Annotated in this window: 50 protein-coding genes and 2 riboswitches (2 of these 52 only partly in view); of the genes, 26 read left to right on the top strand and 24 right to left on the bottom strand. The window is 67.6% G+C overall.

Translation table 11 applies throughout. The features are described from left to right. From ACYQ4W_RS00765 to ACYQ4W_RS00755, 3 genes are all read right to left on the bottom strand, one after another. Positions 1–713 carry the 5' portion of a protein kinase domain-containing protein gene (locus ACYQ4W_RS00765; RefSeq protein ID WP_459851720.1) on the bottom strand. It extends 706 nt beyond the left edge of the window, so only the first 713 of its 1,419 coding nucleotides appear in the window; it begins with the start codon at positions 711–713; the stop codon falls past the left edge of the window. A 12-nt stretch (positions 714–725) separates the two neighbouring features. Further along, the gene (locus ACYQ4W_RS00760; protein ID WP_459851717.1) at positions 726–1,379 is read right to left on the bottom strand and encodes a nitroreductase family protein; all 654 of its coding nucleotides are present in this window, start codon (positions 1,377–1,379) and stop codon (positions 726–728) included. Positions 1,380–1,660: 281 nt separating this feature from the next. After that, entirely contained in the window at positions 1,661–2,371 is a 711-nt protein-coding gene (locus ACYQ4W_RS00755) for a hypothetical protein (protein ID WP_459851715.1), read from the bottom strand. 156 nt (positions 2,372–2,527) lie between these two features. On the opposite strand from ACYQ4W_RS00755, the gene ACYQ4W_RS00750 reads away from it, so the two are divergent. Together ACYQ4W_RS00750 and rnhA are read left to right on the top strand one after the other, a co-directional pair. Continuing rightward, positions 2,528–3,250: a hypothetical protein gene (locus tag ACYQ4W_RS00750; RefSeq protein WP_459851713.1), complete on the top strand. Its 723-nt coding sequence runs from the start codon at positions 2,528–2,530 to the stop codon at positions 3,248–3,250. Continuing rightward, positions 3,247–3,720 carry a ribonuclease HI gene (gene rnhA / locus ACYQ4W_RS00745; RefSeq protein ID WP_459851711.1) on the top strand — a complete coding sequence of 158 codons (474 nt, stop codon included), beginning with the start codon at positions 3,247–3,249 and terminating at the stop codon, positions 3,718–3,720. Before ACYQ4W_RS00750 ends, rnhA begins: the two co-directional genes overlap by 4 nt. Here rnhA and ACYQ4W_RS00740 read toward each other — a convergent pair. Next, positions 3,717–4,922, bottom strand: coding sequence for a geranylgeranyl reductase family protein (locus tag ACYQ4W_RS00740; RefSeq protein WP_459851708.1), 1,206 nt, complete (start codon positions 4,920–4,922; stop codon positions 3,717–3,719). The two genes, rnhA and ACYQ4W_RS00740, sit on opposite strands and share 4 nt — an antisense overlap. 82 nt (positions 4,923–5,004) lie before the next feature. Here ACYQ4W_RS00740 and ACYQ4W_RS00735 point away from each other — a divergent pair, with 82 nt between their 5' ends. The 5 genes from ACYQ4W_RS00735 (at position 5,005) to ACYQ4W_RS00715 (ending at position 11,335) form a co-directional block, all read left to right on the top strand. Continuing rightward, positions 5,005–5,691 carry an HAD family hydrolase gene (locus ACYQ4W_RS00735; RefSeq protein WP_459851705.1) on the top strand — a complete coding sequence of 229 codons (687 nt, stop codon included), beginning with the start codon at positions 5,005–5,007 and terminating at the stop codon, positions 5,689–5,691. A 39-nt stretch (positions 5,692–5,730) separates the two neighbouring features. Then, entirely contained in the window at positions 5,731–6,891 is a 1,161-nt protein-coding gene (locus tag ACYQ4W_RS00730; protein WP_459851703.1) for a cyclic di-GMP phosphodiesterase, read from the top strand. Between the two features lie 107 nt (positions 6,892–6,998). Then, positions 6,999–8,948: a flagellar hook-length control protein FliK gene (locus ACYQ4W_RS00725; RefSeq protein WP_459851701.1), complete on the top strand. Its 1,950-nt coding sequence runs from the start codon at positions 6,999–7,001 to the stop codon at positions 8,946–8,948. A gap of 15 nt (positions 8,949–8,963) precedes the next feature. Continuing rightward, positions 8,964–9,671 carry a flagellar hook assembly protein FlgD gene (locus ACYQ4W_RS00720; RefSeq protein ID WP_459851699.1) on the top strand — a complete coding sequence of 236 codons (708 nt, stop codon included), beginning with the start codon at positions 8,964–8,966 and terminating at the stop codon, positions 9,669–9,671. Between the two features lie 65 nt (positions 9,672–9,736). Next, complete coding sequence (locus tag ACYQ4W_RS00715) at positions 9,737–11,335, top strand: flagellar hook protein FlgE (RefSeq protein ID WP_459851697.1); 1,599 nt, start codon at positions 9,737–9,739, stop codon at positions 11,333–11,335. Positions 11,336–11,675: 340 nt separating this feature from the next. On the opposite strand, the gene ACYQ4W_RS00710 is transcribed toward ACYQ4W_RS00715, so the two are convergent. From ACYQ4W_RS00710 to ACYQ4W_RS00640, 15 genes are all read right to left on the bottom strand, one after another. Then, complete coding sequence (locus tag ACYQ4W_RS00710; RefSeq protein ID WP_459851695.1) at positions 11,676–13,100, bottom strand: glycosyltransferase family 9 protein; 1,425 nt, start codon at positions 13,098–13,100, stop codon at positions 11,676–11,678. 9 nt (positions 13,101–13,109) lie between these two features. After that, positions 13,110–14,345, bottom strand: coding sequence for a CgeB family protein (locus ACYQ4W_RS00705; protein ID WP_459851692.1), 1,236 nt, complete (start codon positions 14,343–14,345; stop codon positions 13,110–13,112). 48 nt (positions 14,346–14,393) lie between these two features. Continuing rightward, positions 14,394–16,394 carry a diguanylate cyclase domain-containing protein gene (locus ACYQ4W_RS00700; RefSeq protein WP_459851690.1) on the bottom strand — a complete coding sequence of 667 codons (2,001 nt, stop codon included), beginning with the start codon at positions 16,392–16,394 and terminating at the stop codon, positions 14,394–14,396. 11 nt (positions 16,395–16,405) lie between these two features. Then, entirely contained in the window at positions 16,406–17,584 is a 1,179-nt protein-coding gene (locus ACYQ4W_RS00695; protein ID WP_459851688.1) for an ABC transporter substrate-binding protein, read from the bottom strand. A 142-nt stretch (positions 17,585–17,726) separates the two neighbouring features. Beyond that, positions 17,727–19,277: a murein biosynthesis integral membrane protein MurJ gene (gene murJ / locus ACYQ4W_RS00690; protein WP_459851685.1), complete on the bottom strand. Its 1,551-nt coding sequence runs from the start codon at positions 19,275–19,277 to the stop codon at positions 17,727–17,729. 413 nt (positions 19,278–19,690) lie between these two features. Then, entirely contained in the window at positions 19,691–20,908 is a 1,218-nt protein-coding gene (gluQRS, locus tag ACYQ4W_RS00685) for a tRNA glutamyl-Q(34) synthetase GluQRS (RefSeq protein ID WP_459851683.1), read from the bottom strand. A 72-nt stretch (positions 20,909–20,980) separates the two neighbouring features. Then, positions 20,981–22,252 carry a radical SAM/SPASM family putative metalloenzyme maturase gene (locus ACYQ4W_RS00680; protein WP_459851681.1) on the bottom strand — a complete coding sequence of 424 codons (1,272 nt, stop codon included), beginning with the start codon at positions 22,250–22,252 and terminating at the stop codon, positions 20,981–20,983. A 16-nt stretch (positions 22,253–22,268) separates the two neighbouring features. Continuing rightward, on the bottom strand, positions 22,269–23,360 hold the full coding sequence (gene arsB / locus ACYQ4W_RS00675) for an ACR3 family arsenite efflux transporter (protein ID WP_459851678.1): 1,092 nt from the start codon (positions 23,358–23,360) through the stop codon (positions 22,269–22,271). Between the two features lie 11 nt (positions 23,361–23,371). Next, entirely contained in the window at positions 23,372–24,085 is a 714-nt protein-coding gene (locus ACYQ4W_RS00670) for a cytochrome c biogenesis CcdA family protein (RefSeq protein WP_459851675.1), read from the bottom strand. A gap of 13 nt (positions 24,086–24,098) precedes the next feature. After that, positions 24,099–24,488 (bottom strand): thioredoxin family protein, encoded by a 390-nt coding sequence (locus ACYQ4W_RS00665; RefSeq protein ID WP_459851672.1) that lies wholly within the window; start codon positions 24,486–24,488, stop codon positions 24,099–24,101. Further along, a complete protein-coding gene (locus ACYQ4W_RS00660; RefSeq protein WP_459851669.1) occupies positions 24,476–24,706 on the bottom strand; it encodes a thioredoxin family protein in 231 nt (76 codons plus the stop codon). Before ACYQ4W_RS00660 ends, ACYQ4W_RS00665 begins: the two co-directional genes overlap by 13 nt. A gap of 47 nt (positions 24,707–24,753) precedes the next feature. Then, complete coding sequence (locus ACYQ4W_RS00655) at positions 24,754–25,368, bottom strand: tetratricopeptide repeat protein (RefSeq protein WP_459851667.1); 615 nt, start codon at positions 25,366–25,368, stop codon at positions 24,754–24,756. Between the two features lie 43 nt (positions 25,369–25,411). Further along, positions 25,412–26,614: a permease gene (locus ACYQ4W_RS00650; RefSeq protein ID WP_459851665.1), complete on the bottom strand. Its 1,203-nt coding sequence runs from the start codon at positions 26,612–26,614 to the stop codon at positions 25,412–25,414. Continuing rightward, positions 26,611–27,060: an arsenate reductase ArsC gene (locus ACYQ4W_RS00645; protein ID WP_459851663.1), complete on the bottom strand. Its 450-nt coding sequence runs from the start codon at positions 27,058–27,060 to the stop codon at positions 26,611–26,613. Before ACYQ4W_RS00645 ends, ACYQ4W_RS00650 begins: the two co-directional genes overlap by 4 nt. After that, complete coding sequence (locus ACYQ4W_RS00640; protein WP_459851661.1) at positions 27,057–27,455, bottom strand: ArsR/SmtB family transcription factor; 399 nt, start codon at positions 27,453–27,455, stop codon at positions 27,057–27,059. The genes ACYQ4W_RS00645 and ACYQ4W_RS00640 overlap by 4 nt, the downstream gene beginning before the upstream one ends. A gap of 192 nt (positions 27,456–27,647) precedes the next feature. Here ACYQ4W_RS00640 and ACYQ4W_RS00635 point away from each other — a divergent pair, with 192 nt between their 5' ends. From ACYQ4W_RS00635 to ACYQ4W_RS00570, 14 genes are all read left to right on the top strand, one after another. After that, positions 27,648–31,829 (top strand): PAS domain S-box protein, encoded by a 4,182-nt coding sequence (locus ACYQ4W_RS00635; protein WP_459851659.1) that lies wholly within the window; start codon positions 27,648–27,650, stop codon positions 31,827–31,829. Further along, complete coding sequence (locus ACYQ4W_RS00630) at positions 31,826–33,061, top strand: HDOD domain-containing protein (RefSeq protein WP_459851657.1); 1,236 nt, start codon at positions 31,826–31,828, stop codon at positions 33,059–33,061. The genes ACYQ4W_RS00635 and ACYQ4W_RS00630 overlap by 4 nt, the downstream gene beginning before the upstream one ends. Next, positions 33,058–34,212 carry an HD domain-containing phosphohydrolase gene (locus tag ACYQ4W_RS00625; RefSeq protein ID WP_459851655.1) on the top strand — a complete coding sequence of 385 codons (1,155 nt, stop codon included), beginning with the start codon at positions 33,058–33,060 and terminating at the stop codon, positions 34,210–34,212. The genes ACYQ4W_RS00630 and ACYQ4W_RS00625 overlap by 4 nt, the downstream gene beginning before the upstream one ends. An 11-nt stretch (positions 34,213–34,223) precedes the next feature. Continuing rightward, on the top strand, positions 34,224–35,276 hold the full coding sequence (locus ACYQ4W_RS00620) for an HD domain-containing phosphohydrolase (RefSeq protein WP_459851653.1): 1,053 nt from the start codon (positions 34,224–34,226) through the stop codon (positions 35,274–35,276). Positions 35,277–35,348: 72 nt separating this feature from the next. After that, positions 35,349–35,960, top strand: coding sequence for an NAD(P)H:quinone oxidoreductase (gene wrbA, locus ACYQ4W_RS00615; protein WP_459851651.1), 612 nt, complete (start codon positions 35,349–35,351; stop codon positions 35,958–35,960). A gap of 125 nt (positions 35,961–36,085) precedes the next feature. Then, positions 36,086–36,391 (top strand): c-type cytochrome, encoded by a 306-nt coding sequence (locus ACYQ4W_RS00610; RefSeq protein WP_459851649.1) that lies wholly within the window; start codon positions 36,086–36,088, stop codon positions 36,389–36,391. A gap of 71 nt (positions 36,392–36,462) precedes the next feature. Next, the gene (locus ACYQ4W_RS00605) at positions 36,463–36,777 is read left to right on the top strand and encodes a c-type cytochrome (RefSeq protein ID WP_459851647.1); all 315 of its coding nucleotides are present in this window, start codon (positions 36,463–36,465) and stop codon (positions 36,775–36,777) included. 3 nt (positions 36,778–36,780) lie between these two features. Further along, positions 36,781–37,776 (top strand): SCO family protein, encoded by a 996-nt coding sequence (locus ACYQ4W_RS00600; RefSeq protein WP_459851644.1) that lies wholly within the window; start codon positions 36,781–36,783, stop codon positions 37,774–37,776. Positions 37,777–37,811: 35 nt separating this feature from the next. Then, positions 37,812–39,434, top strand: a complete 1,623-nt coding sequence (gene ctaD / locus ACYQ4W_RS00595; RefSeq protein WP_459851641.1) for a cytochrome c oxidase subunit I — start codon at positions 37,812–37,814, stop codon at positions 39,432–39,434. Further along, positions 39,427–40,044 (top strand): cytochrome c oxidase subunit 3 family protein, encoded by a 618-nt coding sequence (locus ACYQ4W_RS00590; protein ID WP_459851638.1) that lies wholly within the window; start codon positions 39,427–39,429, stop codon positions 40,042–40,044. The genes ctaD and ACYQ4W_RS00590 overlap by 8 nt, the downstream gene beginning before the upstream one ends. Positions 40,045–40,066: 22 nt before the next feature. After that, positions 40,067–40,426, top strand: coding sequence for a cytochrome C oxidase subunit IV family protein (locus ACYQ4W_RS00585; protein WP_459851635.1), 360 nt, complete (start codon positions 40,067–40,069; stop codon positions 40,424–40,426). Positions 40,427–40,436: 10 nt separating this feature from the next. Next, on the top strand, positions 40,437–41,717 hold the full coding sequence (coxB, locus tag ACYQ4W_RS00580; RefSeq protein ID WP_459851633.1) for a cytochrome c oxidase subunit II: 1,281 nt from the start codon (positions 40,437–40,439) through the stop codon (positions 41,715–41,717). Continuing rightward, positions 41,714–42,655, top strand: a complete 942-nt coding sequence (locus ACYQ4W_RS00575; RefSeq protein ID WP_459851630.1) for a UbiA family prenyltransferase — start codon at positions 41,714–41,716, stop codon at positions 42,653–42,655. Before coxB ends, ACYQ4W_RS00575 begins: the two co-directional genes overlap by 4 nt. Before the next feature lie 27 nt (positions 42,656–42,682). Then, entirely contained in the window at positions 42,683–43,114 is a 432-nt protein-coding gene (locus ACYQ4W_RS00570) for a DUF4079 family protein (RefSeq protein WP_459851627.1), read from the top strand. Between the two features lie 104 nt (positions 43,115–43,218). Here ACYQ4W_RS00570 and ACYQ4W_RS00565 read toward each other — a convergent pair whose 3' ends face one another. The 5 genes from ACYQ4W_RS00565 to ACYQ4W_RS00545 form a co-directional block, all read right to left on the bottom strand. After that, positions 43,219–44,052, bottom strand: a complete 834-nt coding sequence (locus ACYQ4W_RS00565; RefSeq protein WP_459851625.1) for a deoxyribonuclease IV — start codon at positions 44,050–44,052, stop codon at positions 43,219–43,221. A gap of 190 nt (positions 44,053–44,242) precedes the next feature. Next, positions 44,243–44,980 (bottom strand): PilZ domain-containing protein, encoded by a 738-nt coding sequence (locus ACYQ4W_RS00560; protein WP_459851622.1) that lies wholly within the window; start codon positions 44,978–44,980, stop codon positions 44,243–44,245. Next, positions 44,977–45,948, bottom strand: coding sequence for a flagellar motor protein MotB (locus ACYQ4W_RS00555; protein WP_459851620.1), 972 nt, complete (start codon positions 45,946–45,948; stop codon positions 44,977–44,979). Before ACYQ4W_RS00555 ends, ACYQ4W_RS00560 begins: the two co-directional genes overlap by 4 nt. 35 nt (positions 45,949–45,983) lie before the next feature. Continuing rightward, positions 45,984–46,850 (bottom strand): flagellar motor stator protein MotA, encoded by an 867-nt coding sequence (motA, locus tag ACYQ4W_RS00550; RefSeq protein ID WP_459851617.1) that lies wholly within the window; start codon positions 46,848–46,850, stop codon positions 45,984–45,986. A 47-nt stretch (positions 46,851–46,897) separates the two neighbouring features. Continuing rightward, complete coding sequence (locus ACYQ4W_RS00545; protein ID WP_459851615.1) at positions 46,898–47,083, bottom strand: twin-arginine translocase TatA/TatE family subunit; 186 nt, start codon at positions 47,081–47,083, stop codon at positions 46,898–46,900. A gap of 192 nt (positions 47,084–47,275) precedes the next feature. Then, a riboswitch (cyclic di-AMP (ydaO/yuaA leader) is annotated at positions 47,276–47,417 on the top strand. 184 nt (positions 47,418–47,601) lie between these two features. On the opposite strand from ACYQ4W_RS00545, the gene ACYQ4W_RS00540 reads away from it, so the two are divergent. The 5 genes from ACYQ4W_RS00540 to ACYQ4W_RS00520 form a co-directional block, all read left to right on the top strand. Then, complete coding sequence (locus ACYQ4W_RS00540) at positions 47,602–49,590, top strand: APC family permease (RefSeq protein ID WP_459851613.1); 1,989 nt, start codon at positions 47,602–47,604, stop codon at positions 49,588–49,590. A 216-nt stretch (positions 49,591–49,806) separates the two neighbouring features. Next, positions 49,807–49,950, top strand: a riboswitch (cyclic di-AMP (ydaO/yuaA leader). Between the two features lie 48 nt (positions 49,951–49,998). Further along, positions 49,999–52,020: a potassium transporter Kup gene (locus tag ACYQ4W_RS00535; RefSeq protein ID WP_459851611.1), complete on the top strand. Its 2,022-nt coding sequence runs from the start codon at positions 49,999–50,001 to the stop codon at positions 52,018–52,020. Positions 52,021–52,158: 138 nt separating this feature from the next. Then, a complete protein-coding gene (locus tag ACYQ4W_RS00530) occupies positions 52,159–53,487 on the top strand; it encodes a hypothetical protein (RefSeq protein ID WP_459851609.1) in 1,329 nt (442 codons plus the stop codon). A 46-nt stretch (positions 53,488–53,533) separates the two neighbouring features. Beyond that, positions 53,534–54,163, top strand: coding sequence for a hypothetical protein (locus tag ACYQ4W_RS00525; protein ID WP_459851606.1), 630 nt, complete (start codon positions 53,534–53,536; stop codon positions 54,161–54,163). 152 nt (positions 54,164–54,315) lie between these two features. Continuing rightward, positions 54,316–56,665, top strand: partial view of a FecR domain-containing protein gene (locus ACYQ4W_RS00520; RefSeq protein ID WP_459851603.1) — the start only. The gene runs 3,275 nt beyond the window's last position; the window shows 2,350 of its 5,625 coding nt (coding positions 1–2,350); its start codon is at positions 54,316–54,318; its stop codon lies beyond the right edge, outside the window.

Raw genomic sequence — 56,665 nt, 5'->3', positions numbered from 1 at the left:
TCCTGGGGCAGGCGGCCGGTGAGGCAGCGGAACAGCGTCACCCCGGCGGAAAACACGTCGGCGCGCTCATCCGCGCTGTCCGGGTCGGCCTCCTGCTCCGGCGCGGCGTAATAGGGCGAGCCCACCACAGCGCCGCGCGGACGCCCGGCCTCCACCTCGCCCCGCAGGCGCGAGAGCCCGAAGTCGATGAGTTTCACCTCGTCGCCGGGGCAAAGGGCCTCGACGTCCGGTGCAGCGCCGGGCCAGGCCGGCGGGTTGTCCGCGAGCATCATGTTGAAGGGCTTCACGTCGCGGTGGATGATGCCCTCGTGGTGCAGCCGGGCCAGCGCGCCGGCCAGCTGCTGCGCAAGGGCGAGGGAACGCTCCACGCCAAGCCTGCGCGTGGGCTCCTCCACACGGTAGCTCTCGCCCAATTCCGCGCCCAGGTTGTTGCAGTAATATTCCATGACGAAGAAGGGACGGCCCGTGGCGTCCTCGTCCACGTCAAGCACCTGGGCCACGCCCGGATGCCGGATGCCCGCCATAAGCGCGGCCTCGCGGAAGAAGCCCTTGCGCAGGGCCTCGGCATCGGCCACGGCGGCCAGCATTTCCGAGGGGGCGAGCAGCTTGAGCGCCACCACGCGGCCCGCGCGGGGCATGGCGGCCTTGTAGACCGCGCCCATGCCCCCGCGTCCGAGCAGGCCGAGAATGGCGTAGCGTCCGATGGCGCGCATGCTCCCCCCGGCCTAGACTTTGTGGTGGCCCACGCACTGGGCCATGATCACCCGCTGGTTGGCGGCCAGGCCCAGGGCCTTGGAGAGCGCGGGCACGTCGATGCCCGTGCGGGCCACGCTGGCCAGCCCCGCTGCGGCGCAGAACAGGTACACGTTCTGGCTGATGAAGCCGGTGTCGAGCCCGGCGGTAATGAGCTTCTCCTCGTTGGTGTCGCCCGCCACGCGGTCCATGTCGGCCACGTAGACGAGGTTCACCGGGGCGGTGCCCACGTAGGACTGCGTTCCCGTGAGGGCGCGCAGGTCCCGGTCGGACTTGCGGCGCAGGGCCGCGGCCGGAGCGTCGTAGGCGAACACGCCGTCCTTGCGCGTCACCAGCACCTCGATCTCCTGGCGGTTGCGGGCCGAGGGCGCGGTGCGGCGGCCGTCGGGCCGGTTCACGCCGCAGGCGGCCCACAAGAGCTCCAGCAGCAGCGCCTCGTCCAGCGGAGCGTCCGCATAGCCGCGCAGACTCTGGCGGGCGCGCAACGCGTCCTCAAGGCCCTTGCCCTTCAGGCTCGGGGCCCCCTTGGCCTGCGGCGCGGCGGCCAGGGCCGCGCCGGCGACGCCCATTCCTGCCAGGCCAGCGGCCAACACTCCGGCGGTGCACATGAATTTGCGGCGATCCATAGAAGCCTCCACGAAAGTTTTCGTCACGGATTGCGGTTCGCAAGAACGTTTTGAAGCACGCGGCGCGCCGCGCCCCCAAGAGCGCCTCCAACGTGGGGCATATGTACACCCTCGCGCCGCCGACCGCCAGAGTCCAGGCAGAACCTGCCGGGCCACGGGAGGCCGCGCCGGTCCATCACAGGTCTAGCACCGGTCCGCCGGAGAAGATCCCCGCAGGCCAGAAAAAAGCCGCCCCCCGCGTGATGCGGAAGGCGGCCCATGAGGCGGATATGCGGCCGGAGCTAGAAGCGGTTCTCCAAAAGCTCCACCAGCGACTGCTCCAGCGCGGTGCGGCACACGTCCGCCGGGCAGTTGGGCACGGCCTGGCAGTCCTCCGTGGCGGCGCGGCTGACGAAAATCTCACGCTTGGGGCCTGCGGCAGCGGGGCTCAGCACCACCAGCACGCGGCCTTGGCAAAAGTCCGGCGTGACGGAGCCGTAAGGCGTGCCGCCATGAAAGGCCTGCGTGGAGCGCCCGATGCCGCGCTCGTTGCGGCGCAGCTGCATGGAGTCGCGCAGGTCCTGGGTCTCGCGGCTGCCCGTGCCCAGGCCCTTGTCCGGCAGCCAGTAGTAGGCCTGCTCGGTGTAGGCGGAGCCGACCACGCTGGCGGGAACGCGCAGTTCCTCGGCCATGATGCCCATGTCGGCGGCGCGCATGTTGCCGCACAGCAGGTGCACCTCAAGATTGTAGCGCGCGGGGCCGCTGGTGCGCAGCGTGTAGCCCTTGGGGCCCAGGGTGCGCGTCACAAAGCCCTTCAGGGAGGGGTCGTCGGCCACCACAAGCTGGGGGTGCCCCTTGGCGTCCAGATCGTAGAGATTGACGCGCAGGGTGTAGTCGCCCGCGGCGCGGCCGAACTCGCTCAAACCCCGCACCGCGAGGTTGGGATCGCGCGGGGCGCAACCGCCAAGCGCCGCAAGCGCCGCCAAAACGACCAGGATGACCATCCGCTGCATTGTAGTTGCTCCTTGCATGAAATGCCTGCGGCAAGACGCCGCTTCAATCCGATAGCCCATAGGCCCGCCCCCGGCAAGCCCTAAGCACGCGCCCAAGCCCAGGCGGGTCTTGCCAGTTTTCGCGCCTGCGGGTAGTAATCCGCCAGCGGAGGCCCCATGTCCCTATTCTCCCTGCGCGCCAAAGGCCCCCTGGAGGGCTTGCTGCGCTTCGCCGGACTGCTTGTCGTGGTGGGGCTCATGGTGCTGGGCTTTTGGAAAAACAGCGAGCGCAACATGGAGCGCATCAACGAGCGCGCCAGCGCCCGCGCCGGCCTGTCCGACGAGGTGAAGGGGCTTTCCGACGCCGAGCGCGCGCACGTGGCCGCCTTCATCACCACCCTGCGCCAGACCTATGGCGTGGAGGCGCGGGTGCAGGTGGCCAAGGCGAGCCCCACGCCGCCGGAGCCCGACGGCAAGACCCTGTACTTGGGCCTGGGCCTGGAGGACAAGACCGCCGTGGTCCAGCTGCCGCCGCTCATGGCCCGCTCCCTTGGGCCGGACTTTGCCCGCAGCCTGGAACGGGAGCACTTTCCCTTCCACTTCGGCCCCGGCAAAAGCTGGCAAAAGGGGCTGCTCGCGGCCCTGGACCTCATCGAGAGCCGCCTGGCGGCCCTGGGCGCGGAGCAGAATGCCGGCCGGCAATCCGAGGGGTCCGTCGGCCAGACTGCCGGGCAGACCGTCAAACCGGCAGCCGATCAGACAACCAATCGGGCAGTCAAGCAGGCCGTCAAGCAGCCAGCCGGCCAGACCGTTGACCAGGCTTCCCCAATAACGCAGCAACAAGCGCAGCCCGCCCCCGCATCCGCAGGGCGAAAGGGCGCGGACAAGGAAACGAAGTGAGCGAAGAACTCCCCCGCGTGACCCTCTACACGGACGGCTCCTGCCTGGGCAATCCCGGTCCCGGCGGCTACGGCGCCGTGCTGCTGGCCGGACCGCACCGCCTGGAGCTCTCCCAGGGCTATTCCGGCACCACCAACAACCGCATGGAGATCATGGGGGTCATCGCCGGGCTGGAGGCCCTCAAGACCAAGAGCGCGGTGGAGATCATCACGGACTCGCAGTACGTGAAAAAGGCCTTTACCGACCGCTGGCTCGTGGGCTGGCAGAAGAACGGCTGGAAGACCGCGGCCAAGCAGCCGGTCAAGAATCAGGATTTGTGGAAGCGGCTGGTGCCGCTCATCGCCGCCCATGAGGTGAGCTGGCGCTGGGTGCGCGGCCACTGCGGCACCCCGGAAAACGAGCGTTGCGACGTGCTGGCGCGCACCGCCGCCTCTGGCCGCAACCTGCCCCCGGACACGCAGCAGCCCTAGGCCCCGGCCATGGGCGGCCCGACCTCCGCGCCCCACTCCCAGCGCTTGCGCAGCAAAAGCTTGTACGACCGGCCGCCGTGGACCATCTCGGCCAGGGCGGCGGGAGCGCTTTGCACAAAGCCCTTGATGGGCGCGGCCCCAAGGTGGCGCATGGCCCAGAACAGCCCCCAGCGCAGGCGGTTGGACCAGCGTATTTCCGGCCGCACGCTGCGGTCGAGCAACGCCGCATACTCCCGCGCGGCCAGGGCGCCCGCGTCGCCGCTTGCGGCCGCAAGTGCCCGGCAGGCCGCCGTGCCCGCGTGGGCTCCGGTGGCCAGGGCATAGAAGATGCCCTCGCCGAACAGCGGCTCCACAAAGCCCCCGGCATCGCCCGCCAGCAAAAGCCGCCCGCCGCAGGGCCGGGCCAGGGCGTTGCCATAGGGCAGCGGGTGCCCGCGCAGCGGCACGCTCTCCGGCTTCTTCACCCCCAGCAGGCCCAAATAGTCGTGGAAGATCGCGCCGAAGTCGCGCTCGGCGTGGCGCAGGCCGCAAATACCCACCTTGGGTCCGCGCGGACCGGGGAACACCCAGCCGTAGCCCGCGCTGGGCGCGCCCACGTGCAGCTCCGGCACGCGCACCTCGCGCGGGAACCGGCCCGGCCCCTCGCCCACGGGCAGTTCCACCTCGATGGCCGCGGCCAGATCGCGCCGCCAGGCCAAGCGGTCGACGTTGAGCGCCCGGCGGGTGACGGAGTTGGCGCCGTCCGCGCCGATGACGAGCCGGGCCTGCAGGGTCTCGCCGTCGCGGAAGGTCAGAGTTCCGGCCGCCGCGTCGCAGGAGGCCACCTCGCGCCCGGGCAGAAGCTCGGCCCCGCGCGCCACGGCGCTGGCGCACAAGAGCGCGTCGAAGGCCGGGCGGTCGATGAAGCGGAAGGGCTCCGCCGCCGCGCCGCGGGCCAGCTCGCGCCCCTGGTGATAGAAAAGATATTCCGGGGTCTGGTGGAACAACCCGCCCTTTGCGGCCAGGTCGGCCTCGGCAAGGCCGAAGACGCGGGCCAGGGCCTGCATGGTCTTGGCCGTCAGCAGCCCGCCGCACAGCTTGGGCCTGGGGTGCTCCGCGCGGTCCGCAAGGCCAACGCGAAAGCCCCGCCCGGCAAGCACAGCCGCCGCCGCGCAGCCCGCCGGCCCCGCTCCGGCCACCAGCACGTCATAGACCTTGACCACAGCCCCCTCCATCCGTCACATTGCCCTGTCCGTGTAGCGCGCCAAGGCCGCGCGGGCAAGACCCCTTTCCCCCGAGGTGACCATGTCCGCGTCCGCTCCCTGCTTTCAGGCCCTGCTTTTCGATTTCGACGGCACCCTCTCGCGCCTGACCATCGACTTCACCCGTCTGCGCCGCAAGATCACCGCCCTGGCCGAGGCCTTTCTCGGCGAGGAGCCGGAGCCCTCCGAGCTGCCGGTGCTGGAGTGGATCGACGAGCTGGCCGCGGAGATCAGCGGGTTCGACGACGACCTGGGCCGCCAGTTCCACACGCGCGGTCGCCTGGTCATTCAGGCCACGGAGCTGGACGCCGCCCGCGAGGCCGAGCTGTTTCCCTTCACGCGGCCCATGCTGGCGGCCCTGCGCCAGGGCGGCGTCAAAACCGGCATCCTCACGCGCAACTCCACGGCCGCGGTCAAGTCCGTGTTCCCGGACGTGGCCCGCTGCTGCGACGCCTTCATGGCCCGCGAGGACACCCCCCGCGTGAAGCCCCACCCGGACCACGCCCTGGCCCTTTTGGCGCGCCTCGGCGTCGCCCCGGGCGCGGCGCTCTTGGTGGGCGACCATCCCATCGACATAGAGACCGCCCGGCGCGCGGGCGTTTATGCCGCCGCCGTGCAAAGCGGCCACGCCACCCGCGAGGCCCTGGCCGAGGCCAACCCGGACTACCTGGCCCAGGACTGCCCTGCCCTGCTCGACCAGCTGCGGGCCGCGGGAGGCTTGCCTTTCTAAGGCGACTACGTATATCCGAAAGGAAAGGTGGTCGTTTCGATGCAGCAACGGGTAAAACGTCGGGAGCTCAGACCGGGCATGTTCGTGGTCAGCCACGGCCTGGGCACCTTCGACAAGCCCCTGGTGCGCGTGGGCAAGCCCATTGCGACGCAGGCGGACATCGCCCTGCTGGTTCCGGCCGATGTCGACGACGTGCTCATCGACCTTGGCCAGAGCAGCACAGCAGACCAGGCCGCCCCCGCCGGCGCGGCCAAGGCAACCACCCTGGGCGGCGAGCTGCCCGTGGCCCGCAAGCTCTACGCCGACGCGCTGACCCACGCCCGCGGCTTCATGGACGACGTGCGCCAGGGCACGGACATAGACTGCCGCGCCGCCATTCCCCTGGTGGAAAACTTCATCGAAAGCGTGTTCCGCAACGAAAGCGCCGCCGTGACGCTGTTCAAGCTGCACGGCTTCGACGAATACACCTACACCCATTCCATCAACGTCAGCCTGCTGGCCGTCATTCTGGGCAAGCACCTGGGGCTCGACAAGGCCACGCTCCTGCAGCTGGGCCTTGCGGGCATGTACCACGACGTGGGCAAGGCCCGCATTCCGGAAGAGATCTTGAACAAGCCCGGCGAGCTGACCCACGGCGAGTTCCAGATCATGAAGTCGCACACGCTCGAGGGCTACAAGATCATGGCCGCCCAGCCGGACCTGAACCCGGAGATACTGCGCGCCGTGGTGGAGCACCACGAACGCCACGACGGCTCCGGCTATCCGCGCGGGCTCACGGGCGAGCAGATCGGGCGCTTCTCGCGCATCATCAGCGTGGTGGACGTGTACGACGCGCTCACCAGCAGGCGCGTGTACAAGAGCGCCATGGCCCCGGCCAAGGCCCTGGGCATGATGTACCAGTGGCGCGAAAAGGACTTTCCCCACCAGGCGATAGAGAACTTCATCCGCTGCATCGGCGTGTTCCCCGTGGGCAGCTTCGTGCAGCTCTCGGGCGGAGAATACGGCATAGTGACCGGCGTGAACCCGCAAAAGCCCACCAGACCGCAGGTCAAGGTCATCATGGACGCCAAGATGCGGCCGCAGCTGCCGCGCAGCCTGGACCTTGCCGAAACAGCCGACGGACCCGGCGCCCAAGAGGTCGTCCAGGTGCTGAACCCGGCCGAATTCAAGATCGACCTCGAACCTTTTTTCCTCTCCTAGGCCCCATGCGGCAGCTTTTGCCGCGCCGACATCAGCTAACACATTGATATTCCTGCCTTGCGACTTTGGAACGGCTTTTGAATTGGAGCCGGTCAAAGGAGCATCCAATGCAGGAAGTTACCTCGACCACGAGCGACCTTGGCAACAGCTTTGACCAAATGCGCACCAGCGCGCTGGTGGACTTGTCCTCCCAGTCGCGCGCCTTTGCCGACTTCATGCGCCTCGGGTCACAGTCGAGCCAGAGTTCCAGTTCCGCCACCAGCACGGCGACGAACGCCGCGGCAAGCGCGGTCAATCCCGCCGCCACGGTTTCTGCGGCCGCGCCCATCGTCAACCCGGTCAACAACGTCATCCAGACCGCGCCGCTGAGCACGAGCACAAGCGCCGCCAGCACCGGCGCAAGCACCAGCACCACCAACAACGCCGCAGCCCCGGCGCTGCCGACCGTCGGCTCCGGCGTGCAGAATCTGTTCGCCCAAATAAATGGCGCCGCGAACACCGCGCCGGCGCAGCCCCTGGTGCAGAGCGACACCGCGAGCACCCTGGCCACCACGGTGAGCACCGCCGCCAGCACCACCCGCGTGGCCAGCAAGAGCGCCAGCAAAAGCACCAACAGCACCAAGAACACCCCGGTTTCGCGCACGGCCTTCGAGAAGTCCAAGGCGCTGCTGGCCAAGGCCGGGCTCTCCGACTCCGAGATTGAGGACCTGAGCGGCCGCGTCCAGGCGGGCACCCTGACCTGGGGCCAGCTGGCGCAGACCCTGGGCGCGCACACCGCGGGCGCCAAGAAGAACGTGGAGCTCTCCGCCAGCGAAACCGCCGACTTGCAGTCCATGTTCCAGAAGATGGGCTTTGCCGGCACCGACGCGAGCGCCATGGTCAAGTCCGTCGCCTCCGGCGATGGCCTGAAGGTGCTCTCGGCCATTCAGAACAAGCTTTCCGCCACCACCGACGACAGCACCCTCGGCTTCAACACGAGCGAGCTTGCCACATTCTTCAAGGCGCTGCGCGTGCCCGACGACACCGCGGCCAAGCTGAGCCAGAAGCTCGCCGGCGACACAGCCACCGCCGCCGACATGAAAAACGCCCTGGCCACCATCAGCCAGGCCATGCAGGAGCAGCGCACCAAGGCCAGCGCCACCGACACCGAGGTGGCCAAGGGCCTGGCCAAGATAATGGAGAAGGACGTGGCCAAGAGCGCCCGCGACACCACCTCCACCACCACGGCCGCCACCAGCAGCAGCTCCGGCCAGGTGCCCTACGACCTGAAGACCAAGGACAGGAACGACACCAGCTGGTTCAACGACCACGAAAAGACCCAGCAAAAGACCAGCGACGACGCCTGGAGCAAGTTCAACGGCAAGGTCCGCGCCGACGAATCCGGCCCGCAGCAGAACGGCACGAACGCCGGCAACGGAAGCAATGCCGGCACCGGCACCGGCACAAGCGCGGGTTCGACCGTCACCGGCCACACCCTTGCGCAGAACACCGGCAAGGAAAGCCTGGACGCGGCCATCAACCGCTCGGCCCAGGCCCTGGCCACGGCGCAAACCGCCACCGGCACCACGCAGACGGCCAAGGGTTTTGAGCAGGTCACCGCGCCCAAGGTGCTCGACCAGGTCACCCAGGCCATGCTGAAGGACCTGGGCCAGGGCCGCAAGCAGCTCACCGTTGAGCTCGACCCCGAAAACCTGGGCAAGGTGCAGGTGATGCTGCAGGTCAAGGGCAAGGAAGTCACCGCCGTCATCAGCGCCGAGGACTCCGGAACCGCGGCCATGCTGCAGTCCAACATGGAGGGTCTGCGCAAGAGCCTGGAGGACAAGGGGCTCACCGTGCAGAGCATGGAGGTGCAGACGGGCCTCGCCTCGCGGCAGGACCAGCAGACCGCCTTCAACGCGGAGCAGCACAACCAGCAGGCCCAGGAACAGCAGGAGATGTCGAGAATTTTCTCGCAAATGCGCATGATGCGCGCCGATTCGGGCGAAGTGGCCCTGGATATGCAAAATACGGACATGCAGGCAATTCTTGCCGACCAGGGTCTGCATCTCATCGCATAAGCAGGAGTACGGGACATGACCACCACAAGCTCGACGACCGGCACAAGCAGCACGACGGACAGCACCATCTCGACGACGCACAAGACGTCGCTCGACCAGGCTGACTTCATGACCATTCTGCTGGCGCAGCTGAAGTATCAGGACCCGAACAACCCCATGGACGACAAGGAAATGGCCTCGCAGCTGGTGCAGTACTCCAGCCTCGAAATGCTGACCAAGATCAACGAGAACCTGACGACGCTGGTTTCCGACAACAGCACCGACAACATCAAGTCCGGCGTCGACTACATCGGCAAGAGCATCAAGAGCACCGGCTACAACCTCACTGTCTCCAGCGGCACGGTGAGCACGCTTTACTACAGCCTTGGCGAATCCGTCACCAACGCCACGGCGAACATCTACGATTCCAACGGCGACATCGTCCGTTCGGTGGCCCTGGGCAGCAAGGGCAAGGGCGACTACTCCTTCGTCTGGGACGGCAAGGACACCGACGGCAACACCTGCACGGACGGCACTTACGGCATCATCATCAATGCAACGAACTCCGAAGGGACCAAGGTCGTCGTGCAGTCGCAGATCAGCGGCGTGGTCACCGGAGTCAAGAGTTCCAGCGGCACCGTGTACCTGGAGCTGGCCGACGGCCGCACCGTCGAGCTCGCCAACGTCACGGAGGTCGTCAACACGTCCACCACCAAGGACTCGACATCGGGCACAACATCCTAGCGCGGCAACCAGGCGAATTTCAGGTCGACTTTACGAAATAAGACAGGGGTTCAAGGAGGTCAGGCATGTCACTTCTTTCCGCAATGTACCAAGGCATTTCCGGTATGCAAGCCCATTCGACGGCCATATCCGTCATTGGCAACAATCTGGCGAACGTCAGCACCATCGGCTACAAGGGCTCCACATGCGCCTTCGCCGACCTGATCAGCCAGGACGTCACCACCTCGGCGGGCACGGCGCAGCTCGGGCTTGGCGTCCAGGTGGCCTCCATCTACGGCGACTTCGCCCAGGGCTCCATCGAGACGACCACCTCGGCCACCGACGTGGCCATCGGCGGCGCGGGCTACTTCTGCGTCAAGCCGGCCGAATCCGACGCGACCTATTACACCCGCGCGGGCAACTTCACCTTCAACAATGAAGGCTACCTGGTGGACACCAACGGCTACCGCGTGCAGGGCTGGGCCATGAAGAAGGCCGCCAGCACCTCTTCCACCACGACCACGGACTACCAGATTTACGGCACCGCAACGGACATCCAGGTGTCCAACTTCCAGTCTCCGGCCTCGGCCACCACCAAGGTCAGCCTCATCACCAACCTGAATCCCTCACAGACGACCCAGTGCAGCTCGAACGACGGCAACCCCTTCTTTTCCATGCTCGAAACATGGCAGGGCAACAAGACCACCCCGCTCGACAGCTCCAACTACGGCTACAGCGGCACGGTCAAGGTGTACGACGACACGGGCACCTCGCACACGCTCACGGTCTTTTACGACAAGGTGACCTTGAGCTCCAACGCCGGCAGCGACACCGTGTGGCAGTACACGGTCACCTGCAAGCCTTCGGAAGACGGGCGCACCATCGACGGCCAGAAGCTGGCCTCCACCAGCGCCGCAGGCCTGCTCATGACCGGCACCCTGACCTTCCGCTCCGGCGTGCTGGTGGGGCAAAGCGCCTACACCCTCAAGAGCAACGCCACCGGCGACCTGAAGAGTTTGAGCAACTGGACCCAGGCGGACTTCTCCAACAGCGGCCGGCCGGAGTTCACCGCAAACTTCACCAAGGCATCCAACGCCAGCAGCTCAACAGCGACCAACGCCCAGAACATCGAGCTTGACCTGGGCATGCGCAGCACCAGCAGGAGCTGGTCCGGCACAGCGAGCAACGCGAGCATGGTGGGCAACGCCATCAGCAACGCCAGCTACCTGTCGAGCATGGGCTCGCCGTCTGTCAGCGCCCTGGCGACCGAATCGTACAACACGGGCGGCAACTCCACCCTGTACCAGAGCCAGGACGGCTACACCGCCGGCTACCTGCAAAACGTCTCCATCGGCCAGGACGGCGTCATCACCGGCACCTTCTCCAATGGCCAGCAAATGGCGCTCTACTCGCTGGAGCTCGCCACATTCACCAACCAATGGGGTCTGCGGCGCGACGGCAGCAACCTCTTCAGCGCCACCCTCGACTCCGGCGACGCCCTCACCGGCACGGCCAACACGGCGGGCAAGGGCAAGATCACATCCAACGCCCTGGAAGCCTCCAACGTGGACATGGCCTCGGAATTCGTCGACCTCATCACCGCGCAGCGCGGCTTCGAGGCCAACTCCAAGGTCATCACCACGGCGGACACCCTGCTCAGCACCGTCATCTCCATGAAGCGTTAACAAGAGACCAAGAGCCTTCCCCCTGTTTGCCCCGTCCGGCCCGACCAGCCGGACGGGGCCTTTTTGCATGCGGAGAGAATTGCCGCCACGCCGCAACAGCCTCGAATCGCACGCGCATTCTGTTGCACATCACTGCGCCGGGCTGTGTCTGCACACGAAAAAACAGGCAAGAAAAAGCAGAAGGACCGGACCGTACGGGCCGGACCTGGCGGACCGGAGCAGGTGGAGGTCAGGGGGGCCGCGTCAGGCGCGCCTCGTCAGACGGGACAGGCCAAGCAGGCCGAGTTCAGACGGACCAAGGCACGCGGGCCTCGTCACGCGGGGCCAGAGGCAAGGCGGTCTAGCCGGCGACGATGACGGCCAAACGCTCCAAAAGCTCCAGGCTGCTCCTGGTCCAACCGGGCGCCATGTCCGCGTTCTGGCCGGTCATTTCCAGATACGACGCCAGCGGACGCCAGAAAGGCCGCACCTCGGCCAGGGCTCCCGGCGCGGCCGCGCCTCCGCGGCTTTGACGCGCCACGATGCGGCCCAGCACCGGCAGCGCGGACTTGGCGGAACGCGCCAGACGGGGGTACGCCCCGGCCAGCGCGGTCCAGGCCGCGAGCACGGGCTCCACGGGCTGCGGCGGCTGGGTGGCTATGCGCCACAAGAAGAAGCAGCGCCAGAATTCTCCGGCCAGGTCCGCGGCGTTCTGCTGCCGGGCCGGACCAAGTCTGCGCAGGGTGAAGAGCCCCAGGTCCGTGCGCGCGCTCTCAAACAGCTCAAGCCCGGGCAGATGCACCCGGCCAAGGCGCGCACGCGGTCCGCGCAGCACCAATGCGGCCAGCGCGGCCACGGGCTGCGGCGCAAGACCGGCGCGGCACGGGCAGCGCTCCCAGCGGCAGCTCCAGCAGCCGCGCGCGCACGAGGCCGTGCTGCGCAGCACCAGGTGCCCGGGCTGGTACGGTCCCGTGTCCCAAGGGTTCACATGCCCCACGGAAATGTTCAGGGTGGGCAGGCCGGTCCAGGCGGCCAGGTGCATGGGCCCGGTGTCCGGGGTGATCATGAGCGCCAGGGTCTTGCCGTATTCGATGAGCTCGGACAGGGTCATGCGGCCCACGAAGTTCACCAGGGGCAGGCGGCTCTCGGCGCGCACGGCCTCGGCCAGGGGCATGTCGTCCGGGCCGCCCAGCAACACGGGCTTGAGCCCCCGGTCCAGCAGGCCGCGGGCCAGCCCGGCGTAAAAGCCCGCGTCCGGGCGCTTGCCCGGCTCGCTTGCGCCCACGAAAAGCCCGATGCGGTCGTTGCCGGCCTCGGGCGTGCGCGGGGTGTCGAAATTGGTCAGGCGCAGGGCGTCCAGAGGCACCATGTCCAGGGCGTTCAGATCCGCCCAGTGGAAGCGGTTGTGGCGGCCCTGCCCCACCAGGCTGGCGCGGTAGAGCTGCCAATTGCCGCGCACGCGCAGCGTCCCGTCGGCCTCGCGCACGGGGCCCACCTTGATGTCCGCGTCCAGGCTTCCGGCCAGGCGCGCGGCCTCCTCGCGGATGCTCAGGTTGGCCACCAGGCGGTAATGCCGCCCGGCCAGCGCGCCCGTGGCCGCGTCCTTCCAGGAAATGTACGCCACGTGCGGGCTTATGGGCATGAGGGGGCGGAAGAAGCTGTCCTCGGCCACGATGTGGATGGGCCTGCCCGGATAGCAGCGCGAGAGCCAGAGCATGAGCGGGAACGACAGGATGAGGTCGCCCATGCGCTGCATCTGCAGCACCAGAACCGGATCGTTCGCCACGGCCCGCTCCTATCTCCGGTCGGGGAAGTGTTCGTCGAAGGCCGCGAGCAGGCTGCCCAGCCGGTGCACGTACGTATGCTCGGCCAGCACCCGGGCCCGGCCGGCCTCGGTCATGCGCCTGCGCGCGGACGCGTCGGCCAGGTAGCGCGCCAAGAGCTCCGGCGCCTCCTCCGGGCGCTCAAACACCGCCACCTCGCGCCCCGGCTCGAACAGGCGCGCAAGCTGCGCGCGGCTGTCGGTGAGCAGAAAGGCCCCGGCCGCGGGCACGTCGAACACCCGCTGGTTCACCGCGCCCTTCATCTGCACGCTGGTGCAGTTGAAGTTCACGTCGCTCTGCAGATAAAAATCCGGCAGCTCCTCGTAATAATTCACCTCCGGATGCAGACGGAAGCCCGCGCGTCCGGCCAGCAGCTCGCGCCAGCCTGGGTCGCCCGCGATGAGCGGCGAAAAGGCCTGGGTCTGCGCCACGCAGCAGAGCCGGTAGTCCAGGGTGGCCTTCCAGACCACGGCGGTTTCGTATGCGGTGCCGCGCACCGTGCCCAGGGCGGTAAGCTCCGGCAGCAGCGCGGGCGTCTGCGCGGCCATGAAGGCGCGCACGCTGCGCTCGCCCGAGGCGGCGAAGGCCCCGGCCAAGGAGGCGAAGGCCTCCAGAAGCGCGGGCGTGGGCCGGGCCGCCTGCAGCCGCCGCCCGGTCTTGACGAGCATGGAGTTGCCGACGAAGGACACCGGCGCGCGCCACTCCGGCCGGGCAGCGCCCGCGGGGCGGTCCGGGCGGAAGCGCTCCGGGTCGGTGCCCAGGGGCAGCCAGGCCACCTTGGTGAAGCCGAAGGAGCGCACGGCGTCGAGGCTGTCCGCGTCCCAGGTGAGCACCAGGGTGTTCTCCGGGTCGGGCTTGGGAAAAAGCGGCAGAATGAACTCCGGGTTGTCCACGAACCACGACACGATGGGCAGGGAAAGCTCGTCCGCCAGGCCGTAGAGCACGCCCTCGTGGTCCACGCCCAGGTGGTTCACGGTGACGATGGCGTCGGGCCGGAAGGAGGCGCAGGCCTCGCGCAGGGCGCGCACAAAGGCGTCGGCGTCCATCTCCTTCGTGCCCAGGTCCAGCAGCAGGTGCGGCACTTCCATGCGCATGCAGGCGGTGGCAAGCTCGCCGAGCAGAAAATAGGCGCTGGTGAGCAGCAAAAGGCGCGGCGGCCGCGCATGGACGGCCCGGGGCCGGCTGGCGGAGGGAGCGGAGGCGTTCATGCCTGGACCCTAGCCGGGAGGGGCGCGGCTGTAAAGACGCCGCGGCCTTCAGAGCAGTTCGTCCCGGCTCCCGGCGCGCAGGGGCACGGCCAGACGCACGGCGTTGCCGCCCGCGCGCTTGGCCTCGTACATGGCGGCGTCGGCCCTGGCCAGCAGGGTGTCCTGATCCAGGCCGTGTTCCGGATAACAGGCCAGCCCCACCGAGGCCCCGAGGAAGAGCCGGCCGCCGCCCGCCTCCGGTTCGTACAGGGTCTGCTGGATCTTCTCGGCCACGGGCAGGGCGTCCTCCAAATGCATCAGGTCGGGCAAGACAACGACGAATTCGTCGCCGCCAAGGCGGGCCACCGTGTCGCTTTCGCGCACGCAGGCGCGCAGGCGCAGGCCTGTCTCCACCAGCACGCGGTCGCCGTGGGCGTGGCCGTAGGCGTCGTTCAGCCCCTTGAAGCTGTCCAGATCGATGTACACCAGGGCCACATGGGCGCCGCCGCGCTTGGCCCGGCGCAGGGCCTGGTCCAGCCGGTCCAGAAACAGCTGGCGGTTGGGCAGTCCGGTCAGGTGGTCGTGCAGGGCCATGTGCCGCACCCGCTCCTCGCTGACCTTGATCTCCGTGAGGTCCTGGGCGTTGAGCACAAGGCGCTGGCCGCCCATGGACGAGACCTTGAGGCGGCACCAGCGCCGGGCTCCGTTGGGATGCTGGAAGGAGAACACCCGCTCCGGCGGGTTGTCCTCGGTCATGTCCGACTCCAGGTTGAAGATGAACGTCTTGCGCTCCTCCTGGCTGGTGAAGATGCGGTCGGCCAAAACGGCGAGGGAGGGCGTGCTCTCCATGGTGCAGCCGAACAGCCGCTCCATGCCGGGATTCAGGTAGGCCACGGCCCCGTTGCGCCCCACCACGGCGATGCCGTCGAAGGAGCCCTGCAGAATGGCCCCGCGCTCGCGGCCTTCCTGCTCCAGCCGGTCGTACAGGCCGGAAAGCTCCCCGGTCATGGCGTTGAAGGCCTTGGCCAGATTGCCCAGTTCGTCGGCGGTCTCCACCGGGGCGCGCACGCCAAGGTCGCCCTCGGCCACGCGCATGGCCGCGCTGGTGACCGCCAAAATGGGCCGGGCCAGCCGGCGCGAGAGCACATACACGCCGATGCCCAGGCCGACGGCGGCCACCAGGCCCACGATGACCAGGGTCAAGGCCAGCCGCCCGGCCGGGGCAAAGGCCTCGGCCTGCGACATCTCGGCGATGAGGGCCATTTGATAGGCCGGCATCCAGCGGTACACGCCAAGCACGTCCGTGCCCGCGTCGTTGCTGTAGAGCCCCCGCCCGTTCTTGCCCGCAAGGGCCCGCACCACGCCCTCGGAATGGGCTCTGCGCTGCTGCGACTCCATGTCCATGCTGCCGGAGGCCACCAGCAGGCTGGACGAATCAACAAGGAAGGTCTCGCCCGTGTCGCCCATGCCCGCCCGCGAGCGGATGATCTGGGCGATGGGCTCCAGGCTCAGGTGAAAGGCCAGCACGGCCTTGAGCTCGCCGTTCCCGTCGCGCACGGGCATGCTCACGGTGAGCACCGGGCGCAGGGAGTCGGGCGAGGGATAGACGCTCTGCACCGCCGGACCCTGGCGTCCCTGGGTGTAGAAATTATACGTGGCGCGGTAGCCGCCCACGCTCTCCTCCGTGGTGGAGGCCAGCACCTTTCCGCCGGTGGGCGCCAGCACAAGAATCTCCATGATGTCCGGCTGTGCGGCCTTGAAGTCGCGCAGCAGGTTGCGCGCGCCCGGCCCCGGCAGAGCCTGCCCGGCGGGCGGGTTGAGGAAGCCCTGCTGCTGGGACAGGAGCTCGCCCAGAAACTTGAGGTCGCGCAGGCGCTCCTCCACCCACAGGGCCAGGTCCGTCTCCTTCTGGCGCGAGGACGTGTCCAGGCGCTCGAAGACCGCGTTGCGCAGCAGCTGGCGCCCGGCAAGCCAGCTCACGGCGCCGACGCTGGCGATGACCAGCAGCGAGAGCACGAAATAGGTGCTCACCAGGCGGGCCACGAGGCTTCTCTGCACGGACCAGGTCATGGCTGCCCCCGCTACCGCTTGTGAACCGGGGCCAAACGCGCCCGCAGCTGCACCGCTCCGCCCGAAATGCCCACAACGCACACGGTGCGCTCCGGGTCGCCCCCGCCGTTGTACGAAATATGCCCGGTCAGGCCCTCAAAGCCGGTCAGGTCGGCCAGGCCCGAGCGCAGGGACACGGGGTCCGTGCTGCCCACGCGTTGCGCCGCGGCGACAAGAAGCCCCAGCGCGTCGAGGGTCAGCGCCGAATTCTTGATGAGCTCCGCGCCGCTGCGCCGCGCCAGGGCCTGGGCCGCCTCCAGAGGCTTGCCCGAAGCCGCGGCGGGGGTGAAGTCGGTGCTGTACACCGCGCCCTGGGCCTCGGGCAGGCTGTGGAACGCGGCGTCCGTGTCCCAGGAATCGCCGCCGAGGAACATGCCCCGGAAGCCGGCGGCCCGGCCCTGCGGCAGTTGGAGCGCAAGGTCGGCCGGGAAATTGGGCAGGAACAGCGCCTGCGCGCCGGAGCTGCGGATGCGCGCGAGCTGCGCCGTGAAGTTCGTGGCCCCTGTGGCGTAGGCCTCCATGACCACGGTGGCCCCGGGCCGCGCGGCAAAGGATGCGCGGAAGTAGCCGGCCAGACCGGCGGAATACGCGTCGGCCTCGTCAAACAGCACGGCGGCATGGCGCAGGCCGAGGTCCTCGTATGCATAGCGGGCCACGGCCGCGCCCTGGTCGCTGTCCACCTGGCACACGCGGAAGGCGAAGCGGCGGCCGCGCGTCACCTCGGGATTGGTGGCCGAGGGGGTGAGCATGGGCACGTGCAGGGTCTCCAGCGCGGCAGCCACGGGAATGGCGTCGCGGCTGTAGTACGGTCCGATGATGGCGGAGACGCGCTCCTGCTGGATGAGCCTGCTCATGGCGCTCATGGCCAGCTCCACGCGTCCGTCGTTGTCCTCCACGATGAGCCGCAGCAGGTGCTTGCGCCCGCCGATCTCCACGCCGCCCTGGGCGTTCAGCTCGGCCACGCGCGCCTGGGCCAAGAGGTGTCCGGTAAAGCGCACGGAGCTGTTGGTGCTGTTGATGGGGGCGATCATCCCGATGCGGAATTCCGGGGTCTCCCGGTCCGCACGCGAGCAGCCCGCGGCAAAAAGCGCGGCCGCAAGGACCAGCGCAAGGAAGATGATGGGGGTGCGGCAACGCGGCCAGACAGACATACGTGAGCCCCCCTCGCCGTTTATGAGCCCTATTTTCCCAAGGACGCGTTCGCCGGTCCTGATGGCACTGATTGAAACATAGGGCTTCCAGGCGATCTTGACAAGTGTTCTCGGCGCATTGTCGCGTCGCGGCGAACCAGATCTACTTTTGCGCGGCCTTGCCGAACCGGCGCGCAAGGCGGCGGCCAAGGGCATCGGCCAGCTGGCGCGACTCCGGCAGGCCGAAGAAACCGGCCAGGGCGAAATAGGCCACGGCCCAGACCGGGATCAGAAGCGCCCAGATGAGATGCGTGCCGGCCGTGGCCAAGGCCATGAGCCCCATGAGCAGGCTGGCCGCCGCGCACTTGAGGGTGGGCGCAAGCTCCATGGGCCACTGGCCCAGGCGGCGGCGCAGCAGCCAGGAGAGCAGCCCCACGTTGGCGTACGAGGCAATGGAAACGGCCAGCGCCAGGCCCACATGGGCGAAGAACTGCATCAGCGCAAAGCCCAGCAGAATGTTCACCAGCACGCAGAAGCCCGCCACCAGCACCGGCATGCGCGTGTTCTCCAGGGCGTAGAACGCGCCCACCAGGGGCCGCACCAGGGCGATGGCCGGCAGCCCGACGCCATAGGCCACAAGGGCGCCCGCCGTGGCGGTTATGGCCTCTTGTCCGAAGGCCCCGCGCCCGAACAGCAGCCCGATGAGCGGCGCGGCCAGGGCGATGAGGCCCGCCATGGCCGGCAGGCTGATGAAGAGCGAAAGGCGCATGCTGGAGCGGATGACCGCGCGGAACTCGTCCATGTCGCCCCCGGCGGCCAGGCGCGATAGGCTGGGCAAGGCCGCCGTGCTGACGGCCAGGCCGAACACGCCCACCGGGAACTGCACCAGCCTGTCCGCGTAGTACAGGTACGAAATGCTGCCCACAGGCAGGTACGAGGCGAGCAGCGTGCCCAGCAGCAGGTTGATCTGGTACACGGCGGAGCCCAGCACCGAGGGCAGCATGAGTTTGCCCATGCGCACCACGGCCGGGTCCTTCCAGCGCCACGGCCCACGCCAGGAAAAGCCCAGGCGCGTCAAAAAGGGCTGCTGGAACAGCCATTGCCCCAGACCGGAGGCCAGCACGCCCCAGGCCAGGGCGTAGGCCACGTTGAAGCCCAGCGCCCAGCCGATGAGCGCGGCCGCGATGAACCCGATGTTCAGGATGCACGGGGCCAGGGCCGGGGCCCAAAAATGGTCCATGGAGTTCAAAATGCCCATGCACAGGCCCACGCCGGAGATGAACACGATGAACGGAAAGCAGATGCGCAAAAGGCTCGCCGTGGTCTCCAGCAGCTCCGGGTTCTTGCCGAAGCCCGGGGCGATGACCGCCGTGAGCTGCGGGGCGAAGATGATGGCCAGCACGGTGATGACGGACAGGATGCTGACCAGCCAGGCCAGCACGGAGCGGGCCATCTCCTGGGCGCGGGCCTCGCCTTCCTCCGCCCGCACGCGCGAGAACGTGGGAATGAAGGCCATGGTCAGGGAGCCCTCGGCGAACAGGCTGCGCAGCAGGTTCGGAATGCGGAAGGCCACGAAGAACGCGTCGGCGAAGAGCCCGGCCCCAAGGGCGAAGGCGGTGATGAGGTCGCGCACGAAACCGAGCACGCGCGAAACAAGCGTGGCTCCGGCCACGGTGACGGCGCGTCGGGCTATCTGGCGGGATTCGGCATTCATCGGCCGGATGATAGCCCATGCGCGGCGGCCTGTCATCCGCGCTGTTGGAGCCGGGCCATGCGGAAAAGGGCATGCCGGCGCGGACCCATCTTTTTCCGTCGGCACATGGCTTGCGGCGGGCATTGAAAGGACGGACGCGCCAGGAAGCAAAGGCTCAACGCTGCCGCGGAACGCCGCCGCGCAGCCCGGACGGCAGGGGCGAACACCCGGAGCAGACAGCAGGAGCGCAAGCCCAGACAGATTCGGGAGGGAACGGACCGGCGGGACCAAGGCGTGGGAATGGGCCGCGTGACGGTCCGCGTGACGGACAGGCCGCGTGACGGACAGGCCGCGTGACGGCCCGCGTGACGGACAGGCCGCGTGACGGACAGGCCGCGTGACGGCCCGCGTGACGGACGCGCCGGGGCCGGCGTCTAGGCCGAAAGCCGCTTCAGCACGGCGGCGGTGTCCGCGGGCAGGCGCACCGGTCCGCGCGGCAGCAGGGAAAAATCAAAGCCCTGGAGCAGTTGCCCCGGCCAGGCCGGAGAGGGTTCAGACTCCTCCACCCCAGGCGGAATAGGCCCGGCCGAGCCCGGCCCGGACATGATGCCCCCGGCCTGTGTTGCTCCGGCCTGTGTTGGTCCGGCCTGCGTGGACCCGGCCTGCGTGGACCCGGCCGCGGCGGATGTGCCCGCAACGGATGCGGCCCGCAGCCCCGCCCGCCAGGCCAGGTAGCCCACAATGGCCGGGGCCGTGACGCCCGACTCGCGCAGGGCGGCCAGCGTGAGCGACTGGTGCCGCTTGGCCAGGCGTTCGCCTTCGGCATCAAGCACCAGCGGCAGGTGCGCGTATTGCGGAACCGGCGCGCCCAGCAGTTGGTGCAAAAAGATCTGGCGCGGCGTGCTGGAAAGGATGTCGTCGCCGCGCACCACCTGGGTCACGCCCATGGCGATGTCGTCCAGCACCACGGCCAGCTGGTAGGCGAAAACCCCGTCCGAGCGGCGCAGGGCGAAGTCGCCGCCGCAGTCGTGCAGGGTCATGCGCTGCGGCCCGGCCACAAGGTCGTCAAAGGCCACGGCGATGTCGTCGCAACGCAGACGGCAGGCCGGACGGCGTCCCTGGCGCGCAAGGGCGTCCCGCTCCGTGGCGCTCAAGTTGCGGCAGGTGCCGGGGTAGATGGGCGAGCCGTCTTCCGCCACGCTTGCGTGCGGGGCCGAGGCCAGCGAACGCAGCTCCTTGCGCGTGCAGAAGCAGGGGTACACGCGCCCGGCGGCCTCCAGCCGGCCAAGCGCCCCGGCGTAGAAATCAAGACGCCCGCTCTGCTCGTACGGGCCGTGCGGACCGCCCACGTCCGGGCCTTCGTCCCAGTCCAGGCCCAGCCAGCGCAGGTCGCGCACGATGCCGGCGGCGAACTCCGGCCGCGCGCGCTCCGGGTCGATGTCCTCCAGGCGCAGCACCACCCGCCCGCCAGCGGAGCGCGCCCCAAGCCAGGCCAGCAGAAAGGCCCAGGCGTTGCCCAGGTGCAGCTGCCCCGTGGGGCTGGGGGCCAGGCGGCCCACCACGCCGGAGACGTGCCGGTCTGCCGGACCGGAGACCTGCGGGTCACGGGCCTCGCCCAGGTGTGGGGGATTCGTTGCAATGCTGTGCGGCATGGGTCTTCCGGCACCATCATCCGGCGGAAATGTCAAGGGCGGACAGGGCGTTCACAGGCTGCGGCGCGGGCATCAGCTGCCGAGGCAGGCCAGCTGGCCCACGGCCCAGGGACAGTGGCCGCAGGGCACGTCGATGCCCAGGCAGTCCTGCTCGAACGGGCCGGAGACCCCGGAGGCGTCGCTGCACAGGCCGGAGCCGCAGTCGCCGCAGGCCGGATATTCCGCCCGCGCCACGGTCTCGCGGAATTGCCCAAGTTCAGGGCTTTCCCAAATTTCGGCCAGGGGCGTCCGGCTGATGTCGCCGAACTGGCGGGGGTCCACACGCTTCTCGTCGCCCAGCACGCGGCAGGCGTGGCCGTGCCACAAGAAATGGCAGGGCGAGACCATGCCGCGCCAGTCGATGAAGGCCGCGTCCTGGTCCACAAAGCCGCAGCGGCGGTCCTGGGGCAGCTCCGGCGCGGTGAGCGCAGGCAGACGCAGCTCCAGTCCGGCGGCGGCGGCACGGCGGCGCGCCTCGCCGAAGATTCCGTCCAGCTCGTCCAGCCGCGTGGCGTCGGCCTGGGCCAGCCGGGCCAGGTTGAGCCACACGCCCTCGGCCTGGGCCTGGGCGCGCATGCGGGAAAGCAGGTCCATGAGCTCCCGCTCCGCCGGGCTGCGGTGATACATGACCGCGGCGCGGGGCACGTCGGCCAGGTTCAGGCCGCGCGCGCTGGCTTCGTCCCGGTACTGGGCGAAAAGCCGCAACGCCGCCGCGCTGCACGGGAAGAACAGGCCCTCGTCCTCGCCCGCCGCATCCACGGGCAGCAGGTGCGAGGCCAGCAGAAAATCCAGCCCAAGCGCGGCGGCGCGGTCCACCAGGGCGGGCAGCGCGGCCACGTTGCCGCGCATGAGCACCGTCTCCAGCCCCAGGCGCAGGGGCCTGCCCGTGGCGCGCAACAGCCCGGCGGCCTGGGCCAGCACGTCCTGCGCGCCGTGCCCAAGGTCCGCCCCGCCGCCGTCGTGGGAGACGCAGACGACATCGAGCCCGGCAGAGGCCAGCTCTCCGGCCAGCCGCGCGTCGAGCAGCAGGCCGTTGGTCTGCAGGCCGCACCAGCCGCCCTCGGGCTGGCGCTTTTTCGCGTAGCGCACCATGTCCGGCAGGTCCGGGTGCAGCAGGGGCTCGCCCATGCCGTTCAGCACCACGGCGCGGGCATGGCGCAGCGGTTCGTCCAAACGCCGGAACACGGCCATGTCCATGTCGCCGAAGCCGCCCCGCCAGCCCGGCGCGCAGCGGGCGCACATGGGGCAGGAGAGGTTGCAGCGGGTGGTGACCTCGACAAAAAGGCTTTGCGGAAAACGGTCCATACGGAAAAGGAGCTCCTTAGGGCTTGCAGTCCACGTGGCACACGCTGGCGAGGTCGCCGGAATCGTTGCGGAACCAACGCTTCTTGAGCCACAGCGCCACGTTCACCAGTCCGATGAGCACCGGGACCTCCACCAGCGGCCCGATGACCGCGGTGAAGGCCTGGCCGGAATTGAGCCCGAACACGGCCACGGCCACGGCGATGGCCAGCTCGAAGTTGTTGGAGGCGGCGGTGAAGCTCAGGGTGGCGCTTTGGGCGTAGTTGGCCCCGGCCTTCTTGGAAAGCCAGAACGAAACCAGGAACATGACGAGGAAGTACACCAGCATGGGCGCGGCCACGCGCAGCACGTCAAAGGGCAGGGCCACAATGACCTCGCCCTTGAGGGAGAACATGACCAGGATGGTGAACAGGAGCGCAATGAGCGTGAGGGGGCCGATCTTGGGCGCAAAGACCGTGTCGTACCACTCGCGGCCCATGAGCGTGAGCCCGATGACGCGCGAGGCCAGCCCGGCCAGGAAGGGAATGCCCAGGTAGATGAACACGCTCTCGGCTATCTGGCCCATGCCGATGTTCACCACCGCGCCCTGAATGCCCAGCCAGCCGGGCAGCACGGTCAAGAATATCCAAGCGTACACGGAAAAGAACAGCACCTGGAACACGGAATTGAAGGCCACCAGCCCGGCGCAGTATTCGCGGTCGCCCCCGGCCAGGTCGTTCCACACGATGACCATGGCGATGCAGCGCGCCAGGCCGATGAGGATAAGCCCGGCCATGTACTCCGGCTTGTCCGCCAAGAACGTCACGGCCAGGCCGAACATCAGCGCCGGGCCGATGATCCAATTCTGCACCAGCGAGAGCGCCAGCACGCGCACGTTCTTGAACACCCGGCCCATGAGCTCGTAGCGCACCTTGGCCAGCGGCGGGTACATCATGAGGATGAGCCCCACCGCGATGGGCACGTTGGTGGTGCCCGTCCGCATGCCGCCAACGGCGTCCTTGAGGCCGGGGAAAACATAGCCCGAGCCTATGCCCGCGAACATGGCCGCGAAGATCCACAGGGTCAGCCAGCGGTCCAGAAATGACAATCTGCCGGTGACGGAGCCACTCATGACGCGCCTCCTCAGGTTGTGAGAAAAGGACGGACGATGAAGGAGAGCCCGAGCGCGCCCACAAGAACGCCGGCCGCGCGGCGCACCCAGGGGCCGCCGCCGGAAAAGCCCTCCATGAAGCGCCGGGCCAGGGCGGCCGAACTGCCCGCGACGACGATGGGCAGGCAATGTCCAAGGGCGAAGGCCGCAATGAGCCCCAGGCCGGAGGCCACCTCGCCCTGCACGGTGATGACGGCCAGGAGGGGGGCCAAAAAGCCGAAGGTGCACGAGCCGGACAAAAGCCCGTAGGCCAGGCCCATGATGAGCGCGCCGGACACGCCGCGCACCTTGAGCCGGGCCATGAGCCCGCCGGAGAACCGGCCCGAAAGTCTGCACGCGGCCACGCCCAGCATGTCCAGCCCCACGTAGACAAGCACCAGCCCCACGGCGATGGTCCAGTAGGGGCCGATGTCGCCCAGCATGCGGCCCAGGAGCGCACAGGCCAGGCCCATCAAGGCGATGGTGACGAAGAGCCCGGCGGTGAAGGCCAGGGCGTAGCGCGCGGCCTCCCGGCCCTCCACCAGCCTGCCCTGCCCGGCCACATAGCCCACCATGAGCGGAATGCTCGCCAGATGGCAGGGGCTGAACAGCACGCTCACCAGCCCCCAGAGAAAGCTGCCCGCGTAGGCGACCGCGGAGCCGCCGGTCATCCAGGCGTTGATGGCGAGCAGGACCGCGTCGGGCATGGCGGGCGCCGCGCTACTGGGCCAGCAGCTTGTCGAGCTGGCCGTTCAGGGCCTTCTTGTCCAAAAAGCCCTCGTGCCGCGCCACTTCCTTGCCGCTCTTGTCGTAGAAGATCTGGGTGGGAATGACCCGCACGCCCAGGCGCGTGGCCAGGGGGGCGTACTTGGTCACGTCCACCACGATGACGGCCGCGCGGCCACGGTATTCGCGCTCGGCCTCCTTGAGCACCGGCTCCATCATCCGGCAGGGGGGGCAGTACCCGGCGCCGAAGTCCACCAGGGTCACCACGCCCTTGACCGGCACCACGGGAGCCTGGGCCGTGGCGGCCACGGCGACCCCGGCCGCGCACAGGCACAAGGCCAGAACAAACGCGAACGTCAGACGACGCGACATTATGCGAGCCATGCGAGAATCTCCTTTTTCGCGGGCACGCGGCCCGAGCATTTGACAGCGCCGTCAATGACCACGGCCGGGGTGGCGAACACGCCCAGCATGGCCATTTCCTTGAAGTCGTCCACCTTCAGCACCTCGGCCTCGACAGCGGCCTCGGCCACGGCCTCGCGCACCAGCTTTTCCGTCTCGTGGCACTTGGAGCAGCCCGGCCCCAGCACTTTGATCTGCATGATCCTCTCCTTGCGGCAGGCGGCAACGCCCGCGGCCGGCAATGGAATTAGCCCTTCTTCAACTCGTCCAAAAGCGCCTTGACCGGCTTGCCGTCGGGGTTCTTGGCCGCGGGGTTCACCTGGAGCAGGCGCTCCCAGGTGGCCGTGGCCCCGGCGCGGTCGCCGGCGTCGTGCAGCTGCACCACGCCCTTGTTGAACAGCGCGTTCTGGTGGCGAGGGTCGAGCTTCAGCGCGGCGTCGAAGGACTCCAGCGCCTTCTGCGTCTGCGCCATTTCGCGGTGCATGATGCCCAGGTCGGTCCACACGTCGGCGCTCACAGGGCCTATGGCCACGGCCTTTTCATAGGCGGCTATGGACTTCTGGGGCATGTGCGCGTCGAAGTACGAATTGCCCAGGTCCACCCAAGCGCCCTGGTCGCCGGGCTTCTGCGCCGTGGCTATCTCCAGGTCGCGGATCTGGTTCATGAGCTCCGGCGGCGCGCTCATCTGGCCGCCCGCCTCCCCGGCCGGGGCCTGCCCCTGCTGCATGGCCGCGGGGCCGGGCATGGTCGAACCCTGGCGCAGCTCCATGAACATGGAGCCGATGAAGAACCCCACGGCCAAAGCCGCGACAACGGCTCCAATGAGTTCGCCCTTGCTGAATGTGCGCGCCTTGTCGGCCATGCGCTTCTCTCCGTGTGGCCCCGCGCGCGGCGGGGGTTGGTGGCTACAAAATGGCGTTGAACAGATATCCGACCAGCAGAATGCCCAGGCCCACCACGCCGACGAAGGCGGCCAGGAGCCGGGGCTTGAGAACCTTGCGCAAAATGATCATCTCCGGCAGCGAAAGCGCGATGACCGCCATCATGAAGGCCAGCACGGTGCCAAGGGCCGCGCCCTTTTCCAGCAGGGCGTGCACCACGGGCACTATGCCCGCCGCGTTGGAGTACATGGGAATGCCGATAATGACGGCCGCGGGCACGCTCCACCAGGCCTCGCGCCCCATGATGGACGCGAGGAAGCCCTCCGGCACGTAGCCGTGGATGCCCGCGCCCACGGCGATGCCCGCCAGCACCCAGGGCCACACCTTGCCCACGATGTCGCGCATGGCGTGGGCTCCGGCGTCCAGGCGCGCGGCCCAGTCCAGCTCCGGGGCGTTTTCCTCGCCGCCCTGGGCGCGCACGTTGAGCACCCAGTCCTCCACATGCCGCTCCAGCTTCAGCCGGCCGATGACGAAGCCCGCCACCATGGCCACGGCAAGGCCGGTGCCCATGTAGATGGCCGCGACCTTCCAGCCGAGCAGGCCGTACAGCAGCACCACGGCGATCTCGTTGACCATGGGCGCGGAGATGAGAAAGGAGAAGGTGACGCCAAGGGGCACCCCGGCGCCCAGAAAGCCGATGAACAACGGCACGGCCGAGCAGGAGCAGAACGGGGTGACGATGCCCAGAAGCGCGGCCAGCACGTTGCCGAAGGCCTCGCTCTTGCCCGCAAGCACCCGGCGCGTGCGCTCCGGGGTGAAGAAGCTGCGCACGATGCCCACGCCGAAGACCACCACGGCCAGCAGCATGAGCACCTTGGGCGTGTCGTACAAAAAGAACTCCACGCTCGCGCCCAGGCGGCTGGCCGGGTCCAGCTTGAAGAGCTTCTCGGTGCCGAAGCGCGCAAACGTGGGCAGCAGCTGGTACAGGTTCCACCAGATGATGAGGGCCGCGGCGGTGAGCCCCAGCTTGCCCGGCAGGGTGGAGGGCGGGGCCAGGGCCTCGGCCACCTGCTTGGCGCGGGCTTCCTCCCTGGCCTGGCGCGAGAGCTTGCGCTGTTCGCGGATGGCCGCGAGCATGGCCTTGCGGTCCATTTTGGGGTCCGGCTTCTTGCCGCAGGCGCAGGGCTTCATGGCCCCGGCAGGGTTCAGAGGCTCCAGAGGCTTCATGCGTTTCTCCCGTCCAGCCAGGCGCGCACCGCGGCTTCGATGTCGTCGCGCACGCGGCGCACCTTGTCCAACTGCTCCTCCGGGGTCCCGGTCACCGTGCCGGGATCGTCGAAGCTCCAGCGCTCCGTCACCCGCACGCCGGGCACAAAGGGGCACAGGCCAGCGGCCTTGCTGCACACGGTTATGACCGTGTCGAAAACAGCGCCGCGCGCGGCCAGTTCGTCCACGGCCTGGGCCACCAGCTTGGAGCGCTTGCCGGAAATGTCGATGCCGCGCTCGGCCATGACGGCCACGGCCAGGGGGTTCACCGGCGCTGGCTCCAGCCCGGCGCTCATGGCTTCATAGCGGTCGCCGGCCAGATGGTCCAGCCAGGCCTCGGCCATTTGGCTGCGGGCGGAGTTCTGTCCGCAGATGAACAGCACGCGGGTGCGTCTGGTCGCGGTCATGGGCGCAGCTCCTTTGCGGCTTCGGCCGGAATCTCGGCCACGGTTTCGGGTCGGCAGCTTGCGGCAAGCCCTTTGCCGGGGGCGGCAAGGGTGGCGCGCAGCTTTTGCACGTCCGCGTCGTCCTCCAGCCAGCCGGAAAGCTCCTGCAACATGGTCCGCGCATAGGGCGAGGCCGGGTTTTCCGCCACGCGGTAATGCACCCATGAGCCCACCTTGCGGGCGGTCACCAGGCGCGCGTCCGCCAGGACCCGCATGTGCCTGGAAATGGTCGGCTGGGCAAGCCCCAGCGCCCGGATTATTTCGCAGGCGCACAGCTCGCGCGCGCCCAGCAGCTTCAGAATCGTTATGCGCCCCGGATCGGACAGGGCCTTCATGACCCGCACCAGCTCTTCCATCGCCCCCTCCCTTGTTCGAGACATAGCAATATGACGATATGATGCGGTCGTCAAGGGCGGGCAACCCGAAATTCCGCCGCGAGGGAGCCGTAGGCGTCCTACCCTGTTGCCCAAGCACACAAAATATGTCATTGCGGGTATGTAATGGCTTCCAGCCTTTTGGCTGGGCCGCGCCAAACAGGGGGGGGGGCCATGCGGGAACTTGCCCAGCTATTGCGCCAGAGCGAGGACTGGTTGATGGAGCGCGTTCTGGCCTATGCCCTGGCGCGCGGCTACACGGTCTACACATCTCCGCAGCAGGAGGACTGGCGGCTCTCCATCGCGGGGCTCACCGAGGCCCTGCTGAACGCCCTGCCCCAGGGGCTCGCCGGCTTGGAACTCGGGCCGGACATCGAATACGGCGCGGACCCCACCTCGCGCTTCGCCGTGGAGGAAGCCGGACGCCACCGCGCGCGCGGGGTGGATATCGGCATGTTCCTCGGCCTGCTCGTCTACTACCGCCAGGGATACGAGGACTTGCTTCAGGCCAGCGAACTGCCGGCCGGGCAGAAGGACGAGTGGCTGCGCTTCGTCTCCCGTTTTTTCGACCGGCTCGCCACCGGCGTGGCCGTGGCCTGGAACGCCACGGGCGAGACGGCCAAGCTGGAGGAACTGCGCGACGAGGCCCTTGAAACCCAAAACGAAATGCACCGCCTGACCGCGGTATTTCAAACCCTGCCCACCCCCGTGCTGCTCACCAACGCCCAGGGCGGCGTCACCTACCTGAACGACACGGCCCGCAGCTGGCTCGCACGATCCTTGACTGAACAGGACAAGGGCGGCGAGGCGCCCGCCTCCGGCAAATTCATCGGCCAGGAGGTGACGGAGCTTCTGCCCTGGGTGGCCCCGGTTCTTGCGCGGGCGCGCTCCGGCTTCGGCCAGGAGCAGGGCGAGCTGGGCCACCTGGACACCGGCGAAAGGGTGGCCTTCCTCGACACCCACGTCTACCCGCTCTTCGACGTCTCCGGCCGCTTCGACGGCATGGTCGTGGTGCTGCAGGACATAACCGCCCTGCGCGACGCCAGCGAAGCGCAGGCGCGCATCGCCTCCGAGCTGCGCGGCCAATTGCGCGAGGCATCGAGCCTCAACAAGCTGGCCGACGTGCTGGGCCAGAACGTGGCCAGCGCCGAGGAGCTGCTGCAGAACGTGGCCGAAGCCCTGCCCCGCTGCTGGGACACGCCCGAAACCCTGACCGCGCTGGTCAGCTTCGACAACCAGGAATACCACAGCGTAAGCGGCCCGGCCCTGGAAATCTGCGGGCGGATCATGGAGGAGCCCCTCTCGGTCATGGGCCAGCGGCGCGGCAGCATACGCCTGTGCAGCACGGAAACCGTGCCCGCGTTCTCCCCCGGCGAGGCGCCCATGCTCGCGGCCATGACCCGGCAGGTGGAGCACGTGCTGGAGACAAGGCTCTCCCTCTCGCTTTTAAGCCAGTCCGAGCGGCAGTTTCGCGAGTTCTTCGACTCCGCGGCCGACGCCATCTTCATCCACGATGAAGCGGGCCGCATTTTGGACGCCAACAAGAACGCGGGGCTTTGGCTCAACACCCCCACAGAGAACCTCTCGGGCAAGAGCCTGCTGGAAAACGTGCCCGAGGGCGAGCGCGAGGCCGTCTCCAGCCGCTTTCTGAACGCCCTGCGCGGCGAGCCGGAGCTGTTCCAGCTCACCCTGCAGCGGCGCGACGGCTTCGCCATTCCGGCGGAATTTCTCTGCCAGGCCCAAAATTATCAGGGTCAGGCGGCCCTCATCAGCACCGGGCGCAACATCACCAGCCGGCTGCGCGCCCAGGCCGAGATAGAGCGCAGGCTGGAGATGGAGGCGCTCATTTCCGGCATCTCGGCCCGGCTCATCAACTCCGCCGACGAGGACATGCCCCAGGCCATCGGCGACTCCCTCGCCGACCTGTGCCGCTTTCTGGGCACCAAGCACGGCGCGGTGTTCCTGCTCGACGGGAAAAAGACGGGCCTTGTGCGCGCCTACCAGCGCAGCGACGCGGAGGCGGCCGGCGCCTCAACCCCGCTGCGGCGCATTGGGCGGGGCAAAATGCCCTGGTTCACGGAGCGCGTGCTCAAGGCCGAGCGCGTGAACATACGCGACGCGGGCCACATGCCCCCGGCCGGGCGCAAGGACAAAATCCTGCTCGCCCAGCTGGGCATCGCCAGTTTCGCCGCCGTGCCCATGACTGTGAAGGGCCGCCTGCTCGGCGTGCTCACCGTCGCCTCCGATGCCGTGCAGGATTCCGCGCGCATGGCCGGGTCGCGCGTGCTGGAGCAGGTGTCGCTGCTCTTCTCGAACGCCATAGAGCGCCGGCGCACCGCCGTGGCCCTGCGCCGCAGCGAAAGCCTCGCCACCTCCATCATCGAGTCGCTTTCCGCCAACATCTGCGTGCTGGACCGCACAGGCACGGTGACCATGGTCAACCGGCAGTGGCGCAGCTTCGCCAAAGAAAACACGCCGTCCGGGGTGAAGCTCTTCGGCGTCGGCGCGGACTACCTCGCCATCTGCCGCGAGGCGGCGAAGTCCGGCGAGGCCCTGGCCGCAAAGGCCGCGGAGGGCATCCGCTCGGTGCTTTCCGGCAAGTCCACGGTTTTTCAAATGGAATACCCCTGCCACTCGCCCACGGAAAAGCGCTGGTTCATTCTGCAGGTGACGCCCTTTGTGGGCATGCGCAAGGGCGGGGCCGTGGTTTCCCACCGCGACATCACCGAGCGCATTCAGGCCATAACCGAAATGCGGGAGAGCGAAGAACGCTTCCGCATCATCGTGGAGACCGCGCAGGAGGCCGTGATGAACCTGAACGCGGAGGCCCGCGTCACCTACGCCAACCCGCGCGCCTCCACACTCTTCGGCTACACGCATGAGGAACTGCTGGGCATGAGCATCTTCGACCTGGTGGACACCCTGGACCACCCGCTCTTGCTGCAAAACATAGAGCGCCGGCGCAGGGGCATTTCCAACCGCTACGAGCTGCGCTTCCGGCACAAGAACGGCCACCGGCTCTGGACCATGCTCAACGCCTCGGCCATGCAGAACGAGGACGGCACCTTCGCCGGGTCCGTGGGCATGATCACCGACATGTCCGACCGGGTGCGCGCGGAGATGCGCCTGCGCAGAAACGAGGCGCGCTACCGCTCCCTGGTGGAAAGCATGCACGAAGGTCTCATCATGGCCCGCAAAAACGGCATCGTCACCTACGTGAACGACCGCTTCTGCGCCATGCTGGGCCGCGCCCGCGGCGAGATAACCGGGCACCAGGTGAGCGAGCTGGCCGACGACGCCAGCAGGGGCCGCCTGGAGCAGATGCTGGCCGAAAGCCAGAGCGGCAGGCTGAGGGACCGCGGCGGCTCGGAGGAGATCATCTGGGAGCATGCCGCAGGCCGGCACATCTACAGTCTGGTCTCCCCCTCGGCCTATGCCGACGAGGAGGGCAAGGTGGCCGGGTTCTTCGCCGTCATAACCGACACCACCGACCGCAAGGGCCTGGAGTCGCAACTTTTGCAGTCGCAGAAGCTGGAGGCCATCGGCCAGCTCGCCGCGGGCATCGCGCACGAGATCAACACCCCGGCGCAATACGTGGGCAACAACACCCAGTTCATCAAGGGCGCCTTCGAGGACATCCTCCAGGTCATCGAGGCCGTGCGCGGGCTCATCAAGCTCGCCAAGACCGCCTGCCCCGGGCAGGAGGACATACGCGCCCTGGAAAAGGTGATGGAGGAGCGCGACGTGGAGTATCTGGCCGCGGAGGTGCCCGGCGCCATAGCCCAAACCCTTGAGGGCGTGGAGCGCATCAGCACCATCGTGCGCTCGGTGAAGCAGTTCGCCCACCCGGGCCTGGCGGTCATGGCCCCGGCGGACCTGAACGAATCCATGAAGAGCACGGCCACGGTTTCGCGCAACGAATGGAAATACGTGGCCGAGCTGGAGCTGGACCTGGACCCGGAGCTGCCGCTGGTGGTGTGCATGATCGGCGAGATCAATCAGGTGGTGCTGAACCTCATAATAAACGCCGCCCACGCCATAGCCGACGCCAAGAAGCGTGACCCGGAGCGCGAGGGGCGCATAACCTTGACCACCAAGCAGGCCGCGCCCTGGGCCGAAATACGCGTGCGCGACACGGGCACCGGCATTCCCCCGGCCGTGCAGGCCAAGATCTTCGACCCGTTCTTCACCACCAAGGAAGTGGGCCGGGGCACCGGCCAGGGGCTCACCATCTCGCGCGGGATAGTGGTGGAGAAGCACAAGGGCCAGCTCTATTTCGAAACAACGGAGGGGGTGGGCACCACGTTTGTGGTGCGCCTGCCCCTGGAGCAAGCAGAACAGAGCGAGGAGTCATGAAGCGCACCATACTGTTTGTGGACGACGAGCCGAACATCCTCCTGGGCTTGAAGCGCATGCTGCGCCCCATGCGCGACAAGTGGGAGATGCTCTTCGCCGGCTCCGGCGCGGAGGCCATGAAGATAATGGCCGCGCAGCACGTGGACGCCGTGGTCTCCGACATGCGCATGCCCGGCATGGACGGCCCGGAGCTGCTGCGCCGCGTCATGAAGGAGCACCCGGACACCATCCGCTTCGCCCTTTCCGGCTATTCCGACCAGGAGATGGTGGGGCAGTCCATAGCCCCCACGCACCAGTACCTCACCAAGCCCTGCGACGAAAAGCAGCTCGTTTTGGCCCTGGAGCAGGCCCTTGGCGCGCGCGAACTGGTGCCCAACAAGGGCATACTGGACAAGATAGCCCGCATAGAGCACCTGCCCGTGCTGCCCGAGATATACAACCGCATCACGGCCGAGCTGGCCAAGGGCGAGCCCTCGCCCAAGGAGATAGGCGACATAGTGGCCCAGGACGTGGGCATGAGCGCCAACATCCTGAAGCTCGTGAACTCGGCCTACTTCGGCCTGCCCCGGCACATAGTGGCGCCGCAGCAGGCGGTCATCGTCCTGGGCGTCAACGTCATCCGCTCGGTCATCCTTTCCCTGCACATCTTCAAAAGCTTTGAAAACCGCGTGCGCCAGACCTTCTCCCTGCCCATGCTCTGGGGCCACAGCATGCGCGTGGCGGCCATGGCCCGCAACATCGCCGCGCAAGAGCGCCTGGGCAAGGACGAGGCCGACCACGCCTACATCGCCTCCCTGCTGCACGACGTGGGCAAGCTCTTGCTGGACGCCCACTGCCCGGAGGAATGCGAGAGGATCTACGACGTGGTGCGCACCGAAAACCGCCGCGTGGCCGAGGTGGAGGCCGAACAGCTGGGCCTGACCCACGCCGAGGTGGGCGCGTATCTTCTGGGCCTGTGGGGGCTGGCGCCGCCGGTGGTCGCGGCCGTGGCCCACCACCACGACGACACGCCCGCACAGCCGAGCCAGGAAACCGCCCCAAAGGCCGGCCCGGACGTTTCCGACATCGTCTACTTCGCCAACATACTGGACCACGACATCTTCGTCTTCCACGAACATTACGCGCGCATGGCCCCTGCGCCCGCGCGGCTTGCGGCCATCGGCGGCGAGGGCAAATACGAGGCCTGGAAGCACGGCGTGCTCATTCTGGGCCTGGGGGGAGAAGACAAATGAACAGAAAGGTGCTGCTTGTCGACGACGACGTGAACCTGCTGGAGAGCTTCCGCCGGCAGTTGCGCAAAAAGGCCGAGATCGTCACCGCCGAGGGCTCCAAGGCGGGCATAGAGGCCGCGGCCAGGCAGGGGCCCTTTGCCGTGGTCATAAGCGACTACAACATGCCCGGCATGAACGGCGTGGACATGCTGCGCGTCATCCGCCACGGCAGCCCGGACACGGTGCGCGTGCTTCTGACCGGCCACGCCGACCTGGAGATCGCCATCCAGGCCGTGAACGAGGGCAACATCTTCCGCCTGCTCACCAAGCCCTGCCCGCCGGAGACCATCGAAAAGGTGCTGGACGACGCCTTCCACCACTTCGACCTCATCACCGCCGAGCGCGAGCTGCTGGAGAAGACGCTCACCGGCAGCGTGGCCGTGCTCTGCGACCTCATCTCCCTGGTCAAGCCCGACGTGTTCGGCCGGGTGTCGCGCATCCTGCCGTATCTGCGCGGGGTGGGAAAGCGCCTGGCCGACCCGCGCCCCTGGGAGACCGAAACCGCGGCCATGCTCTCCGTGGTGGGCTTCATCACCCTGCCCGACTCGCTCATCAACAAGGTGGAGAAGGGCAAGCCCCTGGCCGAGGGCGAGGTGCAGCAGTTTTTGGGGCACCCGGCCTTTGGCGCGCGCCTTGTGGCCAAAATTCCGCGCATGGAGCGCATCGCCGCCATCGTGGCCTACCAGGAAAAGCACTTTGAGGGCGGCGGCGTGCCCAAGGACGACCTCAAGGGCGACCAGATTCCCCTTGGGGCGCGCATACTGAAGGCCGTGGTGGACTTCGACATCCTGCTGGCCAACGGCATGCCCAAGGGCGAGGCCATAACCAAGCTGGACCGCCGCAAGGGCGTGTACGATCCGGCCGTGGTGGCCGCCCTGGCCGAGGTCATCAAGGAGCAGGCCCGCTACAGCCTGCAGAAGGTGCACCTGCACAGCCTGAGTCCCGGCATGATCATGGCCGAGGATCTGTACGGGGTGCGCGGCACCGAGACCATTCTGCTCATCGCCAAGGGCCGGGAGCTGAACGAAACGGTCATCGAATATCTTATCGACAACGCCCGCACCATCAAGATAAACCAGCCCGTGGCGGTCATTGAACCCATTTCCGCCTGAGGAGGCATGACGTGACAGACCCGAAAGGGGCCGACGCAGAGCAGGGCGAAAGCCGCGTGCTCCTCGTCGACGACGACCAGAACCTGCTTGATTCCCTGGTGCGGCTGCTGCGGCCCGAGTACGAGCTCTTCACCGCCCGCGACGGCGCGGAGGCGCTGAGCGTCCTTTCCACCTGCGGACCTTTCAGCGTGATACTCTCCGACCTCAAGATGCCCGGCATGGACGGCATTGAGCTGCTTTCCCGCATGCAGCGCACCAACCCGGACACGGTGCGCATTCTGCTTACGGGGCACGCGGACATGCAGGCCGCCATAGACGCCGCGAACCTGGGCTATGTGTACCGTTTTCTCACCAAGCCCTGCCCGCCGGAGGTGCTGCGCCTGGAGATCAAGAACGCCCTGCGCCACGCGTCCCTTGTGCGCGACCAGCGCGAGCTCTTCGCCCTGCAGCGCTGCAAGGTGCTGCTGGAGGGCGTGGTCAAGGGCTTCTCCGCCCTGGTTGAGGGACGCGACCCGTACCTGGCCGGGCACCAGCAGCGCGTCACCAACCTGGCCCTGACCATCGGCCGCGAACTCGGCCTCACCGGCGGCGAGCTCGAAACCCTGCGCATCGCCGGGCTTCTGCACGACATCGGCAAGGTCTACGTGCCCGCGGACCTGCTCTGCCGGCCGGGCATTCTGCGCCAGGAGGAACTCTCCATAGTGCAGATGCACCCGGAGGTGGGCTACGAGATATTGAAGCACCTGGACCAGGACTGGCCGGTGGCGGTCATCATCCGCCAGCACCACGAGCGCATGGACGGCTCCGGCTACCCGCAGGGGCTCACCGGACGCTTCATCACACAGGGCGCGCGCATACTGGCCGTGGCCGACGTGGTGGACGCCATGTGCTCGCACCGGCCCTACCGCCAAAGCCTGGGCATCGTCCGCGCCCTGGAGGAAATAGAAAAGAACAAGGGCCGCCTGTATGACGAGCGCGCCGCGGAGGTTTGCCTGGAGCTCTTCCGCGAAAAGGGGTACTCACTTACAGAACCTGCAGATTCTCCACGAGATTTTGTCGATTAGCCCTGGACAGACAATGGTGAGTGGTTAGTTATTAGGAATGTTTCCTACAACTTTTTAGCGCCGGAGGCGTTTATGAACATCGCCATAGTCTACTACTCCATGTACGGCCACATTCGGACCATGGCCCAGGCCGCGGCCGAGGCCGCCAACCTGGTTCCCGGCATAACCGCCACGGTGTACCGCGTGCCCGAGACCCTCTCCGACGACATTCTGGGCAAGATGGGCGCGCTGGACGCGGCCAAGGCCCAGGCCGACGTGCCCCTGGCCACGCCGGAAGTGCTGGCGGCCGCGGACGGCATCCTGTTCGGCACGCCCACGCGCTTCGGCAACATGACCGGCCAGATGCGCCAGTTCCTCGACTCCACCGGCGGCCTGTGGGCCAAGGGCGCGCTCGTCGGCAAGCCCGCGGGCGTGTTCACCAGCTCCGGCACCCAGCACGGCGGTCAGGAGTCCACCATCCTCACCTTCATTCCCACCCTGATGCACCAGGGCATGGTCGTGGTCGGCCTGCCTTACTCCTTCCAGGGGCAAATGGGCGTGGACGAAGTCATCGGCGGTTCGCCCTACGGCGCCAGCACCATCGCCGGCGGCGACGGCTCGCGTCAGCCCTCCGCCCGCGACCTGGACGGAGTGCGCTTCCAGGCGCGCCACTTGGCGGAGATCGCCAAGAAGCTCGCCGCGTAAACGCACTTTTTGCTGGCCTGCCCGGCAAAGCTGTGCCATACGTATAGTGAATTCCGTTTCCCGCTTTCCTGCCCCAGGCAGGGAGGCCGGGAAACGGCAAAACCCCAATTTTCCTGGAGGAACCTATGAAAAAACTCGTCATGGTCTTCACCGTGTCCCTGTCCCTTGCCCTGGCCGCCAGCGCCGGTTTCGCCGCCGACGGCAAGACCCTGTACGCCAAGTGCGCGGGTTGCCACGGAGCGGACGGTGCCAAGACCGCCCAGGGCAACAAACCCCTCAAGGGCCTGAGCGCGGACGCCTTCACCAAGGCCATGGAAGGCTACAAGGCCAAGAAGTTCGGCGGTCCCAAGAAGGCCGTCATGGAAGGACTGGCCGCGTCCCTTTCCCCCGCGGACATCCAGGCCCTGGCCGCCTACGTGAGCAAGCTGTAAACCCGACCGGCCCGCGGCGCGCCAAAGCGCCATTGCGGGCATGACGCGGCACGCCGCGGAGGAGAAGGTCCATGAAACGCACCGTCATCATCGCGGCCCTGGCCCTGAGCCTGGGCCTTGCCGCCACGGCCCTGGCCGAGGAAGGCGCAGCCGAGGGCAAGGCCCTGTACACGGCCAAATGCCAAAGCTGCCACGGCGCGGACGGCAGCAAGTCGCTCATGAGCAAGCCCGTGAAGGGCCTGAAGGCGGACGCCGTGGTCAAGGCCATGGAAGGCTACAAGGCCAAAACCTATGGCGGCGCGAAAAAGGCCACCATGGAGAACCTGGCCGCCCGCCTGTCCGATGCCGAGATCAAGGCCTTGGCCGCTTACATAGGCACGCTGTAGCCCATGCGCCGCGCCGTCCTTCTCCTGGCCGCCCTGCTCGCCCTCGCCTGTGCGGACGCGGGCAGGACGGCCGGCGCGGCCAGCCCAGCACCGGTCGGCGCGGCCGACAAAGCCGATGCCCCGCGCCACGTCCACCCCATGCAGGACAACGCCAGCGCCATGCCCATGCCGGGCCAAGCGCCAGGCGTGTCGTCCGGCGTGAAGCCAACGGCATCCGGCGCGCCTGCCGGAGCGGTCCCGGGCGTGCCCCCCGGCGCTTCGCCCGGCGTCACGCGCGGGAGCAGCGCGTCTTCCGGCGTGGTGGAGAAGATAGGCGGGCACGCAGCCCTGGACGTGGAGCTTTACGGCGAGGACGGCGCAAAGCTGCGCCTGGCCGACCTCATCACCATGCCCACCATTTTGGCCCCGGTGTATTACTCCTGCCCCAACGAATGCAACGTGCTGCTGGGCACCCTGGCCCAGGTGCTGCCGGAAGTCGGCCTCAAGCCCGGCGTGGACTATCAGGTGCTGGCCGTCTCCTTCGACGACCGCGACACCCCGGCCACGGCCACCAAGCGCAAGGGCGACTTCCTCAACGCGGGCGCGGCGGGCTTTCCGCCCCAGGCCTGGCGCTTTCTCACCGGCGACGAAGCAAACGTGCGCCGGCTCATGGACTCGGTGGGCTTCAGCTACGAGCGCAACGGCGACGCCTTCCGGCACTCCATCGTGCTCATCGCCCTTACGCCCACGGGCAAAATTTCGCGCTACCTGTACGGCATCCGGCCCCTGGCCTTCGACATCGCCATCGCCGCCACCGAGGCCGGGGCGGAAAAGACCGGGCTGTCGGTCAAGCGGGCCATCGCCATGTGCTACACGTATGATCCGCAGGGCCGCAGGTATGTTTTCGACTTCGTGAAGGTGGCGGGCGCGGGCGTGCTTTTCGCCCTGTTCCTGTTCGCCCTGTTCTTGGCTTTTGGCGGCAAAAAACGCGGCGCGCCCCCAAGCCCGCCCCAGACATAAGCGCCTGTTCCGCATTTCAAGCGATGGGAGAGCACATGGACCACACGGCACAAGACCCGCACGAGCGGCCATTTTTCGCGCCCGCCGGCAAGGGCGGCATCGCCACCTGGATTTTCTCCACGGACCACAAGCGCATCGGCCTGTTATACCTGAGCCTCATCCTGCTCATGTTCGCCGCGGCCACACTGCTCGGGCTCATCCTCAAACTAAAACTGATGACGCCCGGCAGCACGCTTTTGTCGCCCCAGCAGTATAACGCCATGTTCACCCTGCACGGGGTCATCATGATCTTCATGGTGGTCATTCCGAGCATTCCAGCCAGCTTCGGCAACATCTTCCTGCCGCTGCACATCGGCGCCAACGACGTGAGCTTTCCGCGGCTGAACAACTTCTCCTGGTGGCTGTACGTCATAGGGGCAACGCTGGCCCTGGCCTCTATCTTCACGGGCGACGGCCCGCCGGACACGGGCTGGACCTTTTACGTGCCCTTCAGCGAGCGCACCACCACAAACGTCAGCATCGCGGTCATCGCCGTGTTCATTCTGGGCTTCTCCAGCATCCTCACCGGGCTCAACTTCATCACCACCGTGCACCGCCTGCGCGCGCCCGGCATGACCTGGAAAAAGCTGCCGCTCTTCGTCTGGTCGCTTTACGCCACGGGCTGGATTCAGGTGCTGGCCACGCCCATCCTCGGCATCACCGCGCTTCTCATCTTCGCCGAGCGCGTGCTGCACCTGGGGCTCTTCGACCCCGGACGCGGCGGCGACCCGCTTTTGTACCAGCACCTGTTCTGGATCTACTCGCACCCGGCCGTGTACATCATGATCCTGCCGGCCATGGGCGTCATCTCCGAGATCATTCCCGTGTTCTCGCGCAAGCCGGTGTTCGGCTACAACATGATCGCCTTTTCGAGCCTGGCCATCGCCTTCGCCGGGTCGCTGGTCTGGGCGCACCACATGTTCACCAGCGGCATGAGCGACAACGCCGTGCTGATCTTCTCCTTCCTCACCTTCGTGGTGGCCATCCCCTCGGCCATCAAGGTCTTCAACTGGCTCTCCACCATGTACAAGGGCTCCATCAGCCTGGACCCGCCGCTGCTCTTCTCCCTGGGCTTCATCTTCATGTTCTCCATCGGCGGGCTCACCGGCCTTGTGCTGGGCAGCGCCGGCACGGACATCCACGTGCACGACACCTACTTCGTGGTGGCGCACTTCCATTACGTCATCTTCGGCGGCACGGGCCTGGGCATGTTCGCGGCCATGCACTACTGGTTCCCCAAGGTCTTTGGCCGCATGTACGACCACGGCCGCGCGGCCTGGAGCTTCTGGCTCATCCTGCTGGGCATGAACGTGCTCTATTTCCCCATGTTCATCATGGGCGTGCAGGGAATGCCCCGGCGCTACTACGACTACCTGCCCCAGTACGCGCCCCTGCAGATGGTCTCCACCTGGGGCTCGTGGCTTTTGGCCGCCGGGCTCATCCTGATGTTCTGGAACCTTTACCAGGGCTGCCGCTTTGGTCCGCGCGCCACCAAAAATCCCTGGGGCGGCGCGACGCTGGAATGGACCCTGCCCACCCCCCTGCCGGCCGAGGCCTTCCACGGCGACCCCGTGGCTCCGGAGCCTTACGACTACAAGGGGGTGAATCCCGATGGCTGAAGCACACGCCGCACCCATGGTCCATAAGGACTACCATGCCTCCAAGATGGGCATGTGGCTGTTTTTGTTCACGGAGATACTGCTGTTCGGCGGGTTGTTCCTGCTCTACGCCAGCTACCGCGCCAAGTACCCGCAGGCCTTCCACGCGGGCGGGCAAACCCTTGACGTGTTCATCGGCGGGCTGAACACCGTGGTGCTCATCACCTCAAGCCTCACGGTGGCGCTCTCCATCACCGCGCTGCGGCGCGGCGAGCTGGTGCGCTGCCTGTGGCTGCTGGCCTTCACCGTGGCCTGCGCGGGCGCGTTCATGGTCAACAAGACCATTGAATGGAGCGCCAAGTTCCACCACGGGCTCATTCCCGGCTCGGAGCACATGCTGCAGCTGCCGCAGGGGCAAAGCGTCTTCTATGGCCTGTACTTCGCCATGACCGGCCTGCACGGCGTGCATGTGGTCATCGGCGCCTCGGTGCTCGTGTGGGTCATGCTGCTCATAAAAAAAGGCAGGGTGACGGGCGAGGACTACGTGGTGCTGGAGAACGCCGGGCTTTACTGGCACATAGTGGACCTGGTGTGGATCTACCTCTTCCCCCTGTTCTACCTCATTTCCTGACAGCCGACGGGCGGGGGCGAATATGACCGAAACGAACACGACAACCATGCATGACGCGCAGGCCACACATGGGGCCCCGCACGGCGAAGGCCACGAGGCGGACCACGAGCATGCGCCCTTGAGCTACCGCTTTCTCGTCGTCATCTGGCTGGGGCTCATGTGCCTCACGGTCACCACCGTGGCCGTGGCCCAAATCGACCTGGGGTTCATGAACATCATCGTGGCCATGGGCGTGGCCAGCCTGAAGGCCGCGCTGGTGATCTTCTTCTTCATGCACCTCAAGTACGAGAACTGGGTCATCAAGGGCATGGTGCTCACGGCCTTCATCATCCTGGCCATCGCCATCGGGCTCACGTTCGTGGACGTGGGCTACAGGTATTAGGAGAACGGGCATGGAACCGAAGCTCGTCAACGTCGTCCAGGCGGTGGACAACACCTTCCTGCTCATTTTCGGCATCTCGGCAGCGCTCATGGTCGGCATCACCGTGGCCATGATCTGGTTCGTCTACCGCTACAGCCGCAAACGAAACCCCACCCCGGCCACCTTCCACGGCAACTTCTGGGCCGAGTTCATCTGGATCGTGGTGCCCACCATCCTGGTCATGGGCATGTTCTACTCCGGCTGGCACAGCTACCGCGCCCTGCGCGACGCGCCGGAGGGGGCCATCCCCGTCAAGGTCACGGCGCGCATGTGGTCGTGGGACTTCGAGTACGAGAACGGCAAACACAGCGGCACACTGGTGGTGCCCGTGGGCAAGGCGGTGCAGCTTTCCCTCACCTCAAGCGACGTGCTGCACGGCTTTTTCGCCCCGGCCTTTAGGCTCAAGATCGACACCGTGCCCGGCATGACCACCCACGGCTGGTTCCGGGCCGACAAGCCCGGCGAATACGTCATCTTCTGCTCCGTGTACTGCGGCCTGCAGCACGCCAAGATGCTGACGGCCATCAAGGCCGTGAGCCAGGAGGACTACGAGAAGTTCCTGGCCGAGACCGGAGCCGGCGGCGGCCACGCGGGCAAGGCCCTGCTGGACGCCAAGGGCTGCCTGGGCTGCCACACGCTGGACGGCGGCGCGTCCATAGGCCCCAGCCTCAAGGGCGTTTGGGGCCGCGAGGTGGTGCTGACCACCCCGGACAAGAAGGAGAAGCGCCTCAAGTACGACGCCAAGGCCCTGACCATGATGATCATGGGCCCGCGCGAGGGCGTGCTCAAGGGCTTTGAGCCCATGATGCCGGCCTACGCCGACCAGATCACCGCGGACGAGCTGAAGCAGATTCTGGACTTCCTGGAGCACGGCGAAAGCGCGGCCGACGGACCGGAGGCGGGCAAGGCCCTGGCCGACGCCCAGGGCTGCCTGGGCTGCCATTCCACGGACGGCACGGAGATCGTCGGCCCCAGCTTCAAGGGCATGTTCGGCAAGAAGAGCACGGCCAAGGACGGCGCCCCTGTGGACCGCCCGTTCGTCACGGCCATACTGAAGGACCCGGCCTCGCGCCTGGGCAGGACCTCGTCCATGCCCGCGTACCCGGCCCTGACCGACACCGAGCGTGAGGCGCTGCTGAAGTTCTTGGAGTCGCTGAGCGCGGCGCCGGCGCCCAGCCCCGAGCCGAAGGGGCATGACATGCCCGGTCACGACGCCAAGGGGCATGACATGAAGGCCGGGGAGCACAAGTGATCCGGACGGCGGACATGCTGGCCCTCACGCGGCCGCGCATAGGCCTCTTGGCCGCGGCAGGGGCCGCTGCCGGGAGCCTGCTGGCCCAAAGCCTGCTGGCCCAAGGCTTCACGCCTGAAGGGATCTTGCCCGGAGGGTTCGCGCCTGGCGGAACAATGTCTGTCGGGATAGTGCCTGGCGGGGCTGTCGGCGCGGGTCTTTTGCTCGCGGCCGTGGGAGCCTTCCTGCTCTCGGCCGGGTGCTCCGCCCTGAACCAGGTGCAGGAGCGCGCCGAGGACGCCCGCATGGAGCGCACCCAAAACCGCCCCCTGCCGGCCGGACGCCTTGGCGCGGGCGCTGCGCTGGGCTTGGCCTGCGCCTGTCTGGCGCTTTCGGCCCTGGCGCTGGGCCTTGCGCCCGGCGGAGCGGCCACGGTGCTTTTCGTCCCGCTCACCGTGCTGGTGTACAACGGCCTGTATACGCCGCTCAAGAAACGCACGTCCCTGGCCATGCTGGTGGGGGGCCTGGCCGGGGCATTGCCGCCCGTGGTGGGCTTCGCCGCTGGGGGCGGCGCGCCGGACGATCCCCGCGCCCTGCTTTTGGCCGGGGTGTTCTATGCCTGGCAGGTGCCGCACTTTTGGCTTTTTGCGCGCCTGCACCGCGCCGAATACGCGGCGGCGGGCTTCTTCGCCCCGCACGACGGCGTGGCGCAGAGCCGGGCCCCGGGGGCCCTCGCCCTGTGGGTTGTGGGCTATGGCGCGCTGATGCTGCTCATTCCGGCCTTCGGGATCATGGCCCAGCCCGGACCCAAGGCCCTGGTGGCCGCGCTGGCCGTGGCCCTGTGCCTGGGCGCGTGGCCGCTTCTAACGCGCGAGCGCCTGGGCTTCGCCCTGGTGAACGCCTCGCTGGTGCTGTTTCTGTGCTTCCTGGCCGCCGACGCCCTGCGCCTTGCGGCCTGACCCGCCACACATAACGAGGAACGCCCCATGATCATGTGGATACACCCGCTGCTGCAGACCCTGGCCGTGCTTTTGTCGCTCTACGTTTTGTACCTGGGGTTCGTGCGCTTCCGCTTCGCGCACCTGGGGCACAAGGGCATCGTCTTCCAGTGGAAGCGCCACGTGAACCAGGGCATCGCCGTCATGGGCACCTGGGCGCTGGCCTTTGTCATCGGCCTGGGCGCGGCCTGGATGAACTGGCATGTGGTGGGCATCACGGAAACGCACTACGCCGTGGCCCTGGTCATGCTGCCCCTGGTGCTCTTCGGCCTGGGCTCGGGCTTCCTCATGGACCGGGTGAAGGCCAAGCGCAAGCTGCTGCCCCTGGCCCACGGCGCGGTGAACGCCCTGCTGGTGGCCCTGGCCCTGTGGCAGCTGTGGACCGGCATCGGCATTCTGCGCGACATGGTTCTGGTCTAGCCCCTGCGGAGCCCGGGCCCACCGCACAGGACCATGCGGGCGCCGGTCACGGGGAGCGCCGCGCGGAAGGGCCTGGGCAATGAGACGTCCAGGTCCGGCTGCGTCTACTCCCGCCAGACCCGGCGCAGTTGGGCGATCTCCTCGGCATAGCCCGGCAGTTCGTTGGGCGTCTCCAGATAAAAGGGCAGCCCCCGCAGGCTCGGGTGGTTGATGACGCGCGCCAACGCGTCGAGGCCGATCTGCCCCTGTCCGATCTTGGCGTGACGGTCCTTGCGGCTGCCCCGCGCGTTCAGGCTGTCGTTCAGGTGGATGGCGCGCAGGCGCCCAAGCCCGATGACGCGGTCGAACTCCTCCAGCACGCCGTCCAGGCCGTCCACGATGTCGTAGCCCGCGTCGTGCACGTGGCAGGTGTCGAGACACACGCCCAGCTTGTCCGCGCAGGCCACCCTGTCGATGATGCCCCGAAGCTCGCCGAAATCGCCCCCCACCTCGCTGCCCTTGCCGGCCATGGTCTCCAGCAGCACCAGGGTCGGCGTCTGCGGCGTCAGCACGGCGTTCAGCTGCGCGGCGATGCGCTCCACGCCCTCCTCCACGCCCTGGCCCACATGGCTGCCGGGATGGAAATTGTACATGGTGCCCGGCAGCAGGGTCAGGCGCGCCAAGTCGTCGCGCATGACCTCAAGGGCGAAGCGTCGCGTCTTCTCCTCGGCGGCGCAGGGGTTCAGCGTATAGGGCGCGTGGGCCAGAAAGGGCCCCAGCGCGTGCTCCGCCGCCAGTGCGGCAAAGGCGGCCATGTCGGCCGGGTCCAGGGCCTTGGCCGCGCCGCCGCGCGGGTTGCGGGTGAAGAACTGGCAGGTGCTGGCGCCGATGGACAGCGCGGTGCGGCCCATGGCCAGATAGCCCTTGGCGTTGGAGAGATGGCAACCGATGTTCAGCATGGTGGTGTGCTCCTGCGGCGATGCTACACGGACGGCGATCACCCGGCAATCGCCCGGAGATGCAGGAACACGGCGGGCTGCAGGCGGCGCGAGCCGCGGCGCCACAAAAAAACGGCCGGGCGGGAAGCATCCCGGCCAGCCGTTCTTTTCGCCCCAAGCTCACGCGCGCGGGGCGTTTCCGCCGCGCAGGTCACACGTAGTCGGCGTCGCGCTCGCGCTGGCGGCAGGAGGACACCGTGCGCGCCACCATGCGCTCCAGATAGCGGATGTCGCGGATCTCCATGTTGGTGAAGAAGAGCCCCACGGTGATGGATTCGTTGTTGTCGCCGAACTCCAGGCTGCGCACCACGCCGTCGCCCGCGGCATAGCCGGAGCCCAGGAACAGCAGGCGGAAGGGAATGGCCTGCCCCAGATCGATGTCGGGAAGGAGTCCATCCGGTCCGGCGGTGATGCGCACGCGCGCGCCCCCGGCGGAGAAATCCAGCAATTCCGGGTCCGCAAAGCCTTCCAGCCGGATGCTGACGCCCATGTCCTCCTCGACCGGGACACGGTAGTGCATGCGCAGGCTGGTTTCAAAAAAATCGCCGGGGTTCGGGGCGCTCAGGGCCAGGGCCTGGCTCTCCCCCTCGTCCGAGGGATAGTCCTCGCGCACGTCGAGCAGCCGCGCCACGTAGCCCAGGGGACGCCTGGCCTCGTCGTCGGAGCGCACGAGCAGCGCCACCTCCACCTGCTGCCCACCCTGGTCGTGGCGCACCGGAGGCTCGGTCTGGGCCACGAAGAGCACATCGCCCTCCAACTGCAGCACGCTTGAAACGCGCACGTCAATGCGTTCGCGCAGGGGGTCCTTGTGCAGCACGAGGAAGACCTGGGTGCCTGTGGTCAGCAGGGCCTCGCGGTCCGGAAAGCGCTCCAGATCTGTGACGCTCATGGCTTGTGGCCTCCCTTGGCGGGTTTCTTGACTTCCTTCTCAGGCTCGGGCTTGCCGGTCACGCGGGCGCGGCCCTCCACCGAAAGCATCTTCTCGATGGTGGCGTTGACCTCCTCGGCGATGTTCGGCTCCTTGGGCTTGGCCTTGCTCTCCGCCCCAAGCGACTCCTCAAGCCCGCCGCCTTCCTTGGGCGGCACGTAGTTGCGCACAAGAATGCTGATGCGCCGGTTGCGCGGGTCGGCCGGGTTGTCCGGGTACAGGGGCTGGGTGGAGGCGAAGCCGGACACGCGGGCCAGGCGTTCCTCGGCCAGTCCGCCCTGCTGCAGGGCCACGCGGGCCGCGCTGGCGCGGTCGGTGGAAAGCTCCCAGTTGGTGTAGCGCCCGCCGGAGAAATTGCCGGAGTCGGTATGGCCCTCCACCTCGATCTTGTTGGGCAGGGCCTTCAACTGCGAGGCGATGAACTGGATGGCCTTGCGGCCCTTGGCCGTCAGCTCCGGGCTGCCCTTGGCGAAAAGCGGATCCGTCTCGTTGTAGCCGATCTGGATGCGCACGCCGACCTCGGTCACGTCCACGGAAATCTGGTCCTTCACGTCGGGCAGGTTCAGGTTCATGGAGTCCTGCAGCCTGCTCTTGAGCTGCTCCGGCTGCACGGCGGAGCTCTTGCCGTGCTCGGCGGCCTCGGTCAGCTGGTCGCGCTGGGGCACCGGCGGCTTGTCCTGGTCGGGAATCATGGCCCCGCCCTGGCGCACATCAAGGGCGTTCTGCTTATCGAAGATGCTGAATTCCTTAAAATACTGCTCCACACCCGCGCGCTTTTCCGGCACGACCATGCTGAGCAGCCACATGAGCAGGAAAAACGCCATCATCGCCGTCATGAAGTCGGCGTAGGCAACCTTCCACGCGCCGCCATGCGCGCCCGCGTGGCCTTTTTTGCCCTTCTTGATGATGATCGGCCTGTTTTCAGCCACGGTATGTCACCCCTGGTTCCAAATGCCGCGCGCGGTTAGGCGCCGCCCTTCTTGCTCTCGCGCAGCACGCCTTCCAGCTCGTCGAAGCCGGGCCGGTCGTGGGCCGGAATGGCCCGCCGCGCGGATTCAAGGGCCATGGCCGGCGGCCAGCCCATGGCGAAGGCGTTCATGGCCGCCTTGACCACGTTGAGCTCCGTGGAGGTCTCCTTGACGACCGTGTCCATGATGGCCGCCAGCGGACCGGCGATGCCGTAGGACAAAAGAACGCCGAGGAAGGTGCCCACGAGGGCCGCGCCGATGGAGTGGCCCAGCACCTCGGGCGGCTCGGAGAGCTTGCCCATGGTGAGCACCACGCCCATGACCGCCGCCACGATGCCCAGCGCCGGAAAGGCGTCGGCCATGCGGTTCAGGTTGGTGGGGGCCTGGTGGGCGTCCTCGGCATGGGCGTCGATGTCGATGTCCATGAGGGCCTCGAACTCGTGGGGCTCCATGCTGGCCGCGGTGTAGGCCTTGAAGTTGTCGCAGATGAAATCGAGCACGGAGTGGTTCTTCAAAACAGAGGGCCTGTTGGTGAAGATCGCGCTGCCGTCGGGCTTGTTCACGTGGCCTTCCAGGGCGATGACACCCTCGCGCCGAGCCAGGGACAACAGATCGAAGAGCACCAGCAGAATGTCCATGTAGTCTTTCTTGCCCTTGGGCTTGCCAAGAAAGATGACCATGAGGTTCTTGCCGATGGTCATGTTGACCTTGAGCGGCGAGCCCACGAGCAGGGAGCCGATGCCGGACCCCAGAATGATGAGCAGCTCGACGGGCTGCCAAAGCACGTGCAGGTTGCCGCCCTCGAGCAGATACCCGCCGATGACGCATCCCAAAACCACGACAAGGCCTATGATCGCAAACATGACTACCCCTTGGCTCCGGACTTGGCGCAAGCTTCGTTGCGGCGGCTTCAGGCCTGTGGCCCGCGGCCCTTGTCCTTCGTTTCCGTGGTGACGTCGATCTCTTTCGGCTCGGACAGGCCGCGCTTGAAGTTGGCGATGGTCTTGCCAATCCCGTTGCCAAGCCCCGGCAGCCGCCCCGATCCGAACAGGACCAGGCCGATGATGACGACAAGGAGCAGACCCGTCACGTTCATGCGCAACTCCCTTGAGCCTCGCACGGGCAGGACGCTCCCCCACGGCCCGAAGCGATGCAAATTACGTACCTTTATGGCGCGGCGCTTCAAAAAGGCAAACATTGCCCGGACCGCGGCCTTTCGCAAAGCCTATCGTGCCCGGCCCGGCTTGGCAACCGGGAGGCCCTTGACAGATTCTTAACACAGGGCGTAAAAGTTTGGTTGCCGAATTCCGGGAGCGTTTCCCGGGAGCGGGGGAACCACATCCCTTGGGGCGCATCGCCGGACATCCGGCGTAGGACACCTTTCGGTCCGAGCCCGTCAGCTAACCTCGCAGGCGTCGAAGGGGAAGACCTCCGGTACAACGGGGCCATCCCCCCGTTTTCTATCGTACCGGAGGTATTTTTATGCCCACCGTCCATGTGGCCGTTTCACGGCCTCCCTTGCCTGTGGCTGTTCGCCGTGCGTTTTTCTGCCGTCTTGCCTGCAGTGCTGCCCGCCGCCTTTGCCGCGCGGGCCGGCGATAGGAGGCCAAGGCGATGACGCAGAACACTTCCTTTGGGCGCAAGGCCAAGGAATTCTTCCTCGGCAAGTCGCTGAACGTCAAAGACCAGTCGATCTTCCACAACCTTTCGCTCGTGGCGTTTTTCGCCTGGGTGGGCCTGGGTTCGGACGGCCTCTCGTCCTCGTGCTACGGCCCGGCCGAGGCCTTTCTGGCCCTGGGGCAGCACACCTTCCTGGCGCTTTTCGTGGGCCTGGCCTCGGTGGTCACCATCTTCGTCATCAGCGCCAGCTATTCGCAGATCATCGAGCTGTTCCCCTCCGGCGGCGGCGGCTACGTGGTGGCCAGCAAGCTGTTGAACCCGACGCTGGGCATGGTCTCGGGCTGCGCGCTCATGGTGGACTACGCGCTCACCATCACCCTTTCCGTGGCCAGCGGCGCAGACGCCATGTTCAGCTTCTTGCCCCCGGCCTGGACGGAGTTCAAGCTGCCCGCGGCCCTGCTCGGCGTGCTGCTGCTCATCGTGCTCAACCTGCGCGGCGTCAAGGAATCGGTGACGGCGCTGGTGCCCATCTTCCTGGTCTTCGTGCTCACCCACGCCTTTGTCATCGTCTATGGCCTGGGCACGCACATGGGCAACCTGCCGGCCATTGTGGCGCGCACCGCGGCCGACGCCGGCGCGGCCCACAGCCAGCTGGGCATGGTCGGCATGATCCTGCTCATCCTGCGGGCCTACAGCATGGGCGCGGGCACATACACCGGCCTGGAGGCCGTGAGCAACGGCCTGGCCATACTGCGCGAACCCAAGGTGCAGACCGGCAAGCGCACCATGACGTACATGGCCGTGTCCCTCTCGGTGACGGTCATGGGCCTGATTTTGGCCTATATTCTTTTCGGCGTGGCCGAGGTGAAGGGCAAGACCCTGAACGCCGTGCTCTTTGAATCCATCGCCCTCTCCTGGGGCGCCCCCGGCCAGGTCTTCGTGCTCGTGACGCTGATCTCCGAGGCGGCGATTTTGTTCGTGGCCGCGCAGACCGGCTTTCTGGACGGCCCGCGCGTGCTGGCCAACATGGCCATGGACCGCTGGTTCCCCACGCGTTTCGCCATGCTCTCCGACCGCCTGGTGACGCAGAAGGGCATCATCCTCATGGGCGGGGCCTCCCTTGTGCTCATGGTCCTCTCGCGCGGGTCGGTGGACCTCCTGATCGTGCTCTACTCCATCAACGTCTTCATCACCTTCGTGCTCTCCCAGTTGGGCATGGTGCGCCACTGGCTGCAAGTGCGCGGCCGCGAGCCCCACTGGAAAAAAGGCCTGGCCCTGAACGGCCTTGGGCTGGCCCTGTGCAGCTTCATCCTGGTCACGGTCACGGCCATCAAGTTCTTCGAGGGCGGCTGGGCCACCCTGCTCGTCACCGGCGCGGTGGCCGCCCTGGCCATCTACATCCGCCGGCACTACGACCAGACCTGGGGCATGCTGAGGAAGCTCGACGAGCTGCTGCCCGTGGTGGAGTCCGACGCGTCGTTCCTTTCGCCCGCGGCCGGGGCCGAGCAAGGCCTGGGCTGTGACCCCAAGGGCAAGACCGCCGTCATACTGGTGAACGGCTACAACGGTCTGGGCATCCACACGCTGCTCGGCATCCACAAGCTCTTCACGGGCGAGTTCCGCAACTTCGTCTTCGTGCAGGTGGGCATGGTGGACGCGGGCGTGTTCAAGGGCCTGGAGGAGATGGAGGCGCTCAAGACGCACATCCAGGCCGACCTGGACCGCTACGTGGACTTTGTGCGCTCGCGCGGGCTGTACGCCGAGGGCGTGAGCTCCGTCGGCGTCGACGTGGTGGAGGAGGTGGTGCGCCTGACCCCGGAGATACGCCGGCGCTTCCCCAAGGCCATCTTCTTCGGCGGGCAGCTGGTGTTCCCCAGCGAAACATTCTTCACCCGGCTCCTGCACAACCACATCGTGTTCGCCGTGCAGCGCCAGCTCTACCGGCAGGGGGTGGCCTTCGTCATCATGCCCATCCGGCTGTAGCCCTTAACCCCAAAGGATCGCCGCCGCACCCTCCTCCGAAAGCCGGGCGCGACGGTTTCCCCGGCGCCGGGCGGCGTCGCGCCACGACGGGCGCGGCGCTGTCCGGCGTCCCCATTCAGGCCCTGTCCAGGGTTCGGCCCCTTGCAGGCCGGGCATTCGGCGGGCAGCGGGCTGGCAGCGGGACCGGGCTTGACACGTTCTTTACACCCCAGGTATGATTCTCACTTGCCGAATTCCGGACCAACCGTCCGGGAGCGGGGGACCCAAATCCCCAATGGGGCGCAGCGCCGCACAAGCGGAGCCGGACACCTTTCGGTCCCAGCCCGTCAGCTAACCTCGCAGGCCGCGAAGGGGAAGACCTCCAAACTCATGGGGCCGTCCCGCATCATCCGTTTCGGAGGTATTTCCATGTCCCCTGCCCAACAGGCCGGTTCCGATTCCACCACAGCCGCTGACGCCCCGAACACCACGGCGGCCGGCGAACGCCCGGAGCGGAAAACCGCGCCCCAGACTCCGCCACAGGCCCCGCCGCCAGCCGCGGGCGAGCACGGCGGCGGCCACGCCAACGAACGCACCATGACCCTGGCCCTAGCCGCCCTCGGCGTCGTCTACGGCGACATCGGCACCAGCCCGCTTTACGCCGTGAAGGAATGCTTCCACGGCCAGCACGCGGTGCCCCTTCTGCCCGTGAACATCATGGGCGTGCTCTCGCTCATCGTCTGGTCGCTCATCATCGTGGTCAGCCTCAAATACGTCATGTTCGTCATGCGCGCCGACAACAAAGGCGAGGGCGGCATCTTCGCCCTGCTGGCGCTCATCAAGTCCTCTGTTGAGAAAAAGGGCAAGAAGCGCCACGCGCTGCTCATCTCCTCGGCCCTGTTCGGCGCCGCGCTGCTCTACGGCGACGGCATCATCACCCCGGCCATCTCCGTGCTTTCGGCCATGGAGGGCATGAACGTGGCCACGGACGCGGCCGAGCCCTTCATCCTGCCCGGCACCTGCCTCATCCTGGTGGCGCTGTTCTGGGTGCAAAAGCACGGCACGGAGCACATCGGCAAGGTCTTCGGCCCGCTGATGATCATCTGGTTCGCGGTCATTGCGGCCCTGGGCGTGCAGTCCATCATCACCCGGCCGGAGATACTGGCGGCCGTGAACCCCATGTACGCCTACTGGTTCTTCGCCGCCAACCACTGGCACGGGCTGGTGGTTCTCGGCTCCGTGGTGCTCTGCATCACCGGCGGCGAGGCCCTCTACGCCGACATGGGCCACTTCGGCCGCAGGCCCATCCGCATGTCCTGGTACGCCATCGTGCTGCCGGCCCTGGTGCTCAACTACTTCGGCCAGGGCGCGCTGCTTCTGGACAAGCCGGCCATGGCCTTCAACCCGTTCTTCGCCCTGGTGCCGGAGATTATGCTCTACCCCATGGTGGCCCTGGCCACGGTGGCCACGGTCATCGCCTCGCAGGCCATGATCTCCGGCGTGTATTCCCTGACCCAGCAGGCCGTGCAGCTGGGCTACTGCCCGCGCATCCGCATCATCAACACCAGCGCGGAGACCAAGGGCCAGATCTACCTGCCCGGCGTGAACAACGCCATGATGTTCGCCTGCATCGGCCTGGTGCTGGCCTTCAAGAGCTCCAGCGGCCTGGCCGGGGCCTACGGCATCGCCGTCACCGCCACCATGGCCATCACCTCGGTGATCTTCTTCTACGTTGTGCACACCCTGTGGCGCTGGCCCACCTGGAAGACCGCGCCGCTCATCGCCCTGTTCCTGGTGTTCGACATCACCTACCTGGGCTCCAACCTGCTCAAGATTCTGGACGGCGGCTGGTTCACCCTCACCGTCGCCGGGCTCATCATGCTGGCCATGGTGACCTGGCGCGACGGCAAGGCCGCCCTGAGCCACCAGTTCCAATCCATGGGCCTGCCCATGGACCTGTTTTTGAACAGCCTGGTGGCGGGCAAGCCGCCGGTGCGCGTGCCCGGCACGGCGGTGTTCATGTCCGTTTCGGCCACGGGCACGCCCATTACCCTTTTGCACCACTACAAGCACAACAAGGTGCTGCACGAGCAGATCCTGCTTCTGTCCATAGCCGTGGCCGAAACGCCCTTCGTGCCCGCCTCGCAGCGGCTGGCGGTCTCCAGCCTGGGGCACGGCTTCTTCCGGGTCATCGCCACCTACGGGTTCATGCAGACCCCGAACGTGCCCGACATCCTCGACCAGGCCAAGGGCCACGGGCTCGCGGCGGAGCTCATGAACACCACCTTCTACCTGGGACGCGAGAGCCTGCTCACCGGCGGCGGCGCCAAGATGATGTCCTGGCGCAAGAGCCTGTTCGCGTTCATGTCGCGCAACGCCTGGAACGCTACGACATTCTTCGGCATTCCGCCTGGACGCGTGGTGGAGCTGGGCACCCAGGTGCAGTTGTAGCCCGCGCAAGTCGAAACCAGGGCGCGTCCTGGCCTTTACCCCGGGGCCTGGACGCGCTATGAGCCCTTTCGGGACATTTCCCCGGACGAGGCCCATGCAGCACCCGACCCCCGCACCAGCACGGCACAGAGGCCGCCCATGACCGGACGTCCGGCGTCGCGCCTCTCGCCGCTCCCCTATTTCGTCGCCTTTGTGGCGGCCCCCTTGGCCATTCTCGCGGGCAGGCTCGCGGACAAGGAGGCGCTGGCGCGCAGCTTCGGGCTTTCCGGCCTGGCGCCGTGGCTGGCCCTCTCCGGTCTGGCGGTGCTCACGTCCCTGTACGCGGGGGTGACCACCCGCGCCAAAAGCGGCCGCGCCTTGTGGCCGGTGCCGGCCCTTGGCCTGGTTTTGGCCGTGGCGGCATGGCTGCTCGCGCGCGGTCTGGCCCTGGTTTTGCTTCAGGCGGAGGACTACGCGCCCCTGCTGGACGAAGTGCGCCTGCCCGCCCTGGTCCTTTTCGCCGCGCTGTGGGCCTGGAGCTTCGGCGCGCCGCGGCGCGAGTCTTTGGCGCGCGCGGGCGCGGCGCTGGGCGCGCTGGTGGTGCTCGACTTTCTGCTCACGGCCATCATGGCCCGCGGCCTTGTGCCCGGCGGTGGCGTTCTCTTCGGCGACGCGCCGGCCACGGCCGACGCCCTGGGCTTTCTGCTCTGCACGGCCCTGTGCGCCACCGTGGACGACCTGCCCGAGGCCGGCGTGCCGCGCCTGGCGCGCTGGCTCATCCTGGCCGGCCTGCTGGCCTCTGGCTCGCGCGTGGGGCTGGCCGCCGGCGCGCTGCTCTGCCTGTTCTTCGAGCGCGGACGCCTGGGCAACCGCGCGGCCATGGCCGCCGCCTGCATCCTGGCCATCTGGATATCGCTCATTTTGCCCCTGCAGCACGGCCTTGGCGGCGAGGAGCTCGGCCTCGACTGGTATTATTCCGCCACCATGGAGGCCCTGGACCAGGACCCGCGCGCCCTGGCCGTTGGCCTGCCCCTGGACGTTCCCCTGGCCCTGGCCATGCCGGAGTTCCAAGGACTTGTGTGGGACGCGGAGGCCGACGGCCTGCCCGTGTCCGTGTTCCAGATCCCGTCCTCGACCCTGCGGCTGCTGGCCGGATGGGGCGTGGGCGGGCCGCTGCTCGTTTTCGGGGCGGCTCTTTTCTGCGCCTTGCGCGGCCGCAGGCGCTTCGGCTTCGGATTGGCGCTGACGACCGTGCTTTGCGCAACGCTAGCCCCGGTGCTGCACATTCCGGCCACGGCGGCCGCCCTGGCGCTGGCCCTGCTTTCCGCCGCGCGCAAGCCCGACGCCGCGCAGCCCAAGGCGGCAGCGCAAACGGATCCCGCGCAGGCGGCCGGAGCCACGGGCGCAGGCGGCGCCACGACCCAGGAGCCGGCGCAGGCGCAAGCGACGGAAGCACAGGAAGCCCGGCCCACGCAGGCTCCAGAGTAATCAACAAACCAAGCGGGCCTTCTGGCAGCCTGACGCGGAGAGAATCATGACGGCATATCCCCGGCTCACCGCAGCCATCAAAAATTGTGTTCCCACTCCGGCCTTCAAACGCGGCTTAACGCGCGCCATGGCCGGAGCAGCCCTGGCCTGCGCCTTGTGCGCCCTGCCCGGCCAGGCTTTTGCCGCCATCACCGACGACGCGGTGCTGAAGCGCATGGACTCCGTGCTGGAAGAAAACGCCCGCCTGCGCGACGAGGCCTGGAAAGCCCGCAAACACGGCCACGAAGCGGCCAAGCAGGCCGAGCAGGCCCTCGACGCCTCGGACGACCGCGTGGAGAAGACCCGGGTGGAAGCCCTGGCCCATGTGGCCGGCGTGAGCCCCGCCCAGGTGGAGGGTTTGCGCAAGGAAGGCCGCTCCTGGGGACAGGCCGCCGGAGACCTCGGCGTGCACCCCGGCTTTTTGGGCGTGGGCAAAACGCCCCTGTACGCCTCCATGCCCAAGCACGCCAAGGCCCAGGGCGATGCGGCCCCGGCCAAGGTGAAGCGCGGCAAGAAGGGCAAGGCCAAAGCCGACGCCGCCGTGGAAAGCAAGCCCGCCGGCAAAAAGGCCAAGGTCAAAAAATCCGCCAAGCCCCAGGCCGAGCCGCAGAAAAAACGCAAGAAAGCCAAGCAATAGTCCCTACGCCGCCAGCGTGCGCCCACATTGACGCCCTTTGCCAATCCTGCTACGTGTACGTAGAGGTGTAAACTGAGCGTTACCGAGTGTCCTGGCGGCTTTTCCGCCTGCACATCGGCGCCCTGCCTCCCGCAACCGAGAGGAGATGCTCCATGGCGCAAGAAATTGGCTCCGCAAAGGCGATCCACGGCCATGTGACGGCGGCTGGCCCCGGCGGCAGCCGCGATCTTTCCCTCGGCAGCCCTGTCTTCAAGGGCGACACGATTGCCACGGACAAAGGCTCCGCGGGCTCCATCCAATTCCTCGACAAAACCGTGCTGAACGTGGGCGAAGGCTCCAAGGTGAGCCTCGACCAGTACGTGTATGACGCGTCCAAGGGCTCGGGCCAGGTGCTGTTCAAGATGGCCCAGGGCACCTTCCGCACGGTCACGGGCGAAATCGTCAAGCACAACCCGGAATCCTTCAAGATGCAGAGCCCGCTGGCCACCATCGGCATCCGCGGGACGGAAACCGGCCATGTGGTGCCCGGCGAGGGCCAGAGCCAGGGCTCGGAAAGCCACCTGGTCATGGTCTTCGACGGCAAGCCCGTCATTGTCCAGCCACTGGGCGGCGGCGCCTACCAGATTTTGGCCCAGGCCGGCGTCAAGGTCGAGGTGGGCAAGTTCGGCGCGGGCCCCGTGGTGGTCATGACCCCGCAGGAATACAAATATTTCCAGTCCCTCACCACCAGCGGCGTGCAGCAGGGCGCCCCCACGGACACCTTGTCGCCGCAGACCCAAGGCAGGGACGCCAAGGTGCAGGCCGCCCAGGCGGCGGCGACGAAGGCCACGGCGGAGGCCCAGGCCAAGGCCGCGGCCGAGGCGGCGGCCAAGGCCGCGGCGGCGGCGGCGGCAAAAGCCGCGGCGGATGCCGCGGCCAGCGGCAATCCCGAGGCCAAGGCCGCGGCCGACGCGGCGGCAAAGGCAGCGGCCGACGCCGCGGCAAAGGCGGCGGCCGAGGCCAAGGCAGCGGCGGAAGTCGCAGCCAAGGCGCAGATGGAGGCTCTCGCCGCGCAGCAGGCCATGGCTCTGGCCGACGCGGCGGCAAAGGCAGCGGCCGAGGCGGCGGCAAAGGCAGCGGCGGATGCCCTGGCCCAGACGCAGACCATGACCCTCGACCCGGGGAGCATCATCAGCTTCTCCACCTCCCCGCAGGGCACCGTCACCGTCACCGTCACCAGCCCCACCGGCACCACCACGACCACCACGGTGCCCGTCGTGGTTTCGGGCCAGGCGCAAGAGCAAGCCAACAACCAGCACGAGACCGACCCCCTCAACAACTACACGCCCCCCGTCGTCACCCCGAACAACAGCCTGGACCTCTCCTCCAGCCCGGCGGGCGTGCACGTCTTTCTCGACAGCGGGTATTATTACACCGCGGGCGATCCGGGCCATTCCATCAACATTTCTCCAGACATAGTGAACGTCAACGGCTCCAGCCACGACGACATGATCTACGGCAACGACAGCGCCAACGCCATTTCCGGCAACGACGGCAACGACGTCATCTACGGCATGGGCGGCAACGACTCCATCTACGGCGGAGACGGCAACGACTACATCGACGGCGGAACCGGCACCAACTATCTGGCCGGCGGCGCAGGCAACGACACCATCATCGGCGGCTCGGGCGCGGACGCCATCGACACGGGCCTCGGCCTGGACAGCGTTTCCGCCGGGGACGGCAACGACGCCATCTTCGTCGGCACGGACCTGAACGGCCAGGACACCAACGGCAACACGGTCTACGACACCATCGACGGCGGCGCGGGCGTGGACACCCTGTACGTCACCGACCGGGACGACGGCCACGGCATCGACCTGAGCCATGTCACGGGCATCGAGAACATCGTGTTGGGCGACGCCAACACAAGCATCACCTATCCCGCCAACCACGCCGACTCGGTCGAAGGCGGCGTCATCACCATCGACGCGCGCGCCCTCGCCGCCGAGCACTCCCTCCACTTCGACGGCAACAACGCGGAGATCGCCTTCCGCGTCATGGGCGGCGCAGGCAACGACTCCATCACCGGCGGCGCGGGCAACGACACCATCGAGGGCATGCTCGGCAACGACACCCTGGCGGGCGGCGGCGGCACAGACACCCTGAGCTACGCCCACGCCACGGCAGGCGTCACCGTGAACCTGCAGCACGGCACGGTCAGCGGCGGCGAGGGCAACGACATGGTCAGCGGGTTCGCCAACGTCATCGGCTCCAATTTCGCCGATACGATCATCGCCCACGCCGACGGCGGCGTCTTGACCGGCGGCGCGGGAGCGGACACGCTCATCGGCGGCGCAGCCCAAGACACCTTCGTCTACAACGCCCAAAGCGACCTAGCCACGGGCGAGACCATCACCGCCACCGCGAGCGACACCCTGCAGGCCACCGCCTCCATCGACTTCCGCGGCTACAGCGGCATCAAGGACTTCGGAACCATCAAGCTCACCGGCGACGGGCTGC

The sequence above is a fragment of the Humidesulfovibrio idahonensis genome (assembly GCF_054657715.1).
Note: the sequence above shows the minus strand (reverse complement) of the source record. Positions and strands in the feature narration are given on the sequence as shown.

Excerpts from the sequence above, each read along its gene's own strand:
- ACYQ4W_RS00545 (WP_459851615.1), bottom strand. The coding sequence starts at position 47,083 with ATGAACGTGACGGGTCTGCTCCTTGTCGTCATCATCGGCCTGGTCCTG.
- wrbA (WP_459851651.1), top strand. The coding sequence starts at position 35,349 with ATGAACATCGCCATAGTCTACTACTCCATGTACGGCCACATTCGGACC.
- ACYQ4W_RS00695 (WP_459851688.1), bottom strand. The coding sequence starts at position 17,584 with ATGTCTGTCTGGCCGCGTTGCCGCACCCCCATCATCTTCCTTGCGCTG.
- ACYQ4W_RS00680 (WP_459851681.1), bottom strand. The coding sequence starts at position 22,252 with ATGGACCGTTTTCCGCAAAGCCTTTTTGTCGAGGTCACCACCCGCTGC.
- ACYQ4W_RS00705 (WP_459851692.1), bottom strand. The coding sequence starts at position 14,345 with ATGAACGCCTCCGCTCCCTCCGCCAGCCGGCCCCGGGCCGTCCATGCG.
- ACYQ4W_RS00570 (WP_459851627.1), top strand. The coding sequence starts at position 42,683 with ATGATCATGTGGATACACCCGCTGCTGCAGACCCTGGCCGTGCTTTTG.
- ACYQ4W_RS00630 (WP_459851657.1), top strand. The coding sequence starts at position 31,826 with ATGAAGCGCACCATACTGTTTGTGGACGACGAGCCGAACATCCTCCTG.
- ACYQ4W_RS00560 (WP_459851622.1), bottom strand. The coding sequence starts at position 44,980 with ATGAGCGTCACAGATCTGGAGCGCTTTCCGGACCGCGAGGCCCTGCTG.
- ACYQ4W_RS00660 (WP_459851669.1), bottom strand. The coding sequence starts at position 24,706 with ATGCAGATCAAAGTGCTGGGGCCGGGCTGCTCCAAGTGCCACGAGACG.
- ACYQ4W_RS00670 (WP_459851675.1), bottom strand. The coding sequence starts at position 24,085 with ATGCCCGACGCGGTCCTGCTCGCCATCAACGCCTGGATGACCGGCGGC.
- ACYQ4W_RS00665 (WP_459851672.1), bottom strand. The coding sequence starts at position 24,488 with ATGGCTCGCATAATGTCGCGTCGTCTGACGTTCGCGTTTGTTCTGGCC.
- ACYQ4W_RS00625 (WP_459851655.1), top strand. The coding sequence starts at position 33,058 with ATGAACAGAAAGGTGCTGCTTGTCGACGACGACGTGAACCTGCTGGAG.
- ACYQ4W_RS00645 (WP_459851663.1), bottom strand. The coding sequence starts at position 27,060 with ATGACCGCGACCAGACGCACCCGCGTGCTGTTCATCTGCGGACAGAAC.
- ACYQ4W_RS00655 (WP_459851667.1), bottom strand. The coding sequence starts at position 25,368 with ATGGCCGACAAGGCGCGCACATTCAGCAAGGGCGAACTCATTGGAGCC.
- motA (WP_459851617.1), bottom strand. The coding sequence starts at position 46,850 with ATGTTTGCGATCATAGGCCTTGTCGTGGTTTTGGGATGCGTCATCGGC.
- ctaD (WP_459851641.1), top strand. The coding sequence starts at position 37,812 with ATGGACCACACGGCACAAGACCCGCACGAGCGGCCATTTTTCGCGCCC.
- ACYQ4W_RS00530 (WP_459851609.1), top strand. The coding sequence starts at position 52,159 with ATGACCGGACGTCCGGCGTCGCGCCTCTCGCCGCTCCCCTATTTCGTC.
- ACYQ4W_RS00760 (WP_459851717.1), bottom strand. The coding sequence starts at position 1,379 with ATGGATCGCCGCAAATTCATGTGCACCGCCGGAGTGTTGGCCGCTGGC.
- ACYQ4W_RS00565 (WP_459851625.1), bottom strand. The coding sequence starts at position 44,052 with ATGCTGAACATCGGTTGCCATCTCTCCAACGCCAAGGGCTATCTGGCC.
- ACYQ4W_RS00640 (WP_459851661.1), bottom strand. The coding sequence starts at position 27,455 with ATGGAAGAGCTGGTGCGGGTCATGAAGGCCCTGTCCGATCCGGGGCGC.
- ACYQ4W_RS00725 (WP_459851701.1), top strand. The coding sequence starts at position 6,999 with ATGCAGGAAGTTACCTCGACCACGAGCGACCTTGGCAACAGCTTTGAC.
- ACYQ4W_RS00585 (WP_459851635.1), top strand. The coding sequence starts at position 40,067 with ATGACCGAAACGAACACGACAACCATGCATGACGCGCAGGCCACACAT.
- ACYQ4W_RS00650 (WP_459851665.1), bottom strand. The coding sequence starts at position 26,614 with ATGAAGCCTCTGGAGCCTCTGAACCCTGCCGGGGCCATGAAGCCCTGC.
- ACYQ4W_RS00605 (WP_459851647.1), top strand. The coding sequence starts at position 36,463 with ATGAAACGCACCGTCATCATCGCGGCCCTGGCCCTGAGCCTGGGCCTT.
- ACYQ4W_RS00730 (WP_459851703.1), top strand. The coding sequence starts at position 5,731 with ATGCAGCAACGGGTAAAACGTCGGGAGCTCAGACCGGGCATGTTCGTG.
- ACYQ4W_RS00590 (WP_459851638.1), top strand. The coding sequence starts at position 39,427 with ATGGCTGAAGCACACGCCGCACCCATGGTCCATAAGGACTACCATGCC.
- ACYQ4W_RS00700 (WP_459851690.1), bottom strand. The coding sequence starts at position 16,394 with ATGACCTGGTCCGTGCAGAGAAGCCTCGTGGCCCGCCTGGTGAGCACC.
- ACYQ4W_RS00755 (WP_459851715.1), bottom strand. The coding sequence starts at position 2,371 with ATGCAGCGGATGGTCATCCTGGTCGTTTTGGCGGCGCTTGCGGCGCTT.
- ACYQ4W_RS00735 (WP_459851705.1), top strand. The coding sequence starts at position 5,005 with ATGTCCGCGTCCGCTCCCTGCTTTCAGGCCCTGCTTTTCGATTTCGAC.
- arsB (WP_459851678.1), bottom strand. The coding sequence starts at position 23,360 with ATGAGTGGCTCCGTCACCGGCAGATTGTCATTTCTGGACCGCTGGCTG.
- ACYQ4W_RS00635 (WP_459851659.1), top strand. The coding sequence starts at position 27,648 with ATGCGGGAACTTGCCCAGCTATTGCGCCAGAGCGAGGACTGGTTGATG.
- ACYQ4W_RS00525 (WP_459851606.1), top strand. The coding sequence starts at position 53,534 with ATGACGGCATATCCCCGGCTCACCGCAGCCATCAAAAATTGTGTTCCC.
- ACYQ4W_RS00750 (WP_459851713.1), top strand. The coding sequence starts at position 2,528 with ATGTCCCTATTCTCCCTGCGCGCCAAAGGCCCCCTGGAGGGCTTGCTG.
- ACYQ4W_RS00535 (WP_459851611.1), top strand. The coding sequence starts at position 49,999 with ATGTCCCCTGCCCAACAGGCCGGTTCCGATTCCACCACAGCCGCTGAC.
- ACYQ4W_RS00540 (WP_459851613.1), top strand. The coding sequence starts at position 47,602 with ATGACGCAGAACACTTCCTTTGGGCGCAAGGCCAAGGAATTCTTCCTC.
- coxB (WP_459851633.1), top strand. The coding sequence starts at position 40,437 with ATGGAACCGAAGCTCGTCAACGTCGTCCAGGCGGTGGACAACACCTTC.
- ACYQ4W_RS00610 (WP_459851649.1), top strand. The coding sequence starts at position 36,086 with ATGAAAAAACTCGTCATGGTCTTCACCGTGTCCCTGTCCCTTGCCCTG.
- gluQRS (WP_459851683.1), bottom strand. The coding sequence starts at position 20,908 with ATGCCGCACAGCATTGCAACGAATCCCCCACACCTGGGCGAGGCCCGT.
- ACYQ4W_RS00720 (WP_459851699.1), top strand. The coding sequence starts at position 8,964 with ATGACCACCACAAGCTCGACGACCGGCACAAGCAGCACGACGGACAGC.
- ACYQ4W_RS00600 (WP_459851644.1), top strand. The coding sequence starts at position 36,781 with ATGCGCCGCGCCGTCCTTCTCCTGGCCGCCCTGCTCGCCCTCGCCTGT.
- ACYQ4W_RS00715 (WP_459851697.1), top strand. The coding sequence starts at position 9,737 with ATGTCACTTCTTTCCGCAATGTACCAAGGCATTTCCGGTATGCAAGCC.
- murJ (WP_459851685.1), bottom strand. The coding sequence starts at position 19,277 with ATGAATGCCGAATCCCGCCAGATAGCCCGACGCGCCGTCACCGTGGCC.